The sequence below is a fragment of the Acidovorax sp. GW821-FHT10E03 genome (assembly GCF_059415205.1).
The window spans coordinates 1-56,698 of record NZ_JBWKMU010000019.1; the positions used below are offsets into that span (position 1 = coordinate 1).

Annotated in this window: 52 protein-coding genes and 2 pseudogenes (1 of these 54 cut by a window edge); 13 read left to right on the forward strand and 41 right to left on the reverse strand. The window is 59.5% G+C overall.

The window, feature by feature from the left end:
• Positions 1-363: 363 nt before the first annotated feature.
• From AC07OD_RS26910 to AC07OD_RS26930, 5 genes are all read right to left on the reverse strand, one after another.
• Positions 364-1,329 carry a Bug family tripartite tricarboxylate transporter substrate binding protein gene (locus tag AC07OD_RS26910; protein WP_494598442.1) on the reverse strand — a complete coding sequence of 322 codons (966 nt, stop codon included), beginning with the start codon at positions 1,327-1,329 and terminating at the stop codon, positions 364-366.
• Between the two features lie 270 nt (positions 1,330-1,599).
• A complete protein-coding gene (locus AC07OD_RS26915) occupies positions 1,600-2,802 on the reverse strand; it encodes a DUF5624 domain-containing protein (protein WP_494598443.1) in 1,203 nt (400 codons plus the stop codon).
• A 16-nt stretch (positions 2,803-2,818) separates the two neighbouring features.
• Positions 2,819-3,913 (reverse strand): hypothetical protein, encoded by a 1,095-nt coding sequence (locus tag AC07OD_RS26920; protein ID WP_494598444.1) that lies wholly within the window; start codon positions 3,911-3,913, stop codon positions 2,819-2,821.
• 20 nt (positions 3,914-3,933) lie between these two features.
• The gene (locus AC07OD_RS26925; RefSeq protein WP_494598445.1) at positions 3,934-4,818 is read right to left on the reverse strand and encodes an amidohydrolase family protein; all 885 of its coding nucleotides are present in this window, start codon (positions 4,816-4,818) and stop codon (positions 3,934-3,936) included.
• Positions 4,819-4,822: 4 nt separating this feature from the next.
• Positions 4,823-5,638, reverse strand: coding sequence for an HpcH/HpaI aldolase family protein (locus tag AC07OD_RS26930; RefSeq protein WP_494598446.1), 816 nt, complete (start codon positions 5,636-5,638; stop codon positions 4,823-4,825).
• A gap of 95 nt (positions 5,639-5,733) precedes the next feature.
• Between AC07OD_RS26930 and AC07OD_RS26935 the strand changes: the two genes are divergently transcribed.
• Positions 5,734-6,639 carry a LysR substrate-binding domain-containing protein gene (locus AC07OD_RS26935; RefSeq protein ID WP_494598447.1) on the forward strand — a complete coding sequence of 302 codons (906 nt, stop codon included), beginning with the start codon at positions 5,734-5,736 and terminating at the stop codon, positions 6,637-6,639.
• A gap of 1 nt (position 6,640) precedes the next feature.
• On the opposite strand, the gene AC07OD_RS26940 is transcribed toward AC07OD_RS26935, so the two are convergent.
• The 8 genes from AC07OD_RS26940 to AC07OD_RS26975 all read right to left on the reverse strand — a co-directional run bounded on the left by AC07OD_RS26940 (position 6,641) and on the right by AC07OD_RS26975 (position 15,529).
• Complete coding sequence (locus AC07OD_RS26940) at positions 6,641-7,462, reverse strand: sulfite exporter TauE/SafE family protein (RefSeq protein ID WP_494598448.1); 822 nt, start codon at positions 7,460-7,462, stop codon at positions 6,641-6,643.
• A 241-nt stretch (positions 7,463-7,703) separates the two neighbouring features.
• Positions 7,704-8,264, reverse strand: a complete 561-nt coding sequence (locus AC07OD_RS26945; RefSeq protein ID WP_494598449.1) for a YceI family protein — start codon at positions 8,262-8,264, stop codon at positions 7,704-7,706.
• Positions 8,265-8,280: 16 nt separating this feature from the next.
• The gene (locus tag AC07OD_RS26950) at positions 8,281-8,844 is read right to left on the reverse strand and encodes a YceI family protein (protein WP_494598450.1); all 564 of its coding nucleotides are present in this window, start codon (positions 8,842-8,844) and stop codon (positions 8,281-8,283) included.
• Positions 8,845-8,864: 20 nt separating this feature from the next.
• Positions 8,865-9,392: a cytochrome b gene (locus tag AC07OD_RS26955; protein WP_494598451.1), complete on the reverse strand. Its 528-nt coding sequence runs from the start codon at positions 9,390-9,392 to the stop codon at positions 8,865-8,867.
• Between the two features lie 210 nt (positions 9,393-9,602).
• Complete coding sequence (locus tag AC07OD_RS26960) at positions 9,603-11,243, reverse strand: carboxylesterase/lipase family protein (protein ID WP_494598452.1); 1,641 nt, start codon at positions 11,241-11,243, stop codon at positions 9,603-9,605.
• A 146-nt stretch (positions 11,244-11,389) separates the two neighbouring features.
• Positions 11,390-12,454, reverse strand: a complete 1,065-nt coding sequence (locus tag AC07OD_RS26965) for a porin (RefSeq protein WP_494598453.1) — start codon at positions 12,452-12,454, stop codon at positions 11,390-11,392.
• Positions 12,455-12,907: 453 nt separating this feature from the next.
• Positions 12,908-13,900, reverse strand: coding sequence for a Bug family tripartite tricarboxylate transporter substrate binding protein (locus AC07OD_RS26970; protein ID WP_494598454.1), 993 nt, complete (start codon positions 13,898-13,900; stop codon positions 12,908-12,910).
• A gap of 678 nt (positions 13,901-14,578) precedes the next feature.
• Positions 14,579-15,529, reverse strand: a complete 951-nt coding sequence (locus AC07OD_RS26975; protein ID WP_494598455.1) for a LysR family transcriptional regulator — start codon at positions 15,527-15,529, stop codon at positions 14,579-14,581.
• Positions 15,530-15,675: 146 nt separating this feature from the next.
• On the opposite strand from AC07OD_RS26975, the gene hpaH reads away from it, so the two are divergent.
• The 6 genes from hpaH to AC07OD_RS27005 are packed head-to-tail and all read left to right on the forward strand — an operon-like array spanning position 15,676 to position 22,164.
• Positions 15,676-16,482 carry a 2-oxo-hept-4-ene-1,7-dioate hydratase gene (gene hpaH / locus AC07OD_RS26980; protein WP_494598456.1) on the forward strand — a complete coding sequence of 269 codons (807 nt, stop codon included), beginning with the start codon at positions 15,676-15,678 and terminating at the stop codon, positions 16,480-16,482.
• Positions 16,479-17,288 (forward strand): 4-hydroxy-2-oxoheptanedioate aldolase, encoded by an 810-nt coding sequence (hpaI, locus tag AC07OD_RS26985; RefSeq protein ID WP_494598457.1) that lies wholly within the window; start codon positions 16,479-16,481, stop codon positions 17,286-17,288. The genes hpaH and hpaI overlap by 4 nt, the downstream gene beginning before the upstream one ends.
• A complete protein-coding gene (locus AC07OD_RS26990) occupies positions 17,278-18,687 on the forward strand; it encodes an FAD-binding oxidoreductase (RefSeq protein ID WP_494598458.1) in 1,410 nt (469 codons plus the stop codon). Before hpaI ends, AC07OD_RS26990 begins: the two co-directional genes overlap by 11 nt.
• Before the next feature lie 34 nt (positions 18,688-18,721).
• Complete coding sequence (locus AC07OD_RS26995; protein WP_494598459.1) at positions 18,722-20,197, forward strand: aldehyde dehydrogenase family protein; 1,476 nt, start codon at positions 18,722-18,724, stop codon at positions 20,195-20,197.
• Between the two features lie 33 nt (positions 20,198-20,230).
• A complete protein-coding gene (locus AC07OD_RS27000; RefSeq protein WP_494598460.1) occupies positions 20,231-21,151 on the forward strand; it encodes a DODA-type extradiol aromatic ring-opening family dioxygenase in 921 nt (306 codons plus the stop codon).
• Positions 21,152-21,186: 35 nt separating this feature from the next.
• Positions 21,187-22,164 carry a fumarylacetoacetate hydrolase family protein gene (locus AC07OD_RS27005; protein ID WP_494598461.1) on the forward strand — a complete coding sequence of 326 codons (978 nt, stop codon included), beginning with the start codon at positions 21,187-21,189 and terminating at the stop codon, positions 22,162-22,164.
• On the opposite strand, the pseudogene AC07OD_RS27010 reads toward AC07OD_RS27005, so the two are convergent.
• The 3 genes and pseudogenes from AC07OD_RS27010 to AC07OD_RS27020 all read right to left on the reverse strand — a co-directional run.
• Positions 22,151-22,411, reverse strand: a pseudogene (locus AC07OD_RS27010) (IS3 family transposase); the annotation flags it as partial. The gene AC07OD_RS27005 and the pseudogene AC07OD_RS27010 sit on opposite strands and share 14 nt — an antisense overlap.
• 358 nt (positions 22,412-22,769) lie before the next feature.
• Entirely contained in the window at positions 22,770-22,889 is a 120-nt protein-coding gene (locus AC07OD_RS27015; RefSeq protein ID WP_494598462.1) for an antitoxin Xre/MbcA/ParS toxin-binding domain-containing protein, read from the reverse strand.
• A gap of 56 nt (positions 22,890-22,945) precedes the next feature.
• Positions 22,946-23,983: an isopenicillin N synthase family dioxygenase gene (locus AC07OD_RS27020; RefSeq protein ID WP_494598463.1), complete on the reverse strand. Its 1,038-nt coding sequence runs from the start codon at positions 23,981-23,983 to the stop codon at positions 22,946-22,948.
• A 198-nt stretch (positions 23,984-24,181) separates the two neighbouring features.
• Between AC07OD_RS27020 and AC07OD_RS27025 the strand changes: the two genes are divergently transcribed.
• Positions 24,182-24,679 carry a MarR family winged helix-turn-helix transcriptional regulator gene (locus AC07OD_RS27025; RefSeq protein ID WP_494598464.1) on the forward strand — a complete coding sequence of 166 codons (498 nt, stop codon included), beginning with the start codon at positions 24,182-24,184 and terminating at the stop codon, positions 24,677-24,679.
• 412 nt (positions 24,680-25,091) lie between these two features.
• On the opposite strand, the gene AC07OD_RS27030 is transcribed toward AC07OD_RS27025, so the two are convergent.
• The 4 genes from AC07OD_RS27030 to AC07OD_RS27045 all read right to left on the reverse strand — a co-directional run bounded on the left by AC07OD_RS27030 (position 25,092) and on the right by AC07OD_RS27045 (position 30,085).
• A complete protein-coding gene (locus AC07OD_RS27030; RefSeq protein ID WP_494598465.1) occupies positions 25,092-26,021 on the reverse strand; it encodes a LysR family transcriptional regulator in 930 nt (309 codons plus the stop codon).
• A 174-nt stretch (positions 26,022-26,195) separates the two neighbouring features.
• Positions 26,196-26,972, reverse strand: coding sequence for a hypothetical protein (locus AC07OD_RS27035; RefSeq protein ID WP_494598466.1), 777 nt, complete (start codon positions 26,970-26,972; stop codon positions 26,196-26,198).
• A 589-nt stretch (positions 26,973-27,561) separates the two neighbouring features.
• Positions 27,562-28,413 (reverse strand): acid phosphatase, encoded by an 852-nt coding sequence (locus AC07OD_RS27040; protein WP_494598467.1) that lies wholly within the window; start codon positions 28,411-28,413, stop codon positions 27,562-27,564.
• Between the two features lie 85 nt (positions 28,414-28,498).
• Positions 28,499-30,085 carry a methyl-accepting chemotaxis protein gene (locus tag AC07OD_RS27045; RefSeq protein ID WP_494598468.1) on the reverse strand — a complete coding sequence of 529 codons (1,587 nt, stop codon included), beginning with the start codon at positions 30,083-30,085 and terminating at the stop codon, positions 28,499-28,501.
• A gap of 369 nt (positions 30,086-30,454) precedes the next feature.
• On the opposite strand from AC07OD_RS27045, the gene AC07OD_RS27050 reads away from it, so the two are divergent.
• The gene (locus tag AC07OD_RS27050; protein ID WP_494598469.1) at positions 30,455-31,567 is read left to right on the forward strand and encodes an ABC transporter substrate-binding protein; all 1,113 of its coding nucleotides are present in this window, start codon (positions 30,455-30,457) and stop codon (positions 31,565-31,567) included.
• A gap of 247 nt (positions 31,568-31,814) precedes the next feature.
• Complete coding sequence (locus AC07OD_RS27055) at positions 31,815-32,546, forward strand: TetR/AcrR family transcriptional regulator (protein WP_494598470.1); 732 nt, start codon at positions 31,815-31,817, stop codon at positions 32,544-32,546.
• Positions 32,547-32,711: 165 nt separating this feature from the next.
• Here AC07OD_RS27055 and AC07OD_RS27060 read toward each other — a convergent pair whose 3' ends face one another.
• The 19 genes from AC07OD_RS27060 to AC07OD_RS27150 all read right to left on the reverse strand — a co-directional run bounded on the left by AC07OD_RS27060 (position 32,712) and on the right by AC07OD_RS27150 (position 53,449).
• On the reverse strand, positions 32,712-34,451 hold the full coding sequence (locus tag AC07OD_RS27060) for a CocE/NonD family hydrolase (RefSeq protein ID WP_494598471.1): 1,740 nt from the start codon (positions 34,449-34,451) through the stop codon (positions 32,712-32,714).
• 92 nt (positions 34,452-34,543) lie between these two features.
• Complete coding sequence (locus AC07OD_RS27065) at positions 34,544-34,807, reverse strand: hypothetical protein (RefSeq protein WP_494598472.1); 264 nt, start codon at positions 34,805-34,807, stop codon at positions 34,544-34,546.
• A gap of 222 nt (positions 34,808-35,029) precedes the next feature.
• A complete protein-coding gene (locus AC07OD_RS27070; protein ID WP_494598473.1) occupies positions 35,030-35,893 on the reverse strand; it encodes an NAD(P)-dependent oxidoreductase in 864 nt (287 codons plus the stop codon).
• Entirely contained in the window at positions 35,893-36,855 is a 963-nt protein-coding gene (locus tag AC07OD_RS27075) for a Bug family tripartite tricarboxylate transporter substrate binding protein (RefSeq protein WP_494598474.1), read from the reverse strand. Before AC07OD_RS27075 ends, AC07OD_RS27070 begins: the two co-directional genes overlap by 1 nt.
• A gap of 15 nt (positions 36,856-36,870) precedes the next feature.
• Positions 36,871-38,028: an alpha/beta hydrolase family protein gene (locus AC07OD_RS27080; RefSeq protein ID WP_494598475.1), complete on the reverse strand. Its 1,158-nt coding sequence runs from the start codon at positions 38,026-38,028 to the stop codon at positions 36,871-36,873.
• A 24-nt stretch (positions 38,029-38,052) separates the two neighbouring features.
• Positions 38,053-39,885 carry a CocE/NonD family hydrolase gene (locus tag AC07OD_RS27085; protein WP_494598476.1) on the reverse strand — a complete coding sequence of 611 codons (1,833 nt, stop codon included), beginning with the start codon at positions 39,883-39,885 and terminating at the stop codon, positions 38,053-38,055.
• 53 nt (positions 39,886-39,938) lie between these two features.
• On the reverse strand, positions 39,939-41,600 hold the full coding sequence (locus AC07OD_RS27090; protein ID WP_494598477.1) for a GMC family oxidoreductase: 1,662 nt from the start codon (positions 41,598-41,600) through the stop codon (positions 39,939-39,941).
• 10 nt (positions 41,601-41,610) lie between these two features.
• Positions 41,611-42,504, reverse strand: a complete 894-nt coding sequence (locus AC07OD_RS27095) for an NAD(P)-dependent oxidoreductase (protein ID WP_494598478.1) — start codon at positions 42,502-42,504, stop codon at positions 41,611-41,613.
• Positions 42,501-43,616 carry a maleylacetate reductase gene (locus AC07OD_RS27100; RefSeq protein WP_494598479.1) on the reverse strand — a complete coding sequence of 372 codons (1,116 nt, stop codon included), beginning with the start codon at positions 43,614-43,616 and terminating at the stop codon, positions 42,501-42,503. Before AC07OD_RS27100 ends, AC07OD_RS27095 begins: the two co-directional genes overlap by 4 nt.
• Before the next feature lie 40 nt (positions 43,617-43,656).
• Positions 43,657-43,962: a Dabb family protein gene (locus AC07OD_RS27105; protein ID WP_494598480.1), complete on the reverse strand. Its 306-nt coding sequence runs from the start codon at positions 43,960-43,962 to the stop codon at positions 43,657-43,659.
• A 4-nt stretch (positions 43,963-43,966) separates the two neighbouring features.
• The gene (locus AC07OD_RS27110; protein WP_494598481.1) at positions 43,967-44,269 is read right to left on the reverse strand and encodes a YciI family protein; all 303 of its coding nucleotides are present in this window, start codon (positions 44,267-44,269) and stop codon (positions 43,967-43,969) included.
• Positions 44,270-44,359: 90 nt separating this feature from the next.
• On the reverse strand, positions 44,360-45,301 hold the full coding sequence (gene lipP1, locus AC07OD_RS27115) for a LipP1 family hormone-sensitive lipase (protein WP_494598482.1): 942 nt from the start codon (positions 45,299-45,301) through the stop codon (positions 44,360-44,362).
• 102 nt (positions 45,302-45,403) lie between these two features.
• A complete protein-coding gene (locus AC07OD_RS27120; RefSeq protein ID WP_494598483.1) occupies positions 45,404-46,369 on the reverse strand; it encodes a sugar ABC transporter substrate-binding protein in 966 nt (321 codons plus the stop codon).
• Between the two features lie 169 nt (positions 46,370-46,538).
• On the reverse strand, positions 46,539-47,519 hold the full coding sequence (locus tag AC07OD_RS27125) for a sugar ABC transporter substrate-binding protein (protein ID WP_494598484.1): 981 nt from the start codon (positions 47,517-47,519) through the stop codon (positions 46,539-46,541).
• The gene (locus AC07OD_RS27130) at positions 47,516-48,529 is read right to left on the reverse strand and encodes an ABC transporter permease (protein WP_494598485.1); all 1,014 of its coding nucleotides are present in this window, start codon (positions 48,527-48,529) and stop codon (positions 47,516-47,518) included. The genes AC07OD_RS27125 and AC07OD_RS27130 overlap by 4 nt, the downstream gene beginning before the upstream one ends.
• A 58-nt stretch (positions 48,530-48,587) precedes the next feature.
• The gene (locus tag AC07OD_RS27135) at positions 48,588-49,574 is read right to left on the reverse strand and encodes an ABC transporter permease (RefSeq protein ID WP_494598486.1); all 987 of its coding nucleotides are present in this window, start codon (positions 49,572-49,574) and stop codon (positions 48,588-48,590) included.
• A complete protein-coding gene (locus AC07OD_RS27140) occupies positions 49,567-51,069 on the reverse strand; it encodes a sugar ABC transporter ATP-binding protein (RefSeq protein ID WP_494598487.1) in 1,503 nt (500 codons plus the stop codon). The genes AC07OD_RS27135 and AC07OD_RS27140 overlap by 8 nt, the downstream gene beginning before the upstream one ends.
• A 41-nt stretch (positions 51,070-51,110) precedes the next feature.
• Positions 51,111-52,538: an amidohydrolase family protein gene (locus AC07OD_RS27145; protein WP_494598489.1), complete on the reverse strand. Its 1,428-nt coding sequence runs from the start codon at positions 52,536-52,538 to the stop codon at positions 51,111-51,113.
• Positions 52,539-52,540: 2 nt separating this feature from the next.
• Positions 52,541-53,449 (reverse strand): intradiol ring-cleavage dioxygenase, encoded by a 909-nt coding sequence (locus AC07OD_RS27150; protein WP_494598490.1) that lies wholly within the window; start codon positions 53,447-53,449, stop codon positions 52,541-52,543.
• Positions 53,450-53,588: 139 nt separating this feature from the next.
• Here AC07OD_RS27150 and AC07OD_RS27155 point away from each other — a divergent pair, with 139 nt between their 5' ends.
• Positions 53,589-54,596 (forward strand): LysR family transcriptional regulator, encoded by a 1,008-nt coding sequence (locus AC07OD_RS27155; protein WP_494598491.1) that lies wholly within the window; start codon positions 53,589-53,591, stop codon positions 54,594-54,596.
• Positions 54,597-54,631: 35 nt separating this feature from the next.
• Here AC07OD_RS27155 and AC07OD_RS27160 read toward each other — a convergent pair.
• A pseudogene (locus AC07OD_RS27160) lies at positions 54,632-54,754 on the reverse strand (IS481 family transposase); the annotation flags it as partial.
• A 119-nt stretch (positions 54,755-54,873) separates the two neighbouring features.
• Between AC07OD_RS27160 and AC07OD_RS27165 the strand changes: the two are divergent.
• Positions 54,874-55,230, forward strand: coding sequence for a hypothetical protein (locus tag AC07OD_RS27165; protein WP_494598492.1), 357 nt, complete (start codon positions 54,874-54,876; stop codon positions 55,228-55,230).
• Positions 55,231-55,323: 93 nt separating this feature from the next.
• Entirely contained in the window at positions 55,324-55,869 is a 546-nt protein-coding gene (locus tag AC07OD_RS27170) for a hypothetical protein (RefSeq protein WP_494598493.1), read from the forward strand.
• Between the two features lie 190 nt (positions 55,870-56,059).
• Here the strand turns inward: AC07OD_RS27170 and AC07OD_RS27175 are convergent, their stop codons facing one another.
• Positions 56,060-56,698 carry the 3' portion of a hypothetical protein gene (locus tag AC07OD_RS27175; RefSeq protein WP_494598494.1) on the reverse strand. The gene runs 486 nt beyond the window's last position, so only the last 639 of its 1,125 coding nucleotides appear in the window; its start codon lies beyond the right edge, outside the window; the stop codon is at positions 56,060-56,062.

Genomic DNA, 56,698 nt, shown 5'->3' on the forward strand with positions numbered 1-56,698 from the left:
CATCTGCTAGCACAGAAAGATCTTGATAGCACGTTCCGGCCCGAGCCCGCTAATACTTGCGAGGACGAACGCAAACGGCGGCTGTGCAGCGCATACGGCCGATGACTGAGGATAGTTGCTGCGGGTGTTCTTGGCGCCGGACTGCCCGGTCATCATCACCGGAACGCGCAGAGCTGTCATCTGAGGGACGTGTACGGTGATAGACGCGCTTGCAGATCTCCTCAAAGGTACTGTTCATGCGCGGACCTTTTCTCAAAAGTTGGCCAGAGATTGGCGGTGCTTTACGGGCACGTTTTTGTCCCGGGCCCTTGGGCTATTCCGTCACTTTGACGGGCATCTCAGCAGCTGGCACAGATGCTCCGCTTAGTCGATCTTGATATTCTTCGCTTTGATCAGTGTTCCCAGTGCCTGCGCCTCGCGCCTGATGTGCGCGGCGGTCTCGGCGGGCGAGGGGCCAATGGGTTCATTGCCTGCATCTTCGATATAGCGTTGCACTTCCGGTAGTTTGGTGATGCTGCTGATGGTCGAATACAGCTTCTGCACGATCGCAGGGGGCGTTTTGGCCGGTAGCCAAACACCGACCCAGGTAAATACTTCGAGTCCTGGATACAACTCACTTAGCGCGGGGACTTCGGGCAACACGCTACTGCGCTTGTTGCCGGTGTAGGCCAGTGCGCGGACCCGACCTGCTTTGATATGAGGTAGTGCGGAAACCGGAGGTTCCCATCCCACCATGACTTGGCCGCCGACGACATCGACCATGGCGCCTTGCTTGTAGGGTATGTGGAGCATTTCAATGCCCGCGGCATCCTGAAAAAGTTCAAACCCAAGATGCGATGTAGTCCCCGCGCCGTAGGAAGCGAACGTGACCTTGCCGGGGCTGTTCTTGGCCATGACAACCAAGTCTTGAAGCGACTTTACCTGGACATCTTTGTTGACTACGAGGAAAGATCCACCACGGAATATCTGTGTCACCGGTACGAGATCCTTTTCCGGGTCGTACGGCAACTTCGACATCAGAAAAGGTGTCATCGTGAAAGGATTGCCCGTGGAGAAAAGAATGGTGTGCCCATCAGGTGCCGCTTTGGCAACGGCATCTGTTCCAAGGGTGGCCAGAGCACCCGGCTTGTTCTCCACGACAACGGGGACGTTGAGGGCCTTGGATAGTTTCTCGGCATACATTCTGGAAAACGCATCTGACCCCACGCCGGGGGGCGTGGGGGTGACGATTTTGATGGGTTTGGACGGCCAAGCATCGCCTTGACCATATGCCGGAAGTATGGCCAGAAGCAACGCGAAAAGCGCACCGATTGGTCGTAGCAATTTCATAGTCTTTTTCTCCAGTACTTAAGTAATCTAGCTTTTCGATGTAGTCACACCGCAAAGTGGATGCTAAGAATTTGTGTACGAGAGTGCCAATACCGTGTGCGACGCAGATTCAATACGTTGAAGGTATTGCAGTTGAAATACTGTCCGTGTTACGCCTATCGCTCGTAACGAACCACTCGAATGCAATGCTGCAGCCAACATGCGGAACTTTCACGCGCAAAAAAAGCGCCGCTTTGCGGCGCCAATCCCTGGTTGGAGCGAGCTCTCACTTCAGACGTAGAAAGCAGGGTAGCTGGTCGCATCGAGGCCGGGCACAACCACTTTCTCTGGATTGTTGCCACTGCTTTGCAGTTGGTCGACGACATAGTCAACGACACAACCCGCCAATAACTGCCGCGGATCCTCCAGAATGACGCGCATCCGCGTGTTCAGTGCACGCCAGTCGTCTGCCCCCTCAATGGCGGGCATCTCGGAGACCTCCTGGGTATCGGCGTTCAGCTTGGGGCGGCTCGCAGTCCCCGGCGAGAAGCGTGGATAGCCCTCGTACATCATCGGCGCCAGATCGCTCATCGCACGGGTGTACCACCACAGCTTGCGCATTCCTTCTTCCTGCATTTTCACCTCCTCGAGATTCACTGGGTGGGTCACATTGAAAGGTGGTGCATGCGGCGCGATGTAAATCCGGTCCAGCCCTAGCTTGTAGCGCGATGCCCCAAGGATGAAAGAGCACACAGCATTGGTGGTCAGTGTCACGCCCGCCGTGGGTCGGCCTTGTCGCCCAACGACCAGAGCCATCGCGCTGGACCAGTCGATTGCATACCTATCAAACCAAGTCATGACACGATGACCGGTGTCCATGCCGACGAGGAAGAAGGTGGCGATCATCACCTTGTTCATGGGAATGGTCGCACCTGCTTCGGAGCCCTGCGCTTCGAGGTACTGCACGCGCAGATCCTGCGCAGTGAACGTCTCTGGCCGTTTCAGGCCCCGCTTGATGTAGCGCTCAGTGACATCACACGCGTAGTGAACCATGTTGGCGATGGCGACTTCTCGGCCGCTGTACGCCGGCACTGCAATTAGTTTTCGCCAAAGGTCGGGGGAATTGACTTTTCGCGCGGCTTCTGTCGCCAGCAGCAAGCGTTCGCATTCGACTCGCCATAGCGTCCCCTCCGGGTCGAGTTCGCGGATGCGCACCAGTGAAGCGAGTGCGGGCCCGAAATGCGAGACGGCGGCTAGCTCCTTGAAGCCGCGCGTGCTGAGCCTGTAGCCCTCCACCTCCGGCGGACGGCCGTCACCGGGATACAGAACGAAATCGGCTCCGGTTGCCACGATCAATGGTCCGCGGGCGGCGGACCTCGCGGTCAATTCGGTGAGTTTGGCGCCAATACTCGAGGCGTTAGCGGTATAGACCTCGAACAGTTCTAGGAACTCGGGGCTTTGATATTGTTGTTGACTGATTGCTGCGTGATGCATTTTCGTTTCCTTTGCACTAGCCAGCAGCCGTGTGACCTTCCAGCCGGTAGACCTTGCTCTCCGTGCGGAAGCGTACATCGGCGCTAAGGCTGTGCGTTACGACCAGAATCTGCTGGCCATCTTGCTCGAATGCTGTGGCGTCGGTTCCACCCAGAGTAGGGAAGGTTTCGTCGACGACCAGCTCGTCTCCCTCGAAGCGGTAGAGCGCCGAATACAAACTGGGGATCGGTTTTTCACGGCTGCCGTGAAGAAAATTGACCAGAACCAGTCGCTGTATGTCAGCCAGCCAGCGTAGTTCGCGGCCCCCGGGGCCACTGATCACCTGATGCTTTACGAAGCGCGCGCCATCCCAGGCGTAGAGCATCGTGTCATCGTGCAGGCATGCAAAAACGAACCAGGCCTTGCCTTGATGCTCGAAGAAGCAGAACGCCCGGCCTGTTATCTGTGCCAGCGTCTGGAATGGCTCGAACTGACGCCCATTCCAGCGCAGAATGTTGGAGCCTTCGATATGGTCTGCATAGGCCAGAAATCGCTCTTCGCCATGCTCGAAATAGAGCCAGTTGTAGCCCCACGCGGATTTGATCTGCTGGAATTCCTCGAACTTTTCGCCTGTCCACTCGAAGATGGTGGAAGCAGGTGAATGCCGGGGTGTCGCCCCCTCCATCACTGCGCCTTGCGCCAGAGCCAGAAAGACGCGTTCACCAATGCGAAAGTGCTTCCACTGCTTCGCTGCAAACGTAGGAATACTTTGAAAAGGCACAAACTCACCATTGCGCAATTCAAAAATGAGGGACTGTGCATTCAAATCATAGGGCCCCGAACCTGTACGCAAGCTGGCCGTGGCAAGAAAATCTCGCTCATCAATCCGGAAAAACTCAGCGTCTTCCCCTCCGGGCACGGGTAGCTTCTGCAGCGCAGAAAACTTTCCCTCAGACCAGCGATAGACCACAGCATCGATATCGCTATTGCCCAGTGTCATCAGCGGGGGCTGACCTTCCATATCAGCAGCCAACTGGGGCACCACAAGATAGCGCACGCCCCCATGAACGAACGACTCGGCCGCGCGCGCACCTGTGGTGTCGAGCGACTGGATCAGCTTCATCTGTGCCATAAGAGATCCATCCTCTCGACTTATTGATCCAAGCGAAACAGTCGGCCGGGGTTGTCAGCCAGGATGCGCTTCCGCGCGTCTGCCTCAGGAATCCAATCGGCCAGGAGATTGAGAAGCGCACCAGTGTCACGCCCGCCGTCGGGAATGTGCGGCCAGTCGCTTCCCCAGATGACACGGTCGGGGAGTTCTTCGACAATCGCGCGGGCCAGTGGCCGCAAGCGTTCATAGTTGCCATCTTTGGCCAAGCGGTAGGGCCCGGAAAGCTTCATCCAGCCCTTGCCGGACTTCAGCACGGTCAACAGTCGGTCAAAGTCCTGGCGGGTCAGTCCGTCACTCTCCAGCATGTAGCCCATGTGATCGATAACAAAGTCCGCGTCCAGATCTCCCAGGAAAGGGATGAGGTCACGCACGACCCACCCGGGTGTATAGAACTGCACATGCCACCCAAGTGCCTGCGTGCGCTTCACACTGCGCTGAATGTAAGCGACGATCTCGGCCGTGGACAGAGAAGAACGCAGGAACAGATCCAGTCGCAATGCGCGGACGCCGCGGCGGTGCATTTCCTGTAGGACGTCATCTGTCACCGACTCTTGGACCATTGCCACGCCCCGCGCGCGCGGGCCTGCCTTGTCCAGTGCATCAAGTAGACACCGGTTGTCCGTTCCATAGAAGCTCGACTGGACGATGGCGTAGTGCGCGAGCCCCAGAAAGTCAGCCATCTGGTTCAACTTGGTCAAAGGACCGTCCGGCAAGGTGTAGTGCGGCTTTTCGACATGCGGATACTTGTCTTCAGGCTCGAATACGTGGACGTGTGAATCCCACGCACCGTTTGGAACTTCAAAATTCGGCCGGGCCAGCGTGAGCGCGTCCCGCGTGGTTGTCGATGTCAAAACTTCGTGTGTCATGATGCTACTGTTGATGGATGGATTCAAGCGCCTGCTTGGCGCGTGCCTGAGCGACTGACAACAACATATCTGTGTCGATGCCGGTCATGAGGAATGGGGCGGCACCTTCGCGGATAAGCTCCGCGGAATAGGCCAAATCGGCAATACCGCCTATCGCAAGGGGCTTTCCTGCCAGCCTGCAGGCAGCAATTGCCTCGTCATGGGAGCGCCGCACGCTCGCGTGCCGGAAATTCCCCGCAACGCCCAACTCGGCTGTCAGATCGTTGGTGCCAATGCCGAGAAAATCGACACCTTCCACAGCAGCAATCTCTGCGATGTTGCCGATACCCACCGGGCTCTCGATCAGCACCTTGAGAAGTGTGGTTCGGTTCATGGCCGCATTGAACTCTGCAGCTGGGAGCTTCTCGTAGCCCACGTGCTGAAGCGTCGAAATGGCGGATCGATGCCCCAAAGGCGGAAAGCGGCACGCCGCCACAAGGTCGCGAGCCTGCGCTGCGGTTTCGATGCGCGGCGCCATGATGCCGACCGCGCCGCCATCCAGTAGCCGGCCAATGACTCCGTATTCGCGTTCGGGAACACGCACGAAAGGTGTCAATCCGATGTCCAGCGCAGCGGCACAGATCTGCGCTGCCGCATCGATAGAGATCGTGCTGTGCTCTAGGTCGACCCAAATGACGTCGTGTCCACTGGCCTTGGCCAGCCGCGCGATGTCGGGCGAGCGGCTCGTGCGCACCCCAAGTGCCAAAACCGGTGTGCGGGCATTGAGCCGGTCGACGATGCTCCCCGCTACCGAACTCACCTTGTTGTTGTCTGCTTGCATGTGTCTCTCTTGCGCTTGTCTGGGGCAATCGTAGAGAATGGTGTTCATATCTGGAAATACTTTATTTAGATAACAAACAATATCCGGGAGATATCATGGAGCTTCGCCACTTGCGCTACTTTGTCGCCGTCGCCGAGGAACTGAATTTCACCCGTGCCGCCGAGCGGCTCTACATGGCCCAGCCACCTTTGAGTACCCAGATTCGCGGGCTGGAGGAAGAGTTGGGTGTGCAACTGCTGGAACGCGACAAGCGACGTGTTTTCTTGACCCAAGCAGGTCGGCATTTCCTGGAGCGTGCACGTTACATCCTGTCCTCAGTCCAGTCAGCCAAAGACGAAGTCAAGAGCGCCGCAGCCGGTGAAGTGGGACAACTAAGCATCGGCTTCACAGCCTCGTCGGTACTGACCGCCGCTTTGCCCGGGGCGATCCGCAAATACCGGGAAACGCATCCTTTTGTCATGCTCAAGATGACGGAAATGACTTCCATGCACCAGCTCGATGCGATTCACCAGAGATCGCTTGATTTCGGCGTGCTGCGCAAGCCCAACATCGGTGTACCGACTGGCGTGACTATTGAAGAGTGGTATTCGGCACCGCTGGTCGCGGCCCTGCCGCAGCAACATGTGCTCACCCAGGGCAAAGGCATTCATGTCCGAGAACTGAAGGACGTTCCGCTGATCGTGTACCCCCGAGATTCGGGGATCGGCCTATATTGGAAAGTTCTCGATCTGTGCTCAAAGTCAGGATTTCGTCCCACCAGCATGCAGGAAGCACGCGATGCTTCGACGATGATCGGGTTGGTGTCATCGGGCCTCGGTGTAGCCATCATTCCCTCCGAAATGCAATGCATTCAACTGCCTGGAGTTCTGTACAGCCGCATACTGGACAAGGATGCCGTTTCCAGTCTCTACCTGAGCTATCGCGACGCGGACAGCAACCCCCATCTGGAAACACTGCTGCGCATCTTGCGCTCCAGCACCTCCCCACGAACAGCGCCGTAGTTCAGAACAAAGACAGCATCATTCGCAGGGCGGTCAGCGCAAGCAGGAGCGCGAAGAGCGCTCGCAGAAGACGCTCGTTCACCTGTTGCGTGAACCGGGCGCCAACGGAGATGGCGACGGCGCTTGAGGGAAAGAGGATGGCCGCTGCAGCCAGGTTCACATAACCCGCGCTGCCGGGTGGAAGACTCGGTGCATTCCAGCCACTGACGCCGAAGGCGATGGCCCCAGGCAGTCCAACCAGCGCCCCCAGGGTGGCGGAAGTGCCCACTGCAATGGGCATGGGGGTGCGAAAGGCGTGGAGAACAGGTACCGCCAGGGTGGCACCGCCTATGCCCACCAAGGTGCTGATCGATCCGATGGACACCCCTAGCAGGCCGCACCCCACGGGTCCCGGCAAACCATTTCGCAGATCTAGGCCCCTTCTGCGGGCCAGGTTGAGCGCAATGAAGATGGCGGCGAGCGCGAATACCAAGCTCAGTCCCTTGCTCTTGACGCTGCCGGCGATCGCACCCGTGAAGATTGAGCCAACCAATACCGGCAACGCCAGCTTTCCGAAGATGGCCAGGCTGACATTCCCGCGCAGCCAGTGGGCGCGGGCGCCGAGCAATGCCGTCGGCACGACCGCCGCCAGCGCCGTGCCGATGGCCATGTGCATCCTGACTGCGGGATCGACACCCAGACTCTCGAACGTGTGGTACAGCACAGGCACCACAATCAGCCCTCCTCCCGCGCCGATCAGTCCCCCCAGGAAGCCCGCGAGCAATCCTGCGCCGAGCAGTACGAGCCCGAAACCCAGCATCGCACTAACGTCCAGTTCTTGCATCAACATGACCTGAGCGCCGAGACGCCTGCAGACGACCGATTCAGCGAATTCTTCAGCACTTCGGACCGGATCTGCAGCGCTGGCGCTCTTGCATCCGCGCAGCCGCATGCTCCGCCATCGCCACAGAACGTTCCTAAGGTGAATTGCGAACCACCAGACGACCTTTTTCTTGAAGCTCCCCCACAAGATGAAAGAGAGCGTACAAACACGAACCTCACGGATACCCCTCAACCTCGGCGCGCTATTGTTTGATCGCTTCGACCTGTAGCAACAGCCGCACCTTGTCAGGGAATCGCGGAATACCGAAATCGATGCCCCAGGTGCTGCGATTGATCGTGGCCTCGAAATCACCGCCGCAAACTTCGCGCTTGAGCATCCCGTTCATGTAGCAACTGAAGCGTAGCGCCTTCAACTTGACCGGATGAGACTTCCCCGTCAAGGTGAGCTTGCCACTAACCTCGACCACCTTGTCGCCGTCATAAACGAAGGTGTCTGCGGTGAATGTCGCTGTCGGGTACAGCTCAACGTTGAAGAAGTCTTTGGATTGCAGCTGCCTATTGAAGGGGGCAATGCCTGTATTAACAGATGTCATATCTACAGTCAGGCTGACACTGCCTGTTCGGGCCTGAGGGTCAAACTCGACAACCCCGTCCTTTTTGTCAAACCTTCCGCGGTTGGTCGAGATGATGTGGTCGATCTCGAAAATGACGCTGGTGTGCTGCGGATCGATGTTGTAGATTGCCGAATGGGACGGCACGCAAGCCGCAGCCGCCAGAAGAAGAAGAAGTAGCGTTTTTTTCATGATTCACATGGAATGGTTAGAGCACCGCCAGGCCGGAAAGCGCGAGCTTGAACTTCACCTGCACTTCGTTGGCGACCATGGAGGTATCCGTCCAATCCCCCTCGCCGATCTTGAATTCGAGCCGTTTGACCGTGAATACACCGGTGGCGACACTGAGGACACCGCTCTGAGCCAGCGTCACTGGAACCTGAACGTCCCGGGTGGTACCCTTGATGTTCAGTTTGCCCGCCAAGGCGTACCTTCCCGGGCCAGCCGCCGCGATGGCTGCAGACTCCAGCGTGGCTTGCGGAAACCTGGCGGCATTGAACCAATCGCTCTTGACCGCCTCTGCATCGGTTTCTGGAGAGCCGAAACGTGCGCTGCCTGTATCGATGGTGAGCGCGACTCTTCCCGTTTCCGGTCTCTTGGGATCGAAGGCGAACTGCCCGGAAAATTTGGTGAAGCGCCCCTCCACGGGCACTCCCATCTGCCGGAAGGTGAATACGATCTCGCTATGCGCGGGCTCCAGTTTTTGGGCCATCACGAAGTCGGCGCTCGTGAAGACACAAATGGCAAGGGCGATCCGAGTTGGGGTGTTCATGTGCTGCTTTCTATGGCTTTTCACGGAGCCATGCGGGACAGAATGCCGTCCTTGTTGAAGAGTTGGTGTTTGAGCACGGCGGCAAGGTGCAATGCGATCACGGCACCGAGTACCAGCGCTAGCCCTGAATGCAGCGACTTCAGCGCAGACGCCAGCGACTTGTCTGTCATCACCAGATCGGGCAGTGGCAACACCCCGAGAAGCACGACAGGAAAGCCAGACGCCGAACTGTAGGCCCAACCCGCCAGCGGCACAGCGAAGAAGAGCCCGTACATAAGCAAGTGCGAAGCATGCGCTGCGCGGCACTGCCACGCCGGCATGGGTAGATCGACAGGCGGTCGATGTGTAGAGCGCCATAGCAGACGAATAAATGAGAGCAGGAGAATGCTGACGCCCAGCCATTTGTGCCAGTTGTAGAGCTTTAGCCTGGCTGGAGACATTTGAAGGCCGGTCATGTACACGCCCATCACGATGGCGGACAGAATGAGCAGCGCTGCCAGCCAGTGAATAACGATCGCCGTCAGGGAGTATTTGGGGTTCGTCTTCATCACAGTTAATCCAATGTAACGATCGTAGGTCGCAACAGCGATACTTGGAAATACTCATTCTGTATGCGTGGCGATATGTAGAAAGTACTATATTTTCACCAGCCAGACTGTCCATGAATTCGAATGACAGAGCCAGATTTGATTCAAAGGCGGATGCGTCGTGGTGTTTGCGTCCGTTGCAATTGGCCGTAGTCACCTTCCGCTACGCATTCACAGTCGCGTGGACGGCGGCTGGTCATACCAGTAGCTGCACTGATGTGCACCGTAGGCATCTACATTCGCCGTAGAGATCGTATGGGTCAGGTTCAACACGCCGCGCTGACTGGCCGAGTAGGGCTGCCATTGGGGCAACGCACCTTCCACGTTGGGGTTTCCTGTCTTTGCGAAATTGGCAAAGGACTTTGACATCGTCTGTGCAAGTCGCAACTGCTCCGCCGTCGGATTTGTCGTCATCTGATCAAACCAGTACGGAACATCTGCGCCGTGGAAGGCGCCGTAGGTGATGCTAGTGTTGGGTGGCAGTCGGCTCGCCAGGGATGTGGCGTCCTGGTAGGGGGTCTTCTCTGAAAATTGGTAGACGTAGACCCTGGCGTCTGGCGGTAGAACACTCGCGATTCTGTCGGCGTCCTGCAAGATGCCGCAGGTCACGCGGAAGTCTCCATAGGCACGCGCAAGGGCTTGGTTGGGTGATGCGTACGAGGCCAACGGATAGCGTCCCGACACGGCGCTGGGGTTGGACAGCCCAAGGAAACCTGCAATGCCCACCGGCTCATACGTTGCGGCGGTGATTGGGGCTTGCCCGAACGGTGCGCTCACGAAGAACGTTCCCTCGTCGTCGACCACGCCGGCCATCAACGGAACCCTCTGAAAGTTTCCGCTGGCAAATGCAACGGACGTCGATGTTGTAAGAAATTTCCCGTCAAGAATGGGCAGCCATGCAGACAGGTTACCTGTGCCCGTTTGGGGTGCAGGTAACGCGCCCACCAGGGTCGTTGCGGCCGGGAGGTTGCGCAGGCAGCTCGCAATCTGAGTGTTCGTTCCTGCGCTATTGCAGTTCCACGGTGTGGAAAACGCTGTGCCCGCCGCCTCCGCCTGCGCCAGGCTTGCCTGCACCCTGCTGAAGCCTCCGCTTTGGGGTGCGGCCTTGGCGAACAAGCCCGCAGACATTGGCGAGACCAAATGTGTGAGCACCGACAGGCCGCCGGCAGAACCGCCAGTTATCGTGATGTTAGCCGGGTCACCGCCGAAGGCAGCAATGTTTTGCTTTACCCATACCAGCGCGGCGTTCTGGTCCATGAGTCCATAGTTGCCTGAGGCTGGTGTAGTACTGTCCTCTGCCGTGAGCGCAGGGTGCGCGAGGAAACCCAGCGCACTCAGCCGGTAGTTGATCGAAACGAGGATGACATTGTTATTCTTCGCCAGTGACGTGCCATTCATGAATGCGCTGGAGCCCAGTACGAATCCGCCACCGTGAATTCCAACAATGACTGGCAAAGGTGTCGAAGACGAGGCTTCTGGACGGTAGATGTTCAGGTACAGACAGTCCTCACTGCCTGTGACGACGAACGTCGGCGGAGGTCCGGCCTGCAGGCACTGCGATCCAGGTGTCTTTGCGTCCAGAACTGCGGTGCGGTTAGGCGTGGGTGTTGGAGGCTTCCAGCGCCGAGCACCCGTCGGCGGCGCGGCATATGGCACCCCCAGGAATTGCACGACGCCGTTTGCGGCAATACCTTGCACCACGCCCTGCTGCGTTTGTGCCTGGGTGGTGTCCGCACCACCCCCTCCGCAAGCACACAGCACGAGCGCCAGACCGGCGAGACATAACGGTTTCCAAATGATGGATTGATTCATGAACATTTCTCCTACTTTGTTCCCACGAGCCCATGGCGTGGCGTCTTGAATCACAACGATGTGAGAATTCAAGAGTCACAGCGCTAGGACTGCCATATCCTCAGCATATGAGCGCTCTTCTGCCGATGGGCAGATTGCAAGTCGCCTCAGAAATCGTGTGAGATACCGAATTGCACGCCTGACGCGTTGCGCCCGGGTGCTCCAGGCACGCCTGTCCCGGTGTTGTATTCAGCCGAACCTTTGTTGCCGATGCGGCTGGCAAAGGCATACAGCGCGGTCCTCTTGCTCAGCCGGTGCACGTAACCCAGCGCCAATTGGGTCGCGTCGTTCGCGCTGACGCCCGCACCGGATTCATTGGTGTGTGCCACAGAAGCCTTGATTTCGCCTAGACCCACGGGTACACCCAATCCGAGCACCACGTTGGTCGACTTCACGCCTGGCACGCGTTGTTGGAAGTAGTTGGCATACAGCTTGGCCACCTTCAAGTCGTAGGACGCACCGATAGTGGAACTTCGGTAGGTGGCCCCACTGGCCAGTTTGGTCGAGCCAAAGCCGCCAGCCACGTCTAAGGATCCAGTCGCATAGCCCAAACGCGCCCCATGGTTCTTTGCGCCGGCGGCACTCTCCCCAAGGCTGATCATCACTTGTCCGTAGACACCGCCCAGATCACGCGGTAGGAAGTAGCCAATGGAGTTGTCCAGTCGAACCAGCGGCGTGGTTCTGTTGGGGTTGCCAGGCCCGGGCCCGTGATCAAGGCCGAAGGGCCAGCCGCTGATGATGTTGCTGGTAGCACCAATACCACTGGTGCCAAACGGCGAGAACCTATTGAGATTCCAGAATGTGGGGGTGTAGTCGCGACCCAGGCGCAGCTCGCCCCACTTCGCATCACTCAGACTGAGGGTCGAGCGCCGATTGAAGAACACACCCATGATGCCCCCCGTATCCGGCAAGAGTGCCGACTCCAGCCAGAAGCCCGCGCCCAAACCTCCTCCCAGGTCTTCGGTTCCACGGAACCCGAGTCGACTGGGGATGATGCCGCCTTGATCGAGCGCAGTGCTACCAACGCCACCGGAACTTGTGCGGGTAATGTTGACATCAAGCGTGCCAAAAATCTGTACTGACGACTGCGCCACAGCAGGCGTAGCGATTGCAGTGGCCAGCATGGCGGTCAAGATGAAGCCCGCCAGGCGGGTGGCGTGAACTTGCGGCATGTTGTCTCCTGGGAAGTTATCGAAGACGCCTCGGCCTGCACGGCCTTGACGTCCACGCATCCTACGAACAGGGTCCGCTACGCGCCAATACTGATTCGGCGCGCAATCCAATACACGCAAGGTATGACTGCTGACTACCAAGTGGATATCCCCAGATGCCCTGGGTACCACCAAATTTGATTGGTGATTGATTGAGGGAGCTGATTGGCTACGGGCCACAACTACAGGCAAGTCTGGTTGTGCCCAATGTCAAGAGGACCTCACGAGCTTGATCAATGGCATCTGCAACGCCAAGGCCGAAAACTCATCCAGGGGATGATGTCAGGTAGCTAGTCGGCGAGCCTTCATGCGCGTAAAAGGCGTAGCGAGCAGAAAATTTCGGGTCGGAACGCAGACAGCGTGGTCCTATCCAAAACCGGACGCGCGAGCTGCGGCGAGGCGGGCAATGTAAGCTCACTCCAGCCGCACGCGGCCGGTTGCGAGGAGGTTGCGGTTGCGTGCAAGTTCGCTAGCGATAACCCGCCTCATGTTCGTTGCATTGCCGTCGACAACCTCAAAGCCCTGGGCTTCTAAACTGCGCCGCAGCTTCGGCTTGGTAGCGGCCACGTGCAAGGCCTGAGCCAAGCGCTCAACCACATAAGCCGGAGCGCCAGCAGGAAGTGAAAAGCCCACCCAGGATTGGTAAGCATAGCCCTGGAGTTCAGGCACACCGGACTCCGCGAAGCTCGGCACGGTGGGTAAACTAAGCCAGCGCTGAGCTGATGTGGCGGCGAGCGCCCGCACGCGTCCGACCTCTGCGAACTGTACGACCGGTCCGGTGACATAGAGCATTACGTCCACCTCACCGGCAACCAACGCATTCAGTGCCTGCGCCTCGCCTTTGTACGGAATGTGACGCAAGGCGATGCCCAGCGTTCTGGCTAGCTCTTCGCTGTGTAGATGCAGGCTGGTGCCAATGCCGAATGAACCATATGTAAGCTGATCGGGCCGTGCCCTGGCGTATTCCACCAGGTCACGCATGCTGGACACCGGCAGCGCGGCGCGGACTGCAACGACGCCGGCGCTCTTGACCATGATGCCGAGGGCATCCAGATCTTGTAGTACGTCGTAACCGATGGTCTTGTCCACGGTCGGGTTGACCGATGCGATCGATGGTGAGATGGCAACCAGGGTGTAACCGTTGCGCGGTGCGCGCAAAGCTGATTGCACGCCGATTTTTCCGGAAGCTCCCACGCGGTTGTCGATGAGCACAGGCTGGCCCAACTCTGCCTGCAGTTCCAACCCGAATGCGCGGGCGACCTTGTCGATCGGTCCGCCTGGCGGCGCGGGGACAACTATGGTGATCGGCCGTTGTGGGTACGGGTCTGTGGCAGCGACCGGGGTTGATACCCAAAGATAGCTTGAGGCGATCAGCCAACCAAGGACGTTACTGATCAGACTGCGCATCGTCGTGGCTCCTTCCTTGGGATGCTAGGGCGATCGCGCCAATCTTTGAAATATCCAGTTCAGCTCGCTGGTCATATCGTTTGCATATGACCGGCTGGTTGTGGAGAGCGCAATGCAGAGTCGGTGCCACCGTTGACGCGGGCCGTGCACAGCGCTTCGCCAGACTGCATGCCAAGAGGTCTTGTTGTACAGGACTCCAATCGCGTCATGCACACCACGCGCACGGTATCGAGGCAGATGCGAGGGTGGCTCATCCTTCGTGACCTTGCGCCGCATGGTCAAGGCCGTGGCCGAAGGCGCGCCGCGTATGTCCTTTCCGCGTTCTGATAAGCGGATATGCATGACAGCATTTTAAGCAGGTGGAAGCCATGGGACTGTTGGCGTTTCAAACCAGGCAGTGGTAGGTCCAAGGCGCATGACTGGTCCAACGAAGGCCCCGCCGCCTTTGATCAAGGATGATTGAGCGTCGTAAGTCTCAGGAGGGAGTTCAAGAGTTCAGATGATGTGTCAACGGCAGCAAGAATGAGCCTGTCCCTGAAATCGAACTCGCCAGAATTCGGCTCATATACTCTCGGTTGATTGCGATGCCATGAAAAGATGGCCAGCTCGCTATTGGGCCGGGCAAATTGCATGCTGATCTGGTGGCGCCGCATTTTTCGGCGTCCGGAACCGAGCCGGTCATTGCGCAGTTGCCCGTGGAGTCCTTGTCTGCCTAGGTCGACCGGCTTGCCATTGCTGAAGCCACCCATGGAGAAACTCGGCAAACGCCTCCGCTGCCGGTGGTGCTGCGCGCACCTTGGACCGGTAAATGCAGACCTGACGGATCGCTTCCGGATCCTTGACCCGCCTCATGACCAGGCCCAGTGGCGTTGCCATCACTGAGATGTAGGCCGGAGCCAACGTCGCCGCCAACCCTTGGGCAGCAATTCCCAAGGCGGTTGAGACGTTGTCTACTACGTCAACAGGAAGTACGCGCGAGTCTTCGGGGGCGTTGAGGCGCATCTGCGCGACGCTTCGCTCGTGATCTCGCCCTGCTGCAACAAGGTGTGCATTCCGCAAATCAGTCCACTTGAGTGACTTGCGCTGTGCCAAGGGATGTGTGGGCGAGCACCACAGCACCCACGGGCTTTCAAAGACGGGGATGGCCTCGACGTGCTCAATGCCACTGCGATCAGGCCCGACAGCCAAGTCCACGTCGCCGCTGGCGACACGATCTAAGAGCTCATCCACAGGTGTGTCCCGAATACGAATCACAACCTTGGGACGGGTTTCGCAAAAAGCGCTGATCGCAGCGGGAAGAATCGCCCCCGCGAGCACCATGGGGGCACCGATGCGAACCACCCCTGAAGCCCTGTTTCTAATATCGGAAGCTGCCGATTCGGCCATATGCAGGTGCCTAAGCACTGACTTAGCGGAGCCGAGAAAGTCACGGCCCGCACTAGAAAGCTCTACGCGCCGAGTGTTTCGATCAAACACACGAAAACCGAGCGTGGACTCCAGCTCCGCAATCAGTTGGCTCACTGCCGAAGAAGACAACCCCATCTGCTCGCTGGCGGCAGAAAAACTCCGCATGTCAGCAACGCTCGTGAAGGCTTCGAATTGCCTCAGTGTGAATCGGGTAAGAGCCATGGGCTGTATCTTGCAATTTACGTCTTGCAGTAGGCCATATCAATTAGAAACTTTTGCTTATTAATTGCCCAATATTTGTCAATTGTCAACGGAAGTTGAGAGAAAGATACTCGCGGCCAATCACAAGCACTTATCAGGCGCACACCGTGAATCTCAGTCCCGAACTGCATGCCTCGCTGGCCCATCGGTTGCACGATTCGCAGCGCACACGCGTCCAGATCGAACAGTTCTCCCTTCTTCACCCAAACATGGACATCGAAGACAGCTACGCCATTCAGAGTGCTTGGATGGAGCTGTGCAAACAAAATGGTCGCAAGGTCATCGGTCACAAGATCGGGTTGACATCCCGCGCCATGCAGATGTCGTCGCAGATCACGGAACCCGACTATGGGACGCTGCTCGACGACATGCTTGTCGCCGATGGATCAGAAATCGCGACCAGCCGGTTCATCCTACCCCGCCTTGAGGTGGAGTTCGCGTTCATCCTGTCCAAACCCCTCAAAGGGCCTGGCATCACGATGTTCGACGTTCTCAATGCGACCGACTATGTGGTCCCTGCGTTGGAGTTGATCGACGCGCGCATTGAGCAGTTTGACCGGCACACTCGCGCGCCACGGAAGGTGTTGGACACGATTGCGGACAATGCCGCCAATGGTGCAATCATCTTGGGTGGCCGCCCCATGCGTCCAAACGAGGTGGACTGGCGTTGGGCGGGCGCCCTGCTATTCAAGAACGGGGTGATCGAGGAGTCGGGTCTCGGTGCTGCAGTGCTCAATCACCCAGCCAATGGAGTCGCATGGCTCGCCAACCGACTCGCGCCCTACGGCCAATCTCTGGCAGCTGGGGAAATCGTTCTGGGTGGCTCCTTCACGCGTCCCGTCTCATGCGCCGCAGGCGACGTGTTTCATGCGGACTACGGCATCCTGGGATCGATATCGGCGAGGTTTGCATGAGCCAGACCCCTCGCAATACGTTCAAGGATGCGCTCCAAGCCGGACGCCAACTTGCAGGACTGTGGCTGGGTCTTGCTGATCCGTATTCCTCGGAGGTTTGTGCGGGACTTGGCTATGACTGGCTATTGATAGATGGAGAGCACGGGCCGAACGACCTACGCTCTATGCTGGGAGCGCTACAGGCAATTGCCCCCTACGACACCGAAGCTGTCATTCGCATACCGCACGGTGATCCCGCCCTCATCAAGCAGGTTCTCGAAATTGGAGCTCGTACCCTGTTGATTCCGATGGTGGATTCTGCAGAGGCAGCCCGTGCGCTGGCCGAGGCAATGCGATATCCACCGCAGGGAATCCGCGGAGTGGGTAGCGGCCTAGCCCGGTCCTCCCGCTGGAGTCGGTATCCAAACTACTTGCAAGAAGCCAATGATCGGGTCTGCCTCCTAGTTCAGGTTGAGACAGCTGAAAGCCTGACCCGTCTAAACGCAATCGCGCAGGTCGAGGGTGTGGATGGGGTGTTCATAGGGCCCGCTGATCTTTCAGCGTCCATGGGCTACCTGGGCCAGCCTGCGCACTCCGACGTGAAGGCTGCGATCGAAAAGGCCATCCGGACCATCCGCTTGCACGGCAAGGCCGCAGGAATTCTGTGTACGGACGAGGCCCTGGCACGTCACTACACATCAGTTGGCGCGCAGTTCGTCGCGATCGGAGTAGACACGGCGCTTCTATCGCAATCCGCTCGTGCTTTGCTGCAACGCTACCGCAACGACGTTTCATCACCAAGTGCCGAGGAACGCAATGGGTACTGAACTGCACCAGGCCCTACGTGTCGCTTTTGCGGGGCGCCTCTTCACTGAATCTGAAGAGATGAAGCCTTTCCTCACAGACTGGCGCGGCAAGTGGACTGGCACTGCGCGGGCGGTGGTGCAGCCAGACAGTCCCCAAGATGTGGTGCAAGTGATGCGGTGGTGCCATGAGCATCGAATTCCGGTTGTCCCTCAGGGCGGCAACACGGGACTATCGGGTGGGGCCACGCCCGATGTGTCAGGCCGCTCTGTCGTTCTTTCGCTGTCGCGGCTTCAACGTGTCCGCTCTGTCGACCTTCAGAACAACACGATCACCGTGGATGCGGGCATCACACTCCTGGCTCTCCAGGAGGCAGCCCAGGCGGCGGGCCGCATATTTCCATTGAGCCTGGCAGCAGAGGGGAGCTGCTCCATAGGCGGCAACCTTGCCAGCAATGCAGGGGGAGTTCAGGTGCTGCGCTATGGCAACGCGCGAGAGCTGTGCCTGGGGGTGGAGGTCGTGACGGCCGAAGGTGAGCTCTGGGATGGCCTGCGTGGTCTTCGCAAGGACAACACAGGCTATGACCTGCGCGATTTGTACATCGGCAGCGAAGGCACGCTTGGCATCATCACTGGAGCGACACTGAAGCTCTTTCCTCAGCCACGATCTCAGGTCGTCGCATGCGTGGCTGTGCCAGCGCCCGCCCAAGCGGTCGAGCTACTCTCCTTTGCTCAGTCGCATTTGGGCTCTGCTCTCACAGCCTTCGAGCTGATGAGCGACACCTGCCTTCAACTGGTCGAGAGGCACATTCCAGGAAGCCACATTCCATTTGGCGAGCGCAGTCCATGGTACGTGCTGATCGAGCTATCTGGCGAACAGGATGACGGGCAATCGACTTCCAACCTGGAGTCACTGCTGGAGGCTGCGCTCGAAAAGTCTTTGATCACAGACGCCGCCCTGTCGTCCAACTTGGCGCAGTTTCAAGCCTTGTGGGCATTGCGCGAGAACATTTCTGAGGCGCAAGGTGCTGAAGGCAAGACCATCAAACACGACATCTCGCTACCTGCTTCGCGGATTGCCGAGTTCATTCAAGCAACCGATGCGGCTATCACGGCGCGCTCCGATTTGGTCCGTCTAGTAGTCTTTGGCCATCTCGGCGACGGGAATTTGCACTACAACCTCTCTCCCGCCCAGAGTGCCTCCACTGCGGAGTTTCTGGCGCTTGAACTTGCAATGAATTTATTGGTTCATGACGCGGTGCATGCGCGTGGAGGTTCCATCTCTGCAGAGCACGGGCTCGGCGTGCTCCGGCGCGATGAGTCCGCTCGCTACAAGTCACCAGTGGAGCTTGACCTGATGCGCCGCATCAAGAACGCGCTCGATCCACTAGGCTTGCTCAACCCCGGAAAGTTGCTGCCTTGATCACCTTTTTCTCCAAAAATCGATGGGAACCCGAATGAGTAGCGTACCTGTTGAAGTGGCCGGCATACAAGTGTCTCCGGAGCACTACATCGACGGCCAGAGGATCTCCTCTGGCGAGACCTTTGAGCTACATAGCCCGATCGACCAGCGCCTGCTAGGGCACATTTCGGAAGGGCTTCCCGAAAACGTGGACCAGGCTATTCATGCAGCGCAACGCGCGTTTCCGGCTTGGGCTGCTCTGGGGGCCGAAGGACGTAAGCCCTATCTTGACCGTTTCGCGGAGGAGATCGGCAAGCGGGCGGACGCCTTGTGTCAATTGGAGAGCAACGATGCAGGGGTGCTACTCTCGCGAATGCGCCACGGTGTGGTTCCCCGCGCCATGCTGAACATTCGCTGGTTTGCAGAACATGCACTCGGATTGCAGGGCCGCACGCTGGAAACAGAACAAGCCACCCACCTGGTTCGGCACGATCCCGCGGGCGTGGTCGCCATCATCACCCCGTGGAACGCTCCGCTCATGCTGGCCACTTGGAAGCTGGGCCCCGCGCTGGCCTCGGGAAATACCTGCGTTCTCAAGCCGCCTGAGTGGGCGCCGTTGACCTGTTCACTGCTGGCAGATGCTGCCCATGCGTCAGGGTTGCCGGCCGGCGTGTTCAATGTCGTTCAGGGAACTGGCGCAAAGACCGGCGCTAAGCTGGTCAGCGATCCACGCCTGGCTCGGATCTCATTCACGGGATCCGTATCCACCGCGAAGTGGATCGCTGGAGCAGCTGGCGCGAACCTGGTGCCTTGCAGCTTTGAGTTGGGGGGCAAGAGCGCCTTTATCGTCCTGGAGGACGCAGACATCGATAGTGCCGCCGCAACCGGTGCGCTGATGTACCGAAATGCCGGCCAAGTGTGTTTGGCGAGTACACGATTCCTAGTGCATCAAAAGATCGCTGACCGCTACATCGAGGCGCTGCGCGGTTATGTAGAGAAGCTCAACATTGGCGACCCGCGAGACGAAGCAACTGAAGTAGGTCCTCTGATTCATCTTCGGCAGTTGGAACGTGTGGAGGCCTTTGTAGGCCGAGCGGTGTCCCAAGGAGCGCGACTGCTGTGGGGGGGCAGCCGCCATCCCTTCGGCGCTCAATTTTACTCGCCCACCATGTTGACCGATCTGCGCCAGGGTGACGAGATCGTGCAGAACGAGGTGTTTGGCCCGGTGCTGACGCTACAGACATTCAAGACCGACGATGAGGCCATCGAACTGGCAAACGGAACAGACTATGGCCTTGGTGGTGTCTGCTACGGCGAACAAGTGCATGCCGTCGCCGTAGCCGAACGGGTCAGGACTGGGTTCATCTGGGTAAACAGTTTCGGCATCCGTGATCTCGCTGCGCCATTTGGTGGCATCAAGCGCTCAGGTATCGGTCGCGAAGGCGGCGAATGGAGCTTTGAGTTCTTCTGTGACGTGAAAGACGTCGTAGTACCAAAAAGGCCTTTCAAGGCCAGTTTCAGCCACCGCTAAGCCCCACTATCAAACGACACAAAGGTTTCCCCTATGGGCCAAATCCTCGGCGCTGCCATTGTTTCCCACCACCCCGGCCTGATGCAGTGTGAAGAGTTTCGTGTGCTGCAAGGTGCGGGTTCGGACTCCGACCTCATCTCAGGGTATGCGCGACTTCGGGAACGAATCAAGGCTGTCAAGCCCGACGCCGTCCTGATCTTCGATTCGCACTGGTTCACCACCGGCTACCACCTCGTCGACGGCGGCGAAAGGTTCGAGGGGAGCTACATCTCGGACGAAATGCCCTGGTATCTCAATGGCGTCCCCTACAGCTATCTTGGTTGTCCCGAATTGGCCGTGCAGGTTGAAGCTGTTTCTCGGGAACGTAGGGGCTACGTGCGCAACATCCGCCACCCCGATCTGGGCAAGCAGTACGCCACGATCAATCTCGTCAAACACTTGCACCTGGAGCTGAGCCGCACGCCAGTGCTGACAGTCAGTTCGTGCCAGAACTGCGAATGGCCGCAGTTTCTTCAATCTGGGGAAGATATCGGTGAGGCGATTCGCCGCAGTGACCTCAATGTCCTGCTGCTCGCGTCGGGTGCTCTAAGCCACAAATTCAATGGCATTGACTGGCGCCCGAACCACCCGCGCATCTTCCATGAAAGCAATGTATCTCGCCCCGAAAACATCGAAAGCGACAAGGCTGCGATTGAACTCATGCGCCAAGGTCGCCACGACGAGATCCTCGCCCGTTGGAACGAGGACTATCGCCGCAAGCCATGGGAGGCGTTTGGTGCCCACTACCTGCAGATGCTTGGTGCGCTCGGTGGCGCGGCTTGCCAGGCCAAGGGTGAACCGCTGTCGGCTTATGAAAACGCTCGCGGCACAGGAAATATCCATGTCTGGTTCGATACCCAGACTCACGCGAGTCGCAACGGTGCGAATGCAGTGGGTCAGCTCACTACTGCTTGAGGCTGCCGTTCCCTCTCCACTAGACAGAGAAACCTATGAATTTTGAGTTTCCTATTGCAGAGCTGCCCCTCGTCATGCGTGGGCCTCGAATTGAACGCCGTCGCGTGCTTGTGGGCGGGAGCGCTTTTTGGGGAACGATGGTCGAGGATGGCGCTGGCGCAGACCGCCTTCGGCTTGACGATGGCCGAGTACTGGATACCCATGGATTGAACTACCTGCCTCCGGTCGAACCTAGCAAGATCATTGCCGTCCATATTTCATACAGTTCCCGCAGCTACGAGACTCGCCAAAAGCCCAGGCCGACCGAATCGCCGACGTATTTCACCAAGCCGCCGACGTCGCTCAATGGTCATGGCGGGCAGATCCTCAAGCCAGCCGATTGCCAGTACCTCAACTATGAGGGCGAGTATGCCGTGGTGATCAGTAGGACCTGTCGCAATGTCACCCCCCACGAGGCGTGGGACTACATCGAGGGGTTCTGTCCAGCGCTCGATATGGGACTGCAGAACTTCCGTGATACCGACCAGGGATCGATGCTGCGTGTGAAGGGCGCCGATACGCTCTTGCCCATTGGCCCTGGCCTGGTTCGCGGTGTGGATCTATTCCAACAAACTCTGCGGACGTATGTCAACGGCCGGGTCGTGCAGGAAGCCCATATCGGTGAAGAGACCATCTGGGGCCCTCACTATGTGATTGCAGATTTGGCGCGCCACATCACGCTGGTCGCTGGCGACGTGATCCTAATGGGAACGCCCTGCCACTCGCGATCAGTAGACCCCGGTGATTTCGTTGAGTGCGAGATCACGGGCGTCGGCCGAGTCGCGGGAGTCGTTGTGGAAATTCCGGCTCCACGCGCCAGTGAACTGGGCGTTGGGCATCTGCCAACCGATTCGGCGGAGGTCCGGCGCGTAGCCCTCGGGTTCGACGAGCGCGTCCCCGACCGTTTCAAGCGGAACCTTGCAGACGCCAGGCAAAGCAAGATGAGTCGCCCCCGCCTCCCTAGACACTTTTGAGCCGTTGGAAATGGCGTCGCTCGAACTCTACGGGCGACAAGTCGCCAGCGGTGTTGTGGCGACGCCTGGAGTTATAGAACATCTCGATGTATTTGAAGACATCGACCCTGGCCTCATCGCGCGTCGAATAGATCTGTCGGCGAATGCGCTCTCGCTTGAGCAACTGCAAGAAGCTCTCTGCGACTGCGTTGTCATGGCAGTTGCCACGCCGGCTCATGTTGCTCACCAGGTTGTGGTCGCGCAGGAACCCACCGCTTGCTGCACAGGTCTGGCTGCTCAAGTACGCGCCTCAGCGGGTGTTCTTATGATTGGCGTCTGGTGGCGATGCAGCATGAAGAACGGCGGCCCTGTTTCGCGTCATGCCTGAAGTCCTCTGTCACAGGTAGGGACATTTAGCCGCTGCGTTTGCCCACGTTCAAAAGCTATCCTATTAAGTCCCACGCAAACCTAACCCTTCTGGGGATTTGTGGTCCACTTCTGCGTGGAAATCAACAAGCTGGCCGTCGGACGGCATACAGTGCCAGCGCCCGATTTTGAGCGCCGATACATAGGCAAGTGCGGTGGGTGTGCAACCTTTTTTGCAGCCAACGCGCCAGACTGAGTGCTCAAACGTCATCACCATATTCGATGGCGTTCAGGCTCTGGCGAGCCTTTGCACCGCCGATTTCGTTGCTGGCGTACTCCATCGGGCTCTTACCATCAAGCATGTCACACGGCTTCGTCATGCCCGACTGTCATGAACATTCCCGAGCGTTGGCCGCACCTTCCCATGGAAGCTGCTTCACGCCTTTTTCTCGGCATATCCGAAATTCCGAGAAGCGTATCGCGCATAGAGATCCGCGAATGTCTGATCTGCATATTTCTTGGGAAATTCTTCGCTGCAGCAGGTCGGCACGCACGAGATGAGAGCATCAAGACTCGGGTACAGAAAGAAGATGGCCGAATAGCGCTCCTCCTTAGTGGATGCCAGTACGCGATGTGGAGTGGCGATGAACTGGTCGTTGGACCAAGTGCGCAAGGCATCTCCAGTGTTCACCAGAATGCCGCCTTCCACGATCGGCTGGTCTATCCATGTCCCTGCTGCTGTCAGGATTTGCAGGCCAGGTGCTGTAGCCGGAGGAATCAGCGTAAGAAAGCTAAGATCCGTGTGCCCGGGTAGCCCGAACTGGTTCTCATCCGGCTTGACCACGGGGTAGTACGCGCTGCGCATCACCGAGTCGGCTTTGCTGAATGGCTCGTCAAAGAAGTCCGGAGACTGGCCCAGCGCGACCGCCACCGGTGCGAGAAGGCGTTTCGCAAGCTCGTTGAACTCTGCGTGGTAGCGCAAGAACGCTTGCTTTTCTTCTTCAGGCAGAACTTCAGGCCATTGGTTGTATCCTCGAAAACGCTTTCCACCCCGAAAATCGGGATCGGTTGGATCGAGTTCCGGGCCAAATTTGAATGCTTCCGTAGCTTGCGGTTTCACCACCTTGTCAAAGCTGTCGCCATGGATGGCGACATTTTGAGCCTGCCAACCCGACTGGTGCTCATTCATGCGCACCTTGGTTTTTTCGGATGCGGGCAGCGTGAAGAACCTTTCCATCGCCTTGAACACACGGTCCACCGTAGCCTGAGATGCACCGTGATTGACGATGTAAAAAAACCCGATCTCGGTACAGGCCTTGCGGATCTGCTGCGCGACGTCCTCAAGGGCTCCTGGTGCGCCCCCGAGGTAGGGGCCCACGTCAACAATGGGGATTTCCTCTGTGATGGCCTGCGAATGCTGGCCACCGACATTGACAGAAGCCACTTCCTGCCGGCGAAAAGTAATGTTAGTCATCTGCGTCCTTTCATAGAAATGCAAGAATGTATGATTACTTAACGTTGAAATATTTAACACTCATACAAATACTCTTGTGGTGGGCATCCGCCCGTGATATCGATAACGGGGAGCGTGGGAAACTGAGAGCGCAAGTGAGCCCGCACACAGGCTTGTCACCATCACATCACACAGGCATCAGAACAGCAGCGAACAACTATGACCAAAGACAGTATCGACGTCATCGTCGACCAATGGCACAAAGAGCTTCCAAACCTTCAGGTGTGGCCCACGGGCCTGATTGGCCGCCTGGTAAAAATCGGCGCCCAAATGCGCAAAAGCACTGATGAGCTGCTTGCTCCACTGGAGCTGACGTGGGAGACCTTCGAGCTCATTGCCGCGCTGCGACGCAGTGGATTTCCCTATTGCCTCAACGCGACTGCCTTGCAGGGCATGGTGCTGATCACCTCTGGGGCCATCACCAATCGGATTGATCGAGCGGAAGTGGTGGGCCTTATTGCTCGTTCGCGCAGTGACAAGGATCGAAGGGCAGTCCTGGTGACGCTGACACCGAAAGGCGTTGAGGTTGCCGAGAAGGCAATGAATCTCTACTCCGCCCACTTTGCCAGCTTGTTCGACTACATGGATGGCCACACACGCACAGAGCTAGCGGACAGCCTTCGCTCGATTCTGCAAAAGCTAGAAGACGCCGAGTGACTTGTCCAGCTTGCGGAGGCCGGTGTCGCTCGCGCTAGTTGCGGGCCCCCGTGCCGAGACACGCCGAGCCGAGGGCACTTGCAGAGACGGTGATTTCTTGCATTTCTATTGCCCCAAAGGAAATTGATGTGCAGAGCATCAACCCCGCACGCATCGCCAGTTGCTCAAAAATGCTCACTCGTTAAGTGCCGTGCAGAAAGCACATGGGAGCATGTCGAATGCGCTAGGAAGCCCCAGGAACACATTCTTGCTTGAACTCATAGCGATGGAAAAGGCCACCTTGCCCATCCATACCAGTCGATTTTCGGAATCTCCCCGCATCGCCCCATGTTTGCGGAAGATGCGCCATGCGGTAGCGAAATGCTGGCGATGCCTTGCCGGACACCGATCGATACCTATGATTTGTCGACCTCTAGCCCCATTCACGTCGAACAGTCTGCACGAAGTTCCTCAATCTTGGGGGGTAGGCAGTGGCAAATGGATAGGTAATGTGAACTGGCAAGGTGTCAGCCTCCCAGGCCGGTACCAGCCGAACAAGCCTTCCTGCGGCAATGTCTGAATCCACCAGCCAGGCCGACGCAATACAAGCCCCGAGCCCCATGGACGCCGCCGTCCGCAAAGCGTACAAGCTGTCGGTAACCATGCGCGGACGAATAGACACGTTTTTCTTTTCGCGTGTTGCGGTGTTGGTTAAACGGATGCTATTTCGATAGTACGTACCGAGTGCCAGCCATGGCAGGCTGGTAAGCTGTTCCAAGGTCTGAGGCATACCCGCAGCCAGCAACGATGGACTTGCAACGACTACGCGCGCAATCTCCGAGATCTTGATGGCGACTAGGTTGGGCTTGTCGACATCCCCCACCTGAATAGCGCAGTCAATCCCCGTGGCGACAAAATCGGGCTCGCGGTCACTGAGAATCCATTCGACGTTGACTTTGGGAGACGCAGCGACATATGCCGCCAACGGCTTGACAAGAATATCCTGTCCGAGTGCGTGCGGCACGAGAACTCTCAGCGTCCCGGTTGGCTCCGCATTTCCCAGATCCTCCTGAAGTACTTGCCACCCTCTGATCAGTCCCTTGGCCTGGTGGAGGCAACGCTCCCCCTCCTCCGTCAGCCGAAGCGAATGGGTTGAGCGATACACCAAGCGGACACCTAAAATCTTTTCGAGAGCCTGCAGGCGCCTGCTCACAGTCGGCTGCGTCGTGTTGAGCTGCATCGCAGCGGCTGACAGGCTACCGGCCGCAGCAATCTGCACAAACGTACCCATCAGTTCGATGCGATCGGGACCAGATCGACCGTCAATTCCGGCCTGGCCCACAAGGGGAAGACTGTCGTCCATCGCTGGTATGTGTTTGGCGTTTAGCTGGATTCGGAGGCATGCTCACGCCATATCGACGCTGCTGATCGGGAGGTCGATTGGCACGAGAGGCCGGATCATCTTGCTTGGCGGTCCGCAGATCCGAGGCCGCCATGGCTGAAGTATGGACCTTGTCCACCTACCTGTATCGCTCTTCTACGACCCTCGAATGTGCAGAAACCAGCGCGACCATTCGCAGGCAAGGTGGAATTGATGTTCGCGGATCATTTTTCTAGGAGTCGCCGAAGGAAACTCTACCATCAGGCGCGCATGAAGACCGCCTTCGGTATCGCGGAACTGGTGCCTCACGCCGCCAGCGATGGTTCCGTCCTTCAATCGAGCAGTACCCACGGATTCGTGAGCGCACCCGGCTGTCGGTTCGGTCTTGAGTCCCGTGGCATCGTTGAATCGAATGAATATCTGGATGGGCATGGGCGACCCACCCGTCGTTTCAATGACTTCGAGCTGGTTGTTTCGGGCCTCAAGGACATAGTGGTCCGGGCATGCCCCCAAGTTAGCCCGGTCGCTCTCCGGTGTATCCAGGCACATCAGGTCGTCGATACGTTCAGCCACAGTACGCGCATCGAGATCTGCGACGATGATTTCAGTGACGCATTGCTTGCGCCAGCCGAAAGAAATCCATGAGACCAGCTTCGTCGTCATTGCCGTGAGACTGGTCAGGTTGGTGAGTTCGGCACGAAGTCGTGTACGACCTATTTCCGATTTGGCGCGGATGCACTCTTCCCGCAGGGTTGCCAGATCAGCGGTGTGGATGTCACTGCGAAGTCGAACCTTGAAGCGTCTTGTCAAAAAGCCCAGCACCGCTTTCGTGCGTGCAAGTTCCCAGGCCGCGACCTCCTCGCTTGGGATGTGGACCTTGTCAATGAAGACCTTCAACGACTTCGCCTCCGAACCAAACGTAGTCTGCGGCATGCGGTCCTCTTGTGTAACGAGTGTTCTTAATGGGGTGACGCACGACAGAAGTCGCCCCGGCGGCGCCTGTCACAGGCCTGCTCAACACCACGGGCAGGCTGTCTCAACTCTTGGACAACAGCATGCTGGTAAAGCAATGCAACATAACTGTACAGTTGAACTATTTTATCAAGCGAAAAAAGCTCTTTGCAATCTTTAAGCTGGAAGAAACATAGAGACCTACAACAACTTCATAATTGTATTGATGAACATTCAAGGCGGCTATCCGACTGCCTTGCAACCACAAAGCTTGGCCAGTCGAGCCGCTGTGGGGCACGTCCGTGAGCAGCATCTTGCATGCTGCAGAAGCGTTGTTTACCGAGAACGGCCATCACTGTCTTGCGGAGCTTGTACGGGCGTTGCCAACTATGAAGGAGATGAGTCGGAACTTGAGAGTCCGGCCTCCTTTGCGCAGCAATGCAGCGCCAGCATTCGTCGTCCCGACTCCTTGCTGCCCACCGGCACCATGGAGACGCGGGCCTCGGCAACAGGCTGCTCACAAGCACACAGCAGCTTCAAATTTGTCTCGTGGCCAAGGCGACAGACCCTTTCAGGGCGCAATAGCGGCCGATGATTCAAGAGAGGCCTTTTCCGCAGCACAGTTGGCATGTGGCATATTTTCCGGCAACGCACGGGCTCTTGCCACCTCAGTCTTCGCCGCAGCCATCTGCGCCACAAAGATGGCGTTTCCATGGAGCCGGCTGACGGTGGCCGCGCCAATCAAGCGCCCCGCCTCTATATCGCTACGCCAGTGCACACCGCAGATTCCGCGGCTCTGAGCAAAAGCGCGACCACGTTGAAGCAATGCATCCGTCCGATCAGGCGCAACTTCCGAGAGCACCAGCGCCCACGCCCAGCCCAGCGCAGAATGCCCTGAAGGGTAGGAACCGTCCTTTGCGAGATAGGCCTCTTCACTGGGTGTACAAGTAGGCGCCTCCAACGCCACGAAAGGTCGCGTGCGCTGGTATTTGTTCTTGGCTTTGTAGGTGGCCCCACCTGCATCGGCGAGGGTTCTTCTCAGCAGCATGTTCACATGCGGCGTGCCCTCCTCGGAAATCCTCACACCCAGCGCGCATGCGAAGACCTCTGCAGCCTGTGGAAAATGCAGATTGGCATCTCGAGTCGCCAGCGCTCCGCGCGGAGATTCACGCAAAGCCGTCAAGCTGCGGAACGAGGCCACGTCGAGCGCCATCGCTGGCGAACCATCTTCTGGCGGAGGCGGAAGCAGCGCGAGACTGTCGGGCCACTCGGATGGCGCCAAGTAGCCTTTCAGATGGTCAGATCCAGGACGTGCTGCACCCACCTCAGACGGCGAAGTCGACGGCTTCTGAACTGGCGCTGTGGAACAGCCTCCTGCGAGCAATGCGGCCGCGAGAATGATCGGTGGGAACTTTGATTTCATGTTTTCTTCTCTGTGGAAGGTTCTTTGCAAGTTAGTGTTTCCTGAAAATCTTTTCGCTAGGCGCCTCGAACCCCGAAGCCCCTTGCTAGCCCACCACGCTCGCAGGAGCCTCTATAGCAATGCTTTGCTGCAGACGGAACTTGCGGACGGTTCGATTGAGGCCGTGCGCTTGGGATGTAAGGCTTTCAGCGGCCGCAGATGACTGCTCGACAAGTGCCGCATTCTGTTGAGTGCTTTGGTCGACGGACTCGACGACGCAGCAGACGCTTGCAATCTTTTCTGTCTGCTCCAGCATCTGCACGCGGACCAGATCGGAAGAGGTGGCTAAGTTCTGAATTTTCGACACAAGGGCCCGAGTCTCTTCTGATGCCCTGCGGACCGACACACTTCCCTGCTCAACCCGCGCCGACGCATCACCAATCAGCTTTGCGATCTCCTTGGAAGCTGCCAGAGCCCGGTGCGCCAAAGACCGGACCTCCGTGGCCACCACGGCGAAACCCCGACCGCTGTCGCCAGCGCGCGCCGCCTCCACGGCCGCATTCAGTGACAGCAGGTTGGTCTGGAATGCGATGTTGTCGATGACGCTGGTGATCGTGACGATCTTGGTGTTGGCCTGTGCAATCAGGCCCATGTCCCGCTCCACGTCCACCATGAGCTCCCCTCCGGCGAGTGCAGAGGCGGCGACCCTTGTGGCGTCAGTGCTGGCCTCTTGTGCCTGCCTCGCACTCGCCTCTATTGCCTCGCGCAAGAGGATCATCTGCCCATTTGCGCCTTGCAGATCACCGGACGCAGCTTCGGTTCTGACACCCAGATCCATGTTCCCAGCGGATATCTCGTTGGCCGCCACATGCATCATTTCTGCAGCCTCCTGCACAGAAGCAATGGCCGCCCCCAACTGAACCCGGACCGTCTCAAGATCCGCCATCAGTTCCGCCAGCTCATCGCGCCCTCGGGCGTCCGTTCCGGATGAGAGATCCCCGGCGGCCAAGCGCGCCGCAGTGTCCTTGATCATTCGGATCCGCCTGACGAGATCGCGCCCGATGAGAAGGCTCGTGATCGATCCGATGATCACCGCAATAGCCACGGCGATGCCGACCATCCATGTCCCACGCACCGTACTTCCGTTGCTGGTTTCGATGTCGCGGGCTATCTGGTCCTGCCTTTCCGACGCGAGCGCACTCGCCTTCTTCAGCAAGCTGTCATACGACTTCTGTGCATTCGAGACACTTGACGCGGCCTGGGGCAGGCCCGCGACCTTGATGCGCATCGCATCGTTGATCGCTCCCTGGTACTTGCGGAAGTCCTTGTCGATTTCTCGAATTGCCTCGACCTCATCCTGGGCTTCTTTCATCTGGAGCCTGGCATCGATCAACTCGCCAACGGCCTCCAGCCTCTTTCGCAAAGCCCTGTCGATTGCCTCGACAGCAGCGTCACCGTATCCCACCGCCTCGGTCGCCATCGATCGGTTGATGAGGCCGTTGATGTCACGCACGCCGGCCTGGACTTCCGTTGCGAACACGTAGCTAGGGAGCCGCTTGACCTGCAGATTGAGGACCGTCGAGTGCAACTCCTCATACACATGGAAAACCGTCAGAGCCGCCAAGCCCAATGACATCGCAAAGACGAACGGAACGATCGCCAGCTTCAGTCCTATCGAGAATTTTCTGGACATCGAGTCATTGCCTCATCAAGTTCTTGTCCTTCTGTCGCCGGTCACCAGGGACCGGGCAAGTCCTTTGCTCGGCAGCCTCGCGCCAACAGAAGTTCATTTATTTATTGTGTTGTACAAATATAAATTGCACACCAAGATCCGCTGGTGAGTGTTTTCCCTGAATTTTTGGTCATACCGTCTGCGTTGTTCCATCCAAACCATCCTCATCATGGGAGAAATTCTCTCTACTGGCTGGACCATTCAGCGGGGACCGCCCTTTGCAGATGTCTGCACACACCAAAGCACTCAGGCCTCCGTAGAAACGCGAGTTTATTTATTCGATTGATCAATTACATTGATGCGATGTGCAAGCCGATACCAAGGATTCATGTGTTTCTGATCCGCACTTCCCTCGTCCTCATCCAGACGTTCTCTCTCGTTCACACAGCCTGCGCGCAAGAGATCGTGGTCGGCCGAACACTGCCCGTCACCGGGCCAATAGCAGCCTACGGCAAGGCAAAAATGGAAGGCGGGAACCTGGCCATCCAGCAGGCCAATGACACGGGAGGCATCAACGGACGAAGCATTTCTGTCATTACCGCGGATGACGCCTACGACCCCGCGCGCGCTGAGCGCAATGTCCGGGATCTGGATGACAAGCACCGGCCGGTTGTGTTGATGGGGGCGGTGGGTGTTCCGGTGATTGCGAGCATCCTGCCGACCGTGGAATCGCTGAGAATTCCCGTCATCGGTCTTTCATCGGGCGCCACTGCGGTGAGGACGCCCTTGAAGCGCTACGTTTTCCCGGTCAGAGCCAGCTACCGATTGGAGGGTGAGCACACGGTTCGCCACCTCATAACCATCGGCATCACCAAAATTGCCATCTTTCGCCAGAGCGATCCGTTCGGGACCACCGTGGGCGCAGCATACGAGGAGGCCGCGCGGGCTGCAGGGCTGCAGATTGCAGGCATTGTGACCATCGACCGCGATCAGGATGCACTGGATGCGGCTGTCACCGAGGTCAGGAGGATTGAGCCGCAAGCCATCCTGCTGGCGCTGAACGCGGAACCGGCCAGCCGCTTTGTGAAGGTCTACCGAGGCTTTGGAGGGGCCGCCGGGCTCTATGCGATGTCGGTTACAGACATGTCACAAGTCTCCCGACGTGCAGGCGATACGTCGCGTGGAATGGCTTTTTCTCAGGTGGTTCCAGTGCCGACAGACACGACAAGAAAAGTGGTGCGCGAGTACACAGAACTGGCGATGAAGTCCGGCCATGTGCCCTCCTTCTACGGCCTGGAGGGATTCATTGAAGCCCGCGTGCTGGTCGATGCATTGCGCCGTAGCGGAGGAAATATCAACCGCGAGGCACTGATCGAAACGTTGGAAAGGATAGGCAGATGGGAAATTGGCGGATATGCCGTCGAGTACGGCAAAGGCATTCGATCCGGTTCCAATTTTGTGGAGATGGCCATCATTGGAACGGGAGGAAGATTGCTCAAGTGAACAGGCATCTTGTAATCCATTGAGCCGATGCCTGCCTCCCGTCGACACGCGAGCAATTGACGAGGGGACTGGAAGGCCAAGCCGGGTGGTGGAAAAAATCTAACCCGGGCGCATCCCAACGGCACGTATGCAGCGCGATCCGACCAGTTCTGCGATCAGGTGGGTTAGCGGTAGACTGCCATACAAATTGAACGAACGAACAGTCTGCGCCGAGCCTTCTTTGGCCCAACCGGCCCGCCCCACAGAGATGCAAACTGAACGAGATCCGCCGGCACGCAAGCCTGCACCGGCAAAAGCCGTCCCCGCGAAGCCACCTGGCGTTGCGCGCGCCAACTCGCGGCGCAACGGTGATGAAACCCGCGAGCGCATACTGGATGCGGCGGAAGAACTGTTTGCCAACCATGGCTTTTACGGGACGTCCATGCGCGATGTGGCCGACGCAATCGAGTGCGGCATTGCCCTGGTGGCATACCACTTTGGCACGAAAGATGTTCTTTTCAGCACGGTCGTCAAACGACGGGCAGCGTACATGGCGCACGCGCGAATCCTCGCCCTGGATACGGCGCTGACCAACGCCGCTGGCAAGCCGATCGCAGTAGAAGACCTCGTGTCTGGATACGTGTGGCCATTTATCGAGCGAAGTGCGGCAGGTGGCAGGGGGTGGAAGAACTACTCCCTTTTCGTGGCGCGACACGCCAATTCGCCAGAGTTTTCGAAAGTTCTCAGCGAGCACTACGACCCTATCGCAAGGCAGTATCTGAACGAATTCGGGCGGACCTTCCCCGATATGTCGCAGAAGGACCTCTACTACGCATTTAGCTTCATGGTGGGCGCCATGGTCGCCACCGTGGCCGAGCCTGGCCGCGTGGAGCATCTGTCAATCGGTCAGATCAAGGCGAGTGATGTCGAAGAGGTTTTCAAAAGAATGCTTCCGTTCCTTTCTGCAGGCTTCAAGTCGCTCATTCCCCAGTCCGCATAGCCTTCAGAGGCCTTGGAGCATGCGTAGCAGAAGCAACATCGGCTACAACGCCCGACAAGCTAGGATCTCCCTCCGGAGCCCGGAGCACCTGCCCCAGGCTTGCCAGCACGAACCAGCAATCCTCTGTTTTCTGAGGCTTAACCTCGAAGCCTTCTGCTACGTACTCTAGTAGCGCAGCGGAATGACGGGCAGTAGCAAATGCGGCTGCATCTCCTCGCCTGCGTGAAGCGTGGTTTGACCGCCAAAAATGGACAATGGGCGATCCTCGGGGTCATCGTGAAGGAAGGGGCCGCAGCCCTTCATCACGTTCTTCACGTTTGACAACTGGTTCATGGACCCTTCCTGCTCATAGTCCTTGCCCAACACGGTCAGGCCAATACGCCAACCTTCGGGCACTACGATCGATGTAGGCCAGATTTCCACGTCCAACTCGACCGGCTTCCCCGGCTCCAGCGGCAGATCGCGTTGGTGAACATGGAAGGGGCGGTACGGCAGCGAGCGGTTCGGATCTAGTTCGCGCCGCGATGCGCGCAGCCAGCCCTTGCCCACCGAGGTCATCGGGTCCAGCGCGCCCTGGAACAGCGTCTCCTTGTCCTGGGGGTCGAACAGGTGCAGGACGAGGAAGAGGTCCGCGTCGGTGGTCGACGACGAGACGAAGAGCTTGCAGGCCAGCGGACCGGTGATCTCCGTCTCTTGCTCGAAGGGTGCAGACATGAAGCGGACGCCACCGTTGCTCGTCGCGCCGAAGGTCGCAGTGCTTGCGTTGGCCGATGGCATGAACGACAGGGCTTTGCCCTCAAGATCGAGGTGCATCTTCGTCCATTGCGTGCGTGCCAATGGCCACTCGTTCTCGGCGCGCTGGACGAACTTGTCCACGTGCCGCACGTTCAGCAGGATGGGGGGGCGTTGGTCCCAGCCGTTGTCCTCGCCCTTCAGGAAGTGACCGAAGAACTGCTTCTGCAAGTCCACGCCGTACCTGGCGTAGAACAGCGTCCAGTGCTCGCCGCCGTGCAGTTCCAGCCATTTCTGATCCGACGCGGCCCCCAGGCATCCTTCGATGTTGCCACGCAGGTGCAGGCCCTGCCCGCCCCAGTTAGCCGCGGAGAGAACTGGCACCGTCACCTTGTTCAGTTGAGCCCGACTCTGCGCGTAGCGGGCGTCGTCATATGGGTGGGCTGCGGAGCGGCCTGCAACGTCCGCCCGGTTGGCCTTGAGTGTCTCTTCACTGAACACCACGTCGCCGCACACAGGTTTGCCCGTGATCTTGCTGACCGGCCCGCCCGCGCGCCCGTGCTGGACGCTCCTGACCTGGAGTTCCTGCCAGTTCTTGCCGAAGGAACACCGGATGCCGCCGTGAAACGCGGACTCGCGGTAGGCATCGCTGAAGCCTTCCCACGGGCAGATCGCGGCCAGGTGGGGCGGCTGCATCCCCGCGACGATCCATTGGCCGGCACCGTAGTACGAAATGCCATTCAGGCCCACCTTCCCGTTCGACCAGGGCTGCACGCCGGCCCACTCGATGCACTGGTAGTAGTCCTGGTTCTCGCGTGCCGAGAAGTGGTCGATAAAGCCCGTCGAACGCCCCGCGCCGCGCGAATCGACGCGCACGACCACGTAGCCATCCGGCACCCACTTCTCGGGATCGCACACCTCCCACGACTGATACTGGTTGGTCGAGCCTTCCAGCGCGTCCGGGTAGCGTGCGGCCATCAAGTCCCAGGGCGTCTTGTAGCCCTCCTGGAAGGACAGGCCCTTGCCGTAGGGGCCGTGGCTCATGAGGACGGGGTACTTGCCCGGCACGATGGGCCGGAAGACATCGGCGCGCAGCACATTGCCGTCGTCCATCTCGATCGGCACGTCCCAGTCGATGGCCATGCCGTCGCGAATTTCAGTGGTGTAGTCCATGGTGTCTCCCTTATTTCAGATGGCTGCCTTGGATTGCCGCAAGGTGAAGACCATGAGGACCGCCGCAGCTGCGTAGAGCTCGACGATGAAAATTAGGCTTGCGGTGTTGCCCCCGCAGGGGTCCGCAGGCAGGCGCCAATGGCAGGCGTCACCATCGGGGCGATGTGGGCGATTGAGGAAATCGCCGCGAGGCCGATGGCCGCTTGTTCTCTTGGCAGATAGTCAGCGATCAAGGCGTAGCACAACAGTGTCATAGATGCCGTGCCGATGTTCGCGATCGGTAGCAGGACAATCGACCACGGCACACTGGGGGCGAGGAAGGCGATATCCAACAGGCCCGCCGTGATCAGCGCCACGCCGCCCGCGAAGTGTCAGCGCCGTTCGTGGTCGCGGCCGGAACTGCGGCCGCACCAGGTTGCCGCTCAGCTTGGCGCCCTGGCTCAGAAATTCGACTTCGCGTTGTGTACTCATTCTTGTCTCCAACGGGTGTTCTTGTCGCCCCCCGAAGCGGCCGCAGGGCTTCGGCCGGCTCAGCCTGAGCTAGGGGGGCTTTCGAGGTTCAGGCTCAGACAAGGCCGTCAGGCCAGCCCCGCCGCCCGCTCGGCGCAGCGGATGACCACCGCGTAGTCCGCATCCGCATCGCCGTTGGCCGCAGCCGAATGCAAGGTCTGCTGGGTCATGGCCGTCTGCGGCAGTGCCACCTTCAGGCGCTGGGCTTCGTCGAGTATTAGGCCCACGTCCTTGCTCATCTGCAGGACGGTGAAGGTAGGCGTGTAGTCCCGCCGCGCCAACTGCGCGGACTTAGCCTTGACGATGGGTGAAGCCACGGCGCTGTGAGTGAGCACTTCCCACATGTCTTCCCAGCGCAAGCCGCCCTTCTCGCCCAGCGTGAGCGATTCGGCCAGCATGGCACTGGTCTGAGCGATCATCAGGTTCACCACCAGCTTCATCAACCGGGACTGCTCACCTTCACCCAACCAATACTGCTGAGGACCGAAGCGCGCAAGCAAAGGCAGAATGCGCTCGTAGGCGTCCTTCGGGCCAGAGACCAGCAGCGTCAATTGCGCCGCGTCGGCCATGTGATTGTTGCCGGACACAGTGGCGCGCAGGTAGACGATCTGCTTTTCCGCCAACAGGTCTGCCACCTTTTCGGACATTGTCGGCGACACCGTGCTGGTGTCGATGTATATCGTTCCCGGTCTCGCATGGTGAACGACTTCCTGCGCGACGTGCCACAGCGCGTCGTCATGTGGCAAGGACGACAGCACCACCTCCGCCTCTGCGATGCCCACCGGGCCTTGTGCCTCAACCATGCCCAACGCAATGGATGCCTTCAGTCGCTCTTCGCTGAGGTCCTCGACCGTCACTGCATGGCCCGCCGTGACGAGGTGCTTGCCCATTGGCAGGCCCATCTTGCCTGCCCCGATCAGATGCACTTTCATCAGTCGCCTTTGATGCCCAGTTCGGGCAGTTCCTTCTTGAAGCGCGTCACCTCGGCTTCGAGTTGCTTCTTGAAATCCTGCGGCTTGGACATCACGACCTTGCCTTGGGTGAGCTTCAAGTTGTCCTGGTAGGCCTGCTGCTTGACCGCTTCGCCGATCTGCGCGTACAGGGCCTGCACCTTGTCATCAGGCATGCCGCGTGGAGCCAGCATGCCGGACCAGGCAGGCACATCCACGTCCTTGTAGCCCAGTTGCCTGAAGGTAGGCACGCCAGGCAGATCTGGATCCGGCTCCTCCGACGAAACCGCGAGCGCCCGCACTCGGCCGTCTTTGATCAGCGGGATCGCCGTCGACGTACCCATGAAAACCATGTTCACATGGCCGCCTAGGAAATCCGTCAACGGCGACTTGTATGGCACGTGGATCAGCTTGATGTCGGCAGCCCGTGCAAACATTGCACCGATGATGTGCGTGGTGTTGCCGTTGCCGAAGGAACCGAAGTTCACGGTGTCCGGCTTCGCCTTTGCGGTTGCAATTAGGTCCTGGATGGTTTTGAAGGGCGAATCTTTCTGCACGAGCAGCACGAAACCCGAGGACTTGCCCACGATGGTGAGGGGCGTGAAATCTTTGACGGGGTCATAGGTCAGGTTGCTGTACAGCCCAGCGTTGGTGGCATGGCCCGCCGTGGTGTACAGCAGCGTCAGGCCGTCGGGCTTGGCCCGCGCGACTTCTGCCGTCCCAATGCGGCCACCCGCGCCTGGCTTGTTGTCGACGATCACGCTTTTGCCAGTGACCTTGGCCAAGCCGTCTGCCAACGCGCGCGCCCCAGTGTCAAAGGGATTGCCCGCGCCGATCGGTACGACGATGCGGATCACATCGGTCTGAGCGAAGGCTGCGCCCGGCATAAGCGCCGCAGCCAACGCGGCGCCCGACAGGGTGAAAGTGAAGGTTCTTCTGAACATAGATGTCTCCTTTTTTTACTGTGGCCAAGATTTCTTCAGAACATCGGCGACCCAGTCCGCCATGGCGTTCGTCGCCAAGCTCATGTTCCCGATGCTGCAGTGCTGTTCTCCACCCTCCTGCGCCGTGAAGATGCGTAACTCCCTGCGGGGCGAGTTCACGCAGCCTTCGTAGGTCTTATAGGCTTCCGAGACGGAAATCTGACGGTCGTCTTCGCCATGGGTGATGTAGATCGGCACACGGATGCGCTCCACCACACCGTCCAGGGAGAAGCGGTCGATGACCTCGGCGCATTCCTCGATGCTGTTCTTGCCCAGCACCCACATGTTGTGCGCCATGTAGTGCGGCACCGAGTTCTGAGCCTGGAGGGTACCGGCCATGCGCTTGCGAAAGCGCGTGGGCCAGTCATGGTTCGCGCCCCAGGCGACGCAGCAGGCAAAGCGCGGCTCGAAAGCCGTGGCGCGCGGTGCGTGGTAGCCGCCCAGGCTCAGCGCCATCATCCCGATGCGGGTCTTGTCGACGTCGGCGCGGGTTTCCAGGTAGTCGACACACGCGCCGGCCGGCATCTCGGCTTCTGGCGCGTTGTGCAGACCGTTTTTGCGCAGCGCCTCGCCCACACCGGGGTTGTCCACCAGCAGGATGGACACACCGCGCTGCGACAACATGGCGGGCAGGCCGCACAGATACAGGTATTCCTTGACCCCGTCGAGTCCGTTGAAGTGGACGATGCAGGGCGCAGGCTTATCGTCGCGGCCGACCGACACCATCAGCGCGGGCAGGAAGGAATCGCCGAAGGGCACGGAAACCTTCTCGCAATTGGCACCGGAGCATTCAACAAACTTTTGGAAAGTCCAAAGCAGTTCGTCGTACGCGGCCAAGCGCGGCGGATGGTCGTGGGCCGGAATGCGCTCCGCCGTGATGTACATGATGCAAGCGCGCCGGTACTTCTCGCCTGCCGAGAGCAGATGCCCGACCTTTTCATCGGCAGTGGCGGCCTGGGCCAGCTTGGCGCCCGCACCGGCCCAGGCCTGGAAGTAGTCATTGGCGTAGGCCGAATCGTCCTCCACGTCGCGCAGGGCACGGCAGGCGCGGTCGACTTCGTCCATGTTGGCCCCAGCATCAAGCGCCATCGAGAGGGCCAGATTCCAAGAATAGACCTTGAAGTAATTGAACATCTCCGTGTCTCCCGTTTGATCGATTCAACGCCTTGCCGGAATGGCGGGCAGCAACAGGTAGGCGTCATATTGCCCACCGGAATGCAGAGTCTGCTGCCCCCCGTAGACCTTCGGGTCCCGACCCAGGTGCAGGAACGGCGCCGAGCCTTTGAAGAAGCCGCTGGTGATGTGCGGGAACTCGAAGTCCTTGCCCTGAATGGTCAAGGCCAGGGTGTAGCCCCGCGGTACCACGATGCTGGTCGGCCAGATTTCAACGTCAACCGGATAGGGCTTGCCCGGCTCCATCGGCTGCGCCTGCTGATGCAGGTAAACCGGCCGGTAAGGCAGGCTGCGCTTTTCGTCACGTTCGCGATGAGATACACGCAACCAGCCTTGCGCGACCGGGACCGCAGGCGCAACCGTCCCCTCGAACGTGACGTCCTTGCCCGACGGATCGAAAAGGCGAACCGTCAGGAAGAGATCGGCATCCGTGGTCGTGCTGCTGACCCACAGCCGGGCCATCAACGGTCCGGTGAACTCCCGGTCTTGCTCCGCAGGAGGAATCGTGAAGGTCTTGCCGGCGGACAGGGCCTCGTAGCTCGTCGTACTCTCGCCGGCCGGCGCGGTCGGGCTCAGCAGGCCGGTGCCCGCATCGAGGTACCACTTCTCGAAACGCGTTTCTGTCAAGGGCCACTGGGTGTCTTTGCGTTTGAAGTCGCCGCGCACAGGATCACGCACCGTGACCACCACAGGAGGCTCATTGGCGAAGGCCCTGGTGTCGCCCTTCAGGTGACGATCGAAAAACGCCTTCTGCTGGAAGAACGCAGCTTCCTCATAGAACGGAGAGAAGTGATCCCCCGTGTGCATCCTCAGCCACTTGTCCTTGGATGCGATCTGCGTGTAGCCCTCGATGTTGCCGCGCAGGTGCAGGCCCATGCCCGTCCAGTTGCCCACGGACAGCGTGGGCACCGTGATGCGAGAGAGGTCAGGCGTGCGTTGCTGGTAATAGGCGTCGAGGAACGGATGTTTGACTTCGTCCCACGAAAAGCGGCTGCCTGTCAGCGTCACCTGCGAGCGCGGCTCGCCCGTGGCCAGACCTCCGGTGGTCGCGTCGCGGAAGCTGGTGGCGCCGTTGCCGTTCTGGTTGGGCAGCACCTGTGCTTTCGCCCACAAGGCCGTGAACGTGCCCGATTCGATACCACCGTGGTAAGCGGAATCCCGGTACGGATCGGCTGCGCCCTCCCAGGGGATCATGGCAGCAAGCCCCTTGGGCTGAAGGGCAGCGACATTCCATTGGCCGATAGCGTAGTAGGAAATGCCGAGCAGGCCGACCTTTCCGTTGGACCACGGCTGCCGCGCCGCCCACTCGATGAGCGCCTTGTAGTCCTGTTCTTCACGAGGGTTGTGCGGGTCGAGGTAGCCCTGGGTCTTGCCGGATCCACGCGCATCCGCCTGGATCACGACGTAGCCGGCCGGCACCCAGCGTTCGGGGTCCGGCATCTCCCAGCGCATGAAGGCGCAGCTCGAATCCTTGCACAGCTCGGGGAGCTTGGCTGTCACCTTACCCCACGTGGGCTTATAGGGCTCGGCCTCCTGCCAAGCGACGTCCTTGCCATAGATCCCATGGGTGATGACTACCGGGTACTTCCCGCTGGCACTCGGGCGGTAGATGTTGACCCGCAGCGGCAGTCCATCGTCCATCACCACGCCGGCGTTGTACTGAAAGACGACGTTCGGCTTCGGAAACGGCTTGATCTCGCCGGCCAACGACTCCGAACCGGCAGCATGCGCCGACATGGATAGGGCCAGCGTCACGACCGCCAATCCGGCTCTGCCGATGCCCAAAGGAGTGGAAGTTCTGATCTCGATATCTGACATGGGGTCTCCTTGTTTCTTTGCTTTAGGGGAAATGAAGGTGGTCGGTTGGCCGATCACAAGCGTCCAATGCGTTCGGCCGCCAGTTCAGCCAGCATCAGCGTGGGCAGATTGGTATTGGCGCTTGTGATGGATGGCATCACCGAGGCATCTGCCACGAACAGGTTGGGGGTGCCGTGGACGCGGAAGGCATCGTCCACCACCGAGAGAGGGTCGCTCTCCTCGCCCATGGCGCAGGTGCCGACCGGGTGGCCCATGGGCGAGATCGAAGACAGGATTTCTTCGTCGGATATGGTGCGCCCACCGCCGCAGTACGCAGCAGGCGCCCCGCTCTTGAAAGCGCGGCCGAAGATAGTGCGGCGCAGCAGGCCCGGCGAATTGGCGGCCATTTCAGCTGCCAGCGACAACACCTTGCCCGCCAGCCCTGGTCGATTGAACTGACTGATCGCCAGTGCACCGGGGAGCAGGAAGGCTTCGTGATATTCGGCAGCCACACGCGGATCGCGCAACATGCGTTCGGTCAGCCGCGCGGCCTGGACCATTCGCGGCGCATCAGCGGGATCGGACAGAAAGCGGAAGTTGATGTCCGGGTGAGCCAATGGGTCGGCGCTTTTGAGTCGGACATACCCGCGTGACTTGGGAGCATACAAGGCACTGCCCACCAGCGAAAAATCCGGGCCGAACGACTCACCGCTCACCCGCCCCAGCGCAAAAGTGAACAGGTCGCCCTCTGGCGCACCCGGCAGGCGGGACGATGCTCGCGCACCAGCGACAGCGAAGCGCCGCAAGCCAGCGGCCACACGTTTGCCGCGTGGCAGCGTGAGGGCAAAGAACATGTACGGATGGTTTTGCAGGTTGCGGCCCACGCCGGGACGGTCCAGCGCCGTCGGGATACCCAAAGCGGCCAGATCTGCGGCGGACCCGATGCCGGAGCGCAACAGCAAGGTAGGCGAATGGATGCCGCCGGCGCAGACAACGACATGGCGTGCCTGGTACTGAACAGCGACGCCGCCCCGAACGGTATCGACGCCCGTCACCTTGGTCCCGCTCATGCACAGCTGGATGACCTGGGTGTTTGGCGCGATCTGCAGGTTAGGCCGCGCACGCACGGCCGCCGTCAGGTAGCAGCCCGGCGTGGTGGCACGCGCCTCGGCGTCGATGGCATTGGGCATGGCGAAGAAGCCATCGCCCGGTTGCTCGTTGATGTCGGGCACGAAGGGCAGGCCCGCGCTGTGCGCCGCCTGTTCCATCGCACGCACGAAGGCCGGCCACTCGGCCTTCGGTGTACGGGCGATGGCGTGTGGGTTGCCGGTACCATCGCGCCGGTCGCGGTCGTCCTCGACCTTGCGGAAGTACGGCAGCACGGCATCCCACGAGAAACCCCGCGCCCCGGCCGCCCCCCAACGCGCATAGTCGGAAGGCACGCCGCGCAGCGCAAACAAGCCGTTGATGCTGGATCCGCCCCCCATCACCCGTGCCTGCGGATACCGAGCGGGCGTCCCACCATCCCGCGCCGTCGCCGTCAGGCCGTCCCAGAAATAATGCGGATTGAGGGTAGCGGTGGGAAAAGGGTCTTGAATGTCCGCCGGCTCGCGGCCCGGCAGAATGTCGTCTCCCGCCTCCAGCAGCAGGACGCGATGTGCGGGGTTTTCCGAGAGACGAGATGCGATGACCGCCCCTGCAGTGCCGCCGCCGATGATCAGAAAATCGTATGCCATTTTTTTATGCTCATTCAGTCGGCTTGGCTTCGGGGTCACTGATCGACCATTGCTGATCAGGCCTTCCCAGCACCGCCCAGTCGTGATCGTCCAGTCCCTGTGCCATCGCGCTGCGCAGATGCGATTCGACGATGTCCGCGAACGGCAACTCGCGCATGCCCTCAGCCGCTGCCGCCTTGGCGAGACCCATGTCCTTCAGCCCGATCGCCAGCGGCGAACCGGCGGGCACAAATTGCTCCCGGCGCATCAGATCGCCATAGATGCTGATGACAGGCGCCGCGAACAACGATGTGGTGATGAAATCGAGAAAGGCTTGGCGTTCGACGCCGTGCGCGTCAGTGATGCTGAAGGCTTGCGCCAGCATTTCAATGCTCACGCCTATCATGAAGTTGTTGGCCAACTTCGCCGCGAGCGCCGTGCATGGATCGGTCCCTAGATCAAAGGCTCGCGCAGTGGTACACGCAAGCAATGGCGCAACGCGCGATTTGGCCTCTGAGGGGCCGGCCACCAGTGCCGCCAGGGTTCCGGCGGCTGCGCGGTCGGCACGGCCAACCACCGGCGCCGTGACCAGCGTGCTCGACCGCGCCGTGTGCGCCGCTTGCAGTCGGCGCACCATGGCGATGCTGATGGTGCTGCATGACATGTGCACGCATCCGTCGGGAAGCTTCTCCATCAGGCCGCGTGTGAAGAAGATGTCCTCCAGCGCGTCGTCACCCGTCACCATCGTGACGAGCACATCTACCCCAGCCAATTGGTCCAGGCTGGTTGCGTAGGTCACGCGGTCACCCAACGCGGCAGCCCTGGCTGGAGTGCGGTTGAACACCGACAGGTCGAAACCGCTTGCGACGAAGTTGTGGGCGATGGGCAAACCCATCGTCCCCAACCCCACCATGCCGACTCTCATGGCTGTACCTCAGGCCGCTCGCCCGCCCAAGCGTTGTCGAGTAGTTTGGCCAGCGCGTCGGCTTCGAGAGCGCGCGGGTTCCAGTAAGGGTTGGTCAGAGTGAGCTCCAACACCCGCCGCAGGCCGTCTTTCGGCATGCCGATCTCGCGCAGCGAGGTCGGTGCGCCCAGGTCTCGTGCCAGGTCAAACAGGCCCCCAGCCGCATCCGGCGCTCCGAGTGCGGCCGCAATGCGGCTCATGGCCTGCGGCGCGGCCGGTGCGTTGTAGGCCAGCGCGTGGGGTAACACTACCGTGTGCGTCTCCGCGTGCGGTAAGTTGAAGCTGCCGCCCAGGGTATGGCACAGCTTGTGGTGCAACGACATGCCCACGTGCCCAAGCACCGTACCGCACAACCAAGCGCCGTACAGGCAGGCGCTGCGTGCCGCCATGTCATCGGGAGCGCGATGGATGCCGCGCAGGCCCTGCGCCAGCGCGCGGATTCCCTCCTGCGCCATCAACGACATGACCGGGTTTCCGTCCTGCGCGTAAAGTCCCTCGGCGGCATGGGCGATGGCATTGATGCCGCTGACCACAGACATGCCCAAGGGCAAATGCTGCGACAGTTCCGGGTCATACAGCACGGTGCGGGGTAACACGCGCAGGTCGCGTCCGGTCTTCTTCACGCCTGCCTCGGTGATACCGTAGATCGGTGTCATCTCCGAACCCGCATAGGTAGTCGGGACGGCGATGATCGGCAACCCCGATTCCAGCGCAATGGCCTTGCCAAGGCCCACCGTGGAGCCCCCACCGATGGCCACCGCGCAGTCCGCACCGACCTCGCTTGCATGCTGCCGTGCGCGCCTTGCCGATTCGATTGGCACATGCATCTCGGCGCCGCTGAAAACGCCCGCGCTCGCGGAACCAAGCAGTGCCGATGCGGCCTCCGCAATTTCCACTTGCTGGGGCGTACACAGCACCAGCGCGCGTCGTGCACCGAGTGCTTCGACCTCTTGCGCCAGCCGCTGCAGGCTGCCCGAGGCAAACACCACCCGGGACGGTTGGGCAACAAAGACGAAATCGCGTTCCAAAGTGCGCGAAGCTTCGGGCGGGCGGGTGATGTCGGACTTGTTCATCTGAGTCTCGTGATGCAGTTTCGTGTTGTGCAACGCCGTCTCAGGCGACGACGTAGTCCACCTGGTGGCGGCTGATGCGCAGATCGCCGAGTTCGTCGCGGACCCGCAAGTGCGCTGGATGAGTGGCGTATGCGGCAAGGGATTCCCGGCTGTCGAAAAGGCTGTAGAGCACCACGTCGCAGGCGTAATCCACGCCGCTCGCATCTACTCCCACCTCCAGATGCAGCAGGCCGGGAATCTGACCGCGCAGGCCCTCGAACCTGCTGCGCAGGAATTCGATGGCATTCGCCTTCTCCTGCGGGGACTCGCCCCGCAGGTTCCACATGACGATGTGCTTGATCGTCATGGGATCAGGCCGGGGGAAAGCCGACCTTCTGCGGCCACAGGTTGGTGAAGGGCAACACGGAGACGGTCTGGTACAGGCCGGCCTTGGTGAAGGGCTCGTCCGCCACCCAGCGCATGGCGGCGGCACGGTCCTCGAAGTCGATGACCAGCAAGCTGCCAATCATGGTCTTGCCGTCGTCCTCTGTCAGCGGCCCGGCAAACGCGACGCGGTCGGCCACGGCCGCAAGGTAGTCCTTGTGTTGGGGGCGCACGCGCTGGCGCAAGTCGGCCCCATCCGGGCGATCGATCAAATGGAATGCGAATATCACGATGTACTCCTGGAAAGAATGAACTCTGGGTTGATTGGCGTTTGCAGAAAGATGCGAGACATCAGGTTCGGTGTCTCCTCGGTGTATGACTCATTGGGTGCAAAGCGCCTCCCTGAGCTGGGACGCGCAGAGCTGCACAGCGACCTTCGCCTCGTCGATCACCCGTCCCATGGTGACAAATCCATGAACCTGACGTTCGAAGTTGATGAGAGAAGACGGCGTACCAGCTTCGGTCAGCTTCTGTGCGTACTGCAGCCCTTCGTCTCGAAGCGGGTCATAGCCCGCAGTAAGAATGAAGGCCGGCGGCAAGCGTGACAGATCGGCATGCATCAGAGGTGAGGCACGCCAATCCGCTTCCTGGCTTGCATCCTCAAGGTACAGGGCACAAAACCACTGCATCGTGTCGGCAGTCAAACCATATCCTTGGCCCAGCGACCTGTACGACTCGGAACCGCGTCGCGCATCGATAACCGGGTAGATCAGCAGTTGAAAGGCAAGTGACGGCTCTCCCGCATCCCGCACTGCCAAGGCCGAAACCGCTGCCAGGTTGCCCCCCGCACTGTCTCCGCCAATTGCCAGCCGAGTCGGATCGATGCCCAGCGAATCCGCATGCTCACGAACCCACCTGACAGCAGCGAGTGCGTCTTCAACTGCCGCTGGAAATCGATGCTCCGGAGCGAGCCTGTAGTCCACAGCGATCACCACACACCGTGATCCGTTCGCCAATTCCCTGCACAGCGTATCGTGCGAATCAAGGTCACCGATCACCCAACCTCCACCATGAAAGTACAGCAGCGCAGGGAGCGTCTGAGACGGATCGGAGCGCAGCGGTCGGTACAGGCGCAGGGGCACAGAACCCGCTGGCCCGGCAAATTGAAGTGAGCGCACATCAGCCACCTCTGGCGCATCGGGCTGCCAGCATCGGCGGCTCAAAAACTGGCGGCGAGCCTCACCAGGAGTCAGCGTGTGCAGAGGCACCGCGCCCTGTTGCTGCATCGCGAGCGCCAAGGCGCGATATTGAGGATTGAGCATTGACCTGATCCTTCGCTATGTGTCTCGAAGCTTGGGATTGGAATCACTCAACATGCGAACTCATGAATTCCGGCCACGGCTTCTGTCAACACAGTTGCTTGCTTACTTCGTGGCTTCTTCCCACTTGGGACAAGTTCTCTGCGCAGCAGGAACATCGAATTTCTGCAAATTGGTCTTGTCGATGAGTACGGGGTTAAAGACCAACTCCTTCATGATTGGCTCACCGCGAAGAGAGCGAATTGCCATCATCGTCCCCACACATCCCTGGAGGAAACCGCTGTAGTCACCTGTGGCCAACAACTTTCCCGCCCGAATAGCGTCGAAGGCTTCTTTGGTGCCGTTGATCCCAATCACCAGTGCTTTGCGACCTGCTCCATCAAGCGCTTCGATGGCCCCTGACGCCATCGCATCGTTTGCCGCAAGAACCGCGTCGATTTGTTGATGGCTTTGCAACAGGTTCTCCGTCACCTGAAGGGCTTGCAACCGCTGATAGTTTCCTGGCTGAGACGCGAGGAGCTTGATGCCTGGAAAGGCCTTCATCGCATCGTTGAATCCGCGGATTCGATCGGTATTGGTTGACGAGCCCTTTACGCCTTCGATGATGACGACATTGCCCTTGCCCTCCATCGCCTTGAAAAGGTAATTCGCCGTCGCTAGTCCGAGCCCGTAATCGCTGGCCCCGACGAATGCAGCAAACTGGCCCCCTTCAGTGCGCTCTCCAACAGCCACCACAGGGATCTTGGCGGTATTGATCTTCTGCGTTGCAGGAGTCATCGCCTTGTAGTCCACGGGAATGAACACGATCGCATCGGGTTTCCTGACGATGACGTCCTCCACCTGGCTCATCTGTTCCGGAATGCTGTCCGGCTTGGTCGGCACATAGTGAGTGACCTTTGCATTCATCTGCTTTGCAGCCGAATCAACACCGAGTCGAATCGATTGAAAGAAGGGATTCGTCTGGTTCTTGGTAAACACCGCAATGCGTTCCCCCCCCTGCGCGAAGCTGGATGCGGTAGCGCATGCTGCGACTGCCATCAGCGTGCAGCGGCCAATCGTCGTTGTTTTCATCTTCATCATCCGTCGGTTTTTTGAGTGAGATTGTTCGAAAGTGCTGCCACGATCACGATCACTGAGATCACCGGTTGCCCATTGCCGATGCTCGCCAGCAGGTTCATGCCGCTGAGCACGATCGAGAAGGTGGAGCTTGCATATCACGGGGTCCTCCTGGATGCTCGAGTTAGGTCTTGACCGCGTCTTCCCACTTGGGGCAACTGCGGGATTCGACAGGTGTTTCGCCTTGCTGGTAGTTGGACTTGTCGATCACTGTGGCCGGGAAGACGATCTCCTTCTGAATCGGCAGCTTGCGCAGATCGCGTACGGCCGTCATCACGGCCATGCAGCCCTGCATGAAACCGTTGTAGTCCCCTGTGGCCAACATCTTTCCGGCCTTGATGGCATCGATCGCCTCCTTGGTGCCGTTGATGCCCACCACCAACGCCTTGCGATTGGCACCATCGAGCGCTTCGATGGCACCTGCCGCCATGGCGTCGTTGGCAGCGAAAACGCCGTCAATCTTCGGGTGCGACTGCATCAGGTTCTCCATTACCTGCAGTGCCTGCAAGCGCTGGTAGTTGCCTGGCTGCGATGCGAGCAACTTGATGCCGGATGCCTCCTTGACAGCATCGTTAAGGCCCCGCACGCGGTCGATGCTCGTGAGCGCTCCCTTCACCCCCTCGAGTACCACGAGGTTGCCTTTCCCGCCCATGGCCTTGATCAAGTACCGGCCCGTCTCCAATCCCAGCTTGTAGTCACTGGCCCCCACGAATGCCACGAAGCTGCCACCGTCGCTTCGGTCCGTGACGTTCACTACTGGGATCTTTGCTCCGTTGATCTTGGCGACGGCCGGCACCATGGCCTTGTAGTCGACCGGAGTGAAGACAATGGCGTCCGGCTTCTTGACGATCACGTCCTCCACCTGGCTCATCTGTTCAGGAATGCTGTCCGGCTTGGTCGGCACATAGTGGGTGACCTTGGCGTTCAACTGCTTCGCAGCCGAATCGGCACCCAGCCGCACCGCCTGGAAGAAGGGGTTGGTCTGATTCTTGGTGAACACCGCGATGCGCTCGCCGCTCTGCGCAAGACTGGGCGCTGCGCTGCAGACTGCAATCACTGCCAGCGCGCAATGGCCAACCATCTTCATCTTCGTTTTCGTCTTCATCGCTTGTCTCCTTTACGGGTGAGGTTGTCTAAAAATACCGCTGCAACCACGATCACGCCTGTTACTACGGGCTGCCAGTTGGCATTGATCGCGAGCAGGTTCATGCCGTTGAGCACGAGGGTCAGGATGAGCGCACCGATCAGTGTTCCAAACACCGATCCCACGCCACCGAACAGGGAGGTCCCACCAATCAGCACGGCCGCGATCGCCGGCAGGGTCAGCGCTTCACCGATGTCGCCTTCGGCCGAGTTGAGCCGTGCCAGGAAAATCAGGCTGGCCAGTCCGGCCATCGCGCCGCTGACGGCATACACCAGCACGAGACGGCGCTTCACCGGCACGCCGGACAGGCGTGCGGCCTCGGGGTTGGCGCCGACCGCATAGATTTCCTGACCCCATCGGGTTCGCTGTGCGAAAACGACACCAATCAGCAGAAAGGCCATCATCAGGAACACCGGGATAGGGATTCCCAGCCAATGGCCGCTGCCCACAGCGCGGAACGCGGCCGGAAACCCGTGGATCGTCTCGCCCTTCATGAACCAGTAGGTGATGCCATGGAGAATCCAGAGCATTCCGTAAGTCGCGATGAAGGGCGGGATGCGAATCAACGTGATCAACAGGCCGTTGGCAATGCCGATCAGCAAGCCGCAGCCGAGCCCCGCAAGCACCGCCAGCGCAATCGACCCGGTGGACTTCATCAGGGTGGCGGCCAGGCACGCACTCATGGCGACGTTGGCTCCAACGGAGAGATCCAGGCCGGCCGTGAGAATGACCAGCGTCACACCGGATGCCAACAGAAACAGTAGTGCGGCCTGCCGCAGCACGTTCACGATGTTCGCTCCGGTGAGAAAGGCGTCGCTGGCCAGGCTCAGCGCGAGGCACAGCAGGCCGAGTGCCAGCAACCGGAAGACGACGCTGCGCACCGGGTCCGGCAGCGAGCTCCACAGGCCACCCGACGCATTTGGTGTCATCGCGGCAGCGGAGGATGGTGGTTGTTTCATGACGGTACTCATCGGGTGGCTCCCTGGGCGGACGCTGCCGCATCAAGTGCTTGGGGTTGAATTGCGCGGTTCATGACTGCTTTCCACGGAGCGCGTCGAACATCAGTGCGAAGATCACCAGGAATCCGATCGCCGCGACTTGGACGGCCGAAGTGACGCCCATCAGATTCAAACCGTTGCGCAGAACGCCAACTGCCAGGACTCCGATCAGGGTGCCCAACAGCCAGCCCTTTCCTTTCTCGAACGACGTACCTCCCACTGCAACAGCGGCGATGGCGTCGAACTCCATGCCAAGCGCGGCAGTGGGATGTCCCGAACTGATACGAGCCGTCAGAAGCAGCGCCCCCAGTCCCGCCATCAGTCCGCCGATGACATACACAGCCACTAGGTAAATCCGCGTGCGAACCCCCGCCAATCCCAATGCCTCACGATTGCCGCCGAGCGCAAACACATAGGCGCCAAAACGCGTGTGATAGAGCGCGATATGGAAGACCAGGTAGGCGGCAATCGCAATCCATAGCGGGGATGGCACGCCGAAGAGCGAGCCGCTGTAGAACATCTGCACGGAGTCAGGGATGCCGACCACGCTCTGCCCATCGGTCACGACCAGCGCGAGACCCTGTGCCACGCCCAGCGTGCCCAAGGTCGCAACGAAGGGAGGAATGCCCAGGCGAGCAACCAGAGTCCCATTCAACAATCCGAAGACCGCGCCGACGCCCAGTGCTGCAAGCAGTGCGAACACTACCCCGCCGGTCTTCACCGCGACCATAGCGAGCACCACGTTGGCCAGCGTGAGCACGGCGCCCATCGACAGGTCAAGGCCTTCGGTCATGATGATCAGCGTCATCGGCAATGCGATGAGCAGCAGGATGGTCGATTGCACCGCCACGTTCCTCAGATTTGCGCTCTCGAGGAAGTTGTCGGTCAACAGCGCAAATGCCACGCACAGCACTGCCAGTGTCATGAGCGCGCCGCTGGCGCTCCCGCTGCACCGCAGCCGGTGCATCAATTCGCGCACGCCGTGACCGGCATCGCGTGGAACAGTCAGTTCAGGCATGGTGCATCCCCAAGGTCAAAATGGCTTCTTCATTCATCTGGCTGCGTGTCAGATGACCAGCGACACGGCCTTCGCGCATGACGTAGGTGCGATCGCAGACATTGACAATCTCCGCCAGTTCCGAAGAAATCATCAGCACTGCGGCCCCCTTCTTCACCAGGGAATCGATAAGCGCGAAGATCTCGGCCTTCGCGCCGACGTCAATACCGCGGGTGGGCTCATCGAAGATGAAGAGCTTTGATTCCGCGCTCAGCCATTTGCCGATCACGACCTTTTGCTGATTGCCGCCCGACAGCACCTGAACGCGCCGATCAGGGCCCGGCGTGGCGATGCGCAGCCGCGCAATGAGCTCGCGCGCCTGGCGAGCTGCCTTTCCGGGCGAGAACCACCCGCCCGGAAACAGGCGTGGCAGACTGGCCAGGATCAGGTTCTCGCCCACCGAGCGAATGAGCGCGAGCCCTTCGGTTTTGCGACTTTCTGGAATAAGGGCCGCACCCAGTTGGCGCGCACGAGCAGGGCCACCGGTCTGGTGCTGGCCGAAGATCTCGATGCGGCCCGACGCGATCGGGTCCGCACCAAAGATGGCGCGTGCGACCTCGGTTCGACCGGAGCCGACGAGGCCGGCCAAGCCGACAATCTCGCCGGCCCGCACCTCCAGATCGATATCCTGAATGCCGTTGCGCGCCGTGACACCCTGCATCCGCAGCGCGAGCTCTCCAGGCGCCCGGCAGTATTCGCGTGCGTAGGACATGTCGACCTTTCGACCAACCATCAGGCTCACCAGTTCGTCCGGCTCGGTTTCGCCAGGCATGCGAAAGCCCACTTTCTTGCCGTCACGCAGCACCGTGATGCGGTCGCCCATCGAGAAGACCTCGGCCATGCGGTGGCTGATGTACACCATCGCCACGCCTTGCTGCTTGAGCTCATTGATCATGAGGAACAACTTTTCGGTCTCGTTGTCCGAGAGAGCCGCAGTCGGCTCGTCAAGCACAAGGATGCGGGCATCCTGCGACAGTGCCTTGGCAATCTCCACCATCTGCTGTTGTGCCACGCCCAGGGTGGCCACCAAGGTGTCGGGATGCAGCGTCATGCCGAGCTGGTCCATGATCACCCGTGCCTGCTGTCGCATCCGGACATGGTCGACAGCACCTGGCAGACGGCCTTTCGGCTCCCGACCGAGAAAGATGTTCTGCGCCACGCTCAGATAGGGAACGAGCGTGAACTCCTGGAAGATCACAGCGATCCCCAACTGCTGTGCATCCGCAGAGCCAGAAATCGTGACGGGCCTGCCCTGATGGAAGAATTCTCCAGCGTCGGCTTTGTGCGCACCGCACAAGACCTTCATGAGGGTGGATTTACCCGCACCGTTCTCGCCCAGAAGCATATGCACTTCACCAGGAAAGAGCTCGAACGAAACGTCATCAAGCGCTTGGACACCTGCAAAGCGCTTGCTGATGCCGCGAAGTTCTAGCAACGGAGGTTCAGTGGATGTCATTGCGTCTCCAGTTATTGAATTTCTTGTCATTGCATCCCCATTTATTGGGACGCTTTCCAGCCCACGCTGGCAGCTAAGCGGCAGCCCGACTCGCGCAGAGCCGGCAACCAACTTTCCGGATCGATCGCACAGCCCCTAGCATCGACCAGCGATCCATGTCGCTTACGCCAGCGGCCGGCCACCATCACTGAATCGATGTTGGCAAGACTGGTGTGCAGCAGCACGGCAGTGGCCGGATCGTGCACCGGCTGCATGTTGGGTTTGCGCGCATCAATCAGAATCAGGTCAGCCTGTTTGCCCGGAGTGATCGATCCGAAGCGATGGGCCAGCCCCAGCATCTGGGCACCCGCTACCGTCACCCAACGCAAGGCTTCGTGTGTCTGCACGGTGGTGGTGGGTGGTATGACAGGGCCTTGCGTTTCGGCCGCACGGCGAAAATCTGCGTTATCGAGTGCGCGCTGGTGCGCGAGCGCGATGCGGGCAGCCACCAGCATCTCGCCGGAAAAGTTGGATTCAAGATCCACACCGATCGAAGGTGTTATGCCCCGCGTGCGCAACCGGCCAGTGAGGGGGTGACCGTGGCCTTGCGTCATCTCGCCCTCGGGGGTCAGAGAGAAGCTCATCCCCAAGGCTGCAAAACGGTCGAGTTGCGCGTCGCTCAGGTCGTTGCCATGCACGATATTGACGTGCGCACCGAGCTGCCCTTCTCGGTCCAGCATTGCCCAGCCTTCGGCCGCACGGGGAGCGCCACCGCCTTGGTGCATGGAGGCAACAAGGCCGTATTCACGAGCGAGTGCAAAATCGGCCCTGGCGACGTCCAGCGTCGAATAGTGCGGCCCAAGGATGGCCATTCCCAGACTCAGCAATCCACCAGCCGAAAACCGTGGGTCAGCCTGCAGCCGCTCGATTTCGTAGCGTGGGTGGCTGACCTCCCAGTACGGTAACTGACCCGGTTTCGGGTCGGGTTTGGGGCTGCCATGAAAAAAGGCTGCACGAATTCCGCTTTGTGCCAGCGCATCGATGGCCGCATCCGTGTGTGCTGGCGTAGGATTGTTGTGACACCAGTCCACCAAGGTGGTGGTGCCGGCATTCAGCTGATTCATTGCACCGGCGTAAGTGCCGATGTGAATGTCTTCAGGCGTGAAGTGGGTGCCCAGACCCGCATGCATCCACCGAAAGTATTCGGGCAACGTCCAGTTGCTCGCCATGCCGCGCAGCGCAGTTTGCCAAGTGTGCATGTGAGCATTGATGAGCCCCGGGAAGACGATGTACCCGCTCGCATCGATCGTCTCACCCGAGCCAAACCCAGGCAAACTAGACGCAGCCGGGCCCACAAAGGTGAACTGATCACCCTCGATCTCCACCGCGGCATCGTTGAGCACACCGATTCGCTCATCCATCGAGACCACGGTGGCCCCGACAATGCGCATGCGGCGGCCGGCACCAGGTGCCACAGACATTGACTGCATGGTCAGGCCGTAGTGACGTGCTCGCCTGTGGCTTTGGGGACCAAAACGGTCTGCACAGGGTTCAACACGAACCGGAAATCAAGCGTATAGAACGGCACTTCGCTGTGCGTGCCGTCAGGGGCGGCCCCAGGCGCATGCATGATCCAGTCAGCGATGAGCGAGGAGCGCACACCAAACACTGCGTCCGAGTCGAGATAGCGATCACCGTTGCGAAACACGTGCGTGATCAGCCGCTCGTAGCCTGGCGCGGTAATCATGAAGTGAAGGTGAGCGGGTCGCCACGGATGACGGCCGAGAGCCTCCAGCATCTTGCCAACAGGGCCGTCGTGCGGGATGGGATATGCCTCCGCGCGAATGGTCTTGAAGTGAAAATTGCCTTCAGCGTCAGCTTCGAGCGTGGCACGTGCACGGTGAGGCGTCCCTTGACCGTATTGCACGTCGTAGAAACCCGCCTCGTCCGCCTGCCACACTTGCAGCTCCGCCTGCGGCACGGGACTCCCATCTAGGCCAACCACCGAACCACGCACGAAACAAGGCTCCCCTCCTGCGCCGTTGGCGACATCGCCACCCAGTTCTACACGCGGAGAGGTCTCCACATGAAAGGGGCCGAAAACGGTGGCCTCGGTGCAACCCATTGGCTTCTTGTTGTTCAGCGCAGTCACCAGCATCGACAGCCCCAGCGTGTCTGACAGCAGGATGAACTCCTGTCGCGTAGCGCTGGTGATATGACCGACCTTGGTCAGGAAATCAATGCCCTGAAACCACTCATCTTCAGTCAGAGCGACATCGCGCGCGAACGAGTGCAGGTGCTGCACCAGACTAGTCATGATCTCGCGCAGCCGGGCATTTTCTGCATTCGCATGCATGCCGATCACGGCGCGCGTGATGTTGTCTTCATCGAGGTTTCGCATTCTTGTCTCCGGCGATCTTGCTGTTGCCGTTAATTTATACGATTGATAAAATAACAATAGCTACCGCTAGTGGAAACCGCCTTTCCGCTAGCCGAGAAAGCAAGGGTTTTCCCGAAATTTCAAGCGCATGGGAGACAAAATGGATCGCTGGACGGAAATGGAATTGCTCGTTCAAACAGCGGAGCTGGGCAGCATGTCGCGGGCGGCGGCGGCTCTCGGACTATCGAACGCAGCGGCCAGCAGGCACCTGGTCTCTCTGGAAAGCCGGATCGGCGCCCGGCTCATGCAGCGCAGTACGCGCGGTCTTGCGTTGACAGAGGTGGGCAAGAGCTTCTACGAAAGTTGCAAAAACGTGCTCGCAGACACGAGGGAGGCAGAAGAGGCAGCTAGCGCAACCGCGCTCAACCCCACTGGCACCCTTCGCCTCACCGCGTCGCTTTCGTTTTCAGTGCACCACATCGCCCCCTTGCTGAAGGAGTACACAAGCCGATACCCGAACGTGAGGGTACACGTCGAGGTAGCGAACCGATACTACGACCTCATCGACAACAACATCGACGTAGCTGTCCGTACCCGCGAGTTTGAAAACGACTCCAACACCACGATCCGCCGCCTTGCGGCGACGCGTCGCATCCTTACAGCGACACCGGGCTACCTTGATGCATTTGGCACGCCCCAAAATATCGACGCCTTGGTAGATCGGCCACTCCTGCTCTACACCTACAGCAACAATCCGAACGACTTCACGTTTCGCCGGGGCGATGAGACCAAGTGCATCACCGTCAAAGGCCTGCTGGAGTCGAATGACGGCCAGGTACTTCGGGCGGCCGCGCTCGACGGCATGGGCATCCTCGTCCAGCCCAAGTACATCGTCTATGACGATCTGGTAGCGGGGCGGCTTGTATCAGTGCTGGACGAGTGGGACTTGCCAAGGCTCACGATCAACTTGGCCTTTCAAAGTCGACGCCATATGTCCGCGAAGGTCCGGACGTTTATTGATTTCATGGCCGAACACTTTGAGAGGATGGACTATGACCGCAAGTGGACCAGTTTTGATCTGACACCCCCATATCACTCACCGCCAGGAGTTTCCCGCATCAGCTCAACAAAGCGCGTTGTATTGCCGCCGGGAGTGACTGCGCAATAGCGAACGCAACTGAGGCGCAAGGTATCCGGCTCTCACTAGCTGTGAAGAGTCAACAGGTTGTTTCCGGTGGGATCGAGTCTGGCCATGGGCACCAAGCCGTCAATGCCACTGTGCGGCCGGTGCCAGTTGTAGTTATGCTGCCAGCTTGCCAAGCCTTTGGGAGAACTTGGCACGCGAGGCTGGAGAAATTGGCTGACCGTCCTTCGAAAAGCATCGCGTCGGTTTTCTCGACGCGCTTCAGACAGATCAAAATTTCGGCTACACAGAAGAACTTCCCATGACCAATTATTTCAAGGCCAGAGTGGTATTGCAGACCACCATCGAGCTGAACCTCGCAGCCGAAGACGAGGCTGCTGCACGCGCCGAAGCAAAGAACACTGCCCTTAAGAAATCCCCCATCGGTGCTCACATTGCACGAATAGACATCGAGGCCGATGGAGAGACGTCATATGGCATCGGCGTACGTGTCAGGCACTTTGTGTTCGGAGAAGGGACGATCACTGCGTTGGAGCGAGTCACAGGCTATGGAGAAAACCTTCAATTCCGCGCCGCCATTCAGTTCGACGACAGTGACGAGAAGCACATCCACTTGCCGATGCCCAAGGACAAGATGGAGGTACTGGGCAGCAAGTAGAAACGCCGCACGGCAGGCCGTAGTGATGGATCTAGATCACTCCATGGGCTTGAAGGTCGTTGGTTTATCAAATTCATCCATCAAGGACATCTCGTGATTCCAAATTCCGTCAAAGCGAAAATCCTACGGGCCGTCGCCGGTGGCGCAACCCTGTCGCAGGCTGGCACTACGGCCGGTATCAGCACGGCAAGCGCAAGGACGGCGTTGGGCAGCATGTGCCGCACACTGAGGCTGCGCCCCGATTCGGAAGCAATACAAGCGCAGCCTCAAAAGTACCTGGAGGCACTGCTCGAATTCGAGAGCAAGCCTCAATTCGAACTGCGCAGGGCGCTGGTGGACAAACTGGAACAGGCGCTGATGCTGCGTTCGGCCGGAGAGTTGACGCCCCAATACCTGTCGAACATCACGGCATCGCAACTTCTGGAGCGCGGCGTTACGTTGGTCGCCGTCGCAGAACTGCAAGAGTGGCTTTACAACCATGATTTGTCGCTCAAGCGCCGGCCTCCCGAAACGGAGAGCGACATCCGAGAGGCACAAAGAGCCATCGCGCTCCTCGATGCCTTCCATTTCGACACGGACATCGTGGAACAGCAGTTGGCGAACCTGGTTCAAGAGGAAGACACCGAAGTCAGTCCGTGACGATCCGGCCACCCTGCGTGTCGATCATGCAGGCCTTCAGCAGCAGCGCGAACGCTAGTGGTCAGGCGATATTTCCCGAGGCCGGTGAAACGCGGCACGGCACCAGCTTTGGCAATGCGCGGAAAAAGTATCGCTGCGTTGCGCATCCACGTGACCACAATCGAACGAATGCCGATACCCACGATGGCACTCAGAAGTTTCCGATCCGCACCTTCTCAATGGTCCGGTCGTTCGACACGAGGTACCTGCGCTCACCCTTGTGGTGGCGCCTCCAGAAATACATGCCGCCGCTGAACGCCATCTTCCAGCCCGTCCACGCGTCCCGTGAGCCCATGATCTCCAGGGTTCCGACATTGGCATGGTTCGCGAGCTGCAGCAAGCCGCCCCACAAGGCCCTGTCGTTCTCAAGCTCCTGCCCCAGCCGGTTGAGAAGGCGATGTTCCTCCTCAAAAGAGACGTTGCTGAACAGCAGGGCGAACTTCGGACGGATGGCCGCACCTTCAAGGAAGAATTCGGAGTCGGTGTAGCTCACGGTCTGCCACAGACCGCGCGCCGCCTTGTGCGAAAACCCCTGCGTCTGATCCAGGTGCTTCACCTCGATCCCGAAATGCGCGGGAACGAACCCGGCGTCCAGCAGGTGCTGCTTCGGGTACGCCAGATAGTCGATCTGCACGCGCACGCCCTCTGCCACATGGCGACCTGGCACCTCAGCGTGAAGATCGAAGTCCTCGCTCAGATGCGCCACCAGCCACGTCTTCAGCTCGACCTCAGAGCCAAACCGCTTGGTGGCCTGCAGACGTGCATCCCGCAACACCTGCCGCAAGGCAAT

Excerpts from the sequence above, each read along its gene's own strand:
- AC07OD_RS26910 (WP_494598442.1), bottom strand. The coding sequence starts at position 1,329 with ATGAAATTGCTACGACCAATCGGTGCGCTTTTCGCGTTGCTTCTGGCC.
- AC07OD_RS26915 (WP_494598443.1), bottom strand. The coding sequence starts at position 2,802 with ATGCATCACGCAGCAATCAGTCAACAACAATATCAAAGCCCCGAGTTC.
- AC07OD_RS26920 (WP_494598444.1), bottom strand. The coding sequence starts at position 3,913 with ATGGCACAGATGAAGCTGATCCAGTCGCTCGACACCACAGGTGCGCGC.
- AC07OD_RS26925 (WP_494598445.1), bottom strand. The coding sequence starts at position 4,818 with ATGACACACGAAGTTTTGACATCGACAACCACGCGGGACGCGCTCACG.
- AC07OD_RS26930 (WP_494598446.1), bottom strand. The coding sequence starts at position 5,638 with ATGCAAGCAGACAACAACAAGGTGAGTTCGGTAGCGGGGAGCATCGTC.
- AC07OD_RS26935 (WP_494598447.1), top strand. The coding sequence starts at position 5,734 with ATGGAGCTTCGCCACTTGCGCTACTTTGTCGCCGTCGCCGAGGAACTG.
- AC07OD_RS26940 (WP_494598448.1), bottom strand. The coding sequence starts at position 7,462 with ATGCAAGAACTGGACGTTAGTGCGATGCTGGGTTTCGGGCTCGTACTG.
- AC07OD_RS26945 (WP_494598449.1), bottom strand. The coding sequence starts at position 8,264 with ATGAAAAAAACGCTACTTCTTCTTCTTCTGGCGGCTGCGGCTTGCGTG.
- AC07OD_RS26950 (WP_494598450.1), bottom strand. The coding sequence starts at position 8,844 with ATGAACACCCCAACTCGGATCGCCCTTGCCATTTGTGTCTTCACGAGC.
- AC07OD_RS26955 (WP_494598451.1), bottom strand. The coding sequence starts at position 9,392 with ATGAAGACGAACCCCAAATACTCCCTGACGGCGATCGTTATTCACTGG.
- AC07OD_RS26960 (WP_494598452.1), bottom strand. The coding sequence starts at position 11,243 with ATGAATCAATCCATCATTTGGAAACCGTTATGTCTCGCCGGTCTGGCG.
- AC07OD_RS26965 (WP_494598453.1), bottom strand. The coding sequence starts at position 12,454 with ATGCCGCAAGTTCACGCCACCCGCCTGGCGGGCTTCATCTTGACCGCC.
- AC07OD_RS26970 (WP_494598454.1), bottom strand. The coding sequence starts at position 13,900 with ATGCGCAGTCTGATCAGTAACGTCCTTGGTTGGCTGATCGCCTCAAGC.
- AC07OD_RS26975 (WP_494598455.1), bottom strand. The coding sequence starts at position 15,529 with ATGGCTCTTACCCGATTCACACTGAGGCAATTCGAAGCCTTCACGAGC.
- hpaI (WP_494598457.1), top strand. The coding sequence starts at position 16,479 with ATGAGCCAGACCCCTCGCAATACGTTCAAGGATGCGCTCCAAGCCGGA.
- AC07OD_RS26990 (WP_494598458.1), top strand. The coding sequence starts at position 17,278 with ATGGGTACTGAACTGCACCAGGCCCTACGTGTCGCTTTTGCGGGGCGC.
- AC07OD_RS26995 (WP_494598459.1), top strand. The coding sequence starts at position 18,722 with ATGAGTAGCGTACCTGTTGAAGTGGCCGGCATACAAGTGTCTCCGGAG.
- AC07OD_RS27000 (WP_494598460.1), top strand. The coding sequence starts at position 20,231 with ATGGGCCAAATCCTCGGCGCTGCCATTGTTTCCCACCACCCCGGCCTG.
- AC07OD_RS27005 (WP_494598461.1), top strand. The coding sequence starts at position 21,187 with ATGAATTTTGAGTTTCCTATTGCAGAGCTGCCCCTCGTCATGCGTGGG.
- AC07OD_RS27015 (WP_494598462.1), bottom strand. The coding sequence starts at position 22,889 with ATGACGAAGCCGTGTGACATGCTTGATGGTAAGAGCCCGATGGAGTAC.
- AC07OD_RS27020 (WP_494598463.1), bottom strand. The coding sequence starts at position 23,983 with ATGACTAACATTACTTTTCGCCGGCAGGAAGTGGCTTCTGTCAATGTC.
- AC07OD_RS27025 (WP_494598464.1), top strand. The coding sequence starts at position 24,182 with ATGACCAAAGACAGTATCGACGTCATCGTCGACCAATGGCACAAAGAG.
- AC07OD_RS27030 (WP_494598465.1), bottom strand. The coding sequence starts at position 26,021 with ATGGACGACAGTCTTCCCCTTGTGGGCCAGGCCGGAATTGACGGTCGA.
- AC07OD_RS27035 (WP_494598466.1), bottom strand. The coding sequence starts at position 26,972 with ATGCCGCAGACTACGTTTGGTTCGGAGGCGAAGTCGTTGAAGGTCTTC.
- AC07OD_RS27040 (WP_494598467.1), bottom strand. The coding sequence starts at position 28,413 with ATGAAATCAAAGTTCCCACCGATCATTCTCGCGGCCGCATTGCTCGCA.
- AC07OD_RS27045 (WP_494598468.1), bottom strand. The coding sequence starts at position 30,085 with ATGTCCAGAAAATTCTCGATAGGACTGAAGCTGGCGATCGTTCCGTTC.
- AC07OD_RS27055 (WP_494598470.1), top strand. The coding sequence starts at position 31,815 with ATGCAAACTGAACGAGATCCGCCGGCACGCAAGCCTGCACCGGCAAAA.
- AC07OD_RS27060 (WP_494598471.1), bottom strand. The coding sequence starts at position 34,451 with ATGGACTACACCACTGAAATTCGCGACGGCATGGCCATCGACTGGGAC.
- AC07OD_RS27070 (WP_494598473.1), bottom strand. The coding sequence starts at position 35,893 with ATGAAAGTGCATCTGATCGGGGCAGGCAAGATGGGCCTGCCAATGGGC.
- AC07OD_RS27075 (WP_494598474.1), bottom strand. The coding sequence starts at position 36,855 with ATGTTCAGAAGAACCTTCACTTTCACCCTGTCGGGCGCCGCGTTGGCT.
- AC07OD_RS27080 (WP_494598475.1), bottom strand. The coding sequence starts at position 38,028 with ATGTTCAATTACTTCAAGGTCTATTCTTGGAATCTGGCCCTCTCGATG.
- AC07OD_RS27085 (WP_494598476.1), bottom strand. The coding sequence starts at position 39,885 with ATGTCAGATATCGAGATCAGAACTTCCACTCCTTTGGGCATCGGCAGA.
- AC07OD_RS27090 (WP_494598477.1), bottom strand. The coding sequence starts at position 41,600 with ATGGCATACGATTTTCTGATCATCGGCGGCGGCACTGCAGGGGCGGTC.
- AC07OD_RS27095 (WP_494598478.1), bottom strand. The coding sequence starts at position 42,504 with ATGAGAGTCGGCATGGTGGGGTTGGGGACGATGGGTTTGCCCATCGCC.
- AC07OD_RS27100 (WP_494598479.1), bottom strand. The coding sequence starts at position 43,616 with ATGAACAAGTCCGACATCACCCGCCCGCCCGAAGCTTCGCGCACTTTG.
- AC07OD_RS27105 (WP_494598480.1), bottom strand. The coding sequence starts at position 43,962 with ATGACGATCAAGCACATCGTCATGTGGAACCTGCGGGGCGAGTCCCCG.
- lipP1 (WP_494598482.1), bottom strand. The coding sequence starts at position 45,301 with ATGCTCAATCCTCAATATCGCGCCTTGGCGCTCGCGATGCAGCAACAG.
- AC07OD_RS27120 (WP_494598483.1), bottom strand. The coding sequence starts at position 46,369 with ATGAAAACAACGACGATTGGCCGCTGCACGCTGATGGCAGTCGCAGCA.
- AC07OD_RS27125 (WP_494598484.1), bottom strand. The coding sequence starts at position 47,519 with ATGAAGACGAAAACGAAGATGAAGATGGTTGGCCATTGCGCGCTGGCA.
- AC07OD_RS27130 (WP_494598485.1), bottom strand. The coding sequence starts at position 48,529 with ATGAGTACCGTCATGAAACAACCACCATCCTCCGCTGCCGCGATGACA.
- AC07OD_RS27135 (WP_494598486.1), bottom strand. The coding sequence starts at position 49,574 with ATGCCTGAACTGACTGTTCCACGCGATGCCGGTCACGGCGTGCGCGAA.
- AC07OD_RS27140 (WP_494598487.1), bottom strand. The coding sequence starts at position 51,069 with ATGACATCCACTGAACCTCCGTTGCTAGAACTTCGCGGCATCAGCAAG.
- AC07OD_RS27145 (WP_494598489.1), bottom strand. The coding sequence starts at position 52,538 with ATGCAGTCAATGTCTGTGGCACCTGGTGCCGGCCGCCGCATGCGCATT.
- AC07OD_RS27150 (WP_494598490.1), bottom strand. The coding sequence starts at position 53,449 with ATGCGAAACCTCGATGAAGACAACATCACGCGCGCCGTGATCGGCATG.
- AC07OD_RS27155 (WP_494598491.1), top strand. The coding sequence starts at position 53,589 with ATGGATCGCTGGACGGAAATGGAATTGCTCGTTCAAACAGCGGAGCTG.
- AC07OD_RS27165 (WP_494598492.1), top strand. The coding sequence starts at position 54,874 with ATGACCAATTATTTCAAGGCCAGAGTGGTATTGCAGACCACCATCGAG.